The organism is Micromonospora sp. NBC_00330 (genome assembly GCF_036136635.1).
GTDB classification, from domain to species: domain Bacteria; phylum Actinomycetota; class Actinomycetes; order Mycobacteriales; family Micromonosporaceae; genus Micromonospora; species Micromonospora salmantinae.
In genome coordinates this window covers 1725118-1782650 of sequence record NZ_CP108012.1, presented here as the reverse complement: position 1 = coordinate 1782650, position 57533 = coordinate 1725118, and the positions used below count along the sequence as shown (strand labels likewise).

Genomic DNA, 57533 nt, shown 5'->3' with positions numbered 1-57533 from the left:
GCTGTACGGCGCGACGCTCGCCTGGATGCTCTCCCTGCTGCCACGCCGCAGCCGGGCCGTCGAGAGGGCGGTCGTCGTCATCGTCGCGGTGGCTGTCGTCGAGAACGCGTGGATCATCGGTCAGGTGATACGCGGGCAGACCAGCCACTTCAACGACAGCACGCCACTGAACACCGCGCTGTTCGCGGCGATGGGCGCGGCGATCGGGGTGCTGTTCTTCGCGCACCTCGTCATCGGGATCGTGGTCCTGATCCAGCGGATCCCCGATCGGGTCGCCGCGACAGCCGTCGGGTGGGGGCTCGGGCTGTCCCTGCTGGGCATGCTCGCGGCGGTGCCGATGGCGCTGCCGATGCAGGACCCGGGGATCGAGGGGATCGGTGGGGCGCACAGCGTCGGCGTTCCCGACGGTGGGCCCGGGTTGCCGATCGTCGGCTGGAGCACCACGGGTGGTGACCTGAGGATCGGGCACTTCGTCGGGCTGCACGCCCTCCAGGCGTTGCCGATCCTGGCGATTCTGCTGACCCGGTTCGCGACGCGGTTGGACGAGCGCACCCGCGCCCGGCTCCTCGTCGTCGCGGGCGGCGCGTACGGCGTACTCACCGTGCTGTTGACCTGGCAGGCCCTGCGCGAACAGCCGCTGTTGCGGCCGGACGCCGTCACGCTCGCCGCGGTCGCGGCCCTGGTGGTCGCGACGGCGACCGCGACCGGCCTGGTGCTGGCCCGCCGACGTCGCCCGGAACTGGCGCTGGCCGCGTGACCGCCACGCTGTTCTCCCTGACGTTCGCGGTGGCCGCGCCGTTCTGGGCGCTGATGATCCTGCTGCCGCGCTGGTCGTGGACCGCCCGGATCATCGCCTCGCCGCTGATCGTGCTGCCGGTCGTGGTGATCTACGCGCTGCTGGTGATCCCGGCGTTCGGCGACGTGCTGCCAGCCGTGGCGTCGCCGACCCTGGCCGGGGTGCGCGACCTGCTCGGCACCTCCACTGGGGCCGCGGCGGGTTGGGCGCACATGATCGCGTTCGATCTGTTCGTCGGACGGTGGGCGTGGTTGGACAGCCGCGATCGGGGGGTGCCGGCGCTGGTGATGGCTCCGGTGCTGCTGCTGACCATCCTGCTCGGACCGCTCGGCCTGGCCGCGTACCTCGCGGTCCGGACCCGGTGGCGGCGGCCGACGGCCGTCGCCACCGGCCCGCAGCACCTAGGCTGACCACCGTGAGCTGGCCGGGGCGACTGTTCGACATGCGGGACACGCTCGTGCGGATGGCGCTGCTCGACCTCGCCGGTCTGGGCTACCTGCTCTTCGTTCCGCACTCCGCCAGCACACCCACGACGACACAGTGGATCCTCGCGGTCCTCGCGTTCACTGTGGGGCTGGCGGTGCACCGCTGGCCGGTGGTCAACCTGCTGACGCAGGCCGCCCTGCTGACGGTCGCGATCCGCCTGGTCGACGACTTCACCATCAACCAGGTTGGCGCGAGTTGGGCCCTGCTCGAGATCACCATGCGGGCGCGGCGCTCCCGGACCATCTGGCTGTCCGCCGCGCTGCTGGTGGTGGTCGACCTGACCGACTCGGTCGGCGACCCGGTCGGCCAGGTCGCCTCGGGCGTCGTCGGCCTGGCCCTGGAGGTCGGTGTGCCGGTGCTGCTCGGCCTCGTCATCCGCACCAACCGGGAGCTGAGTCGGCAGGCCGTGGAGCGGGCGGTGGCCGAGCAACGCCAGCACGAGTCGGAGAGTCGTGCGGCCCGCGCCGACGAACGCAGCGCCATCGCCCGCGAGCTGCACGACGTCGTCGCTCACCACGTGGCGTCGATGGTCCTGCGGGTCGGCGTGGCCCGGCACGTGCTCACCGACCTGGACCCGCGGGTGGGCGAGGTCTTCGACGACGTGCACGGCACCGGCACCTCGGCCCTCGCGGAGCTGCGCCGGCTGGTCGCGGTGCTGCGCAACCCCGACGGGGTACGCGGCGACGCGGCGTTGACCGCTATCGAACCGTCCGCGCTGCCGGCGGCGATCGGCGCGTCCATCGACCGGGCCCGGCAGGCGGGTGTCACCGTGGAGGCCGATCTCGACCCGGCGATCGGTTCGCTCGACGCGGTGCGCGGCATGGCGGTGCTGCGACTGACCCAGGAGGCGCTGACCAACGTGGCCAAACACGCGGGGACGTCCGCGCTCGCGCACCTCGTGGTCGCCGTCCGGGACGGCTCCGTGCACTGGGAGATCACCGACAACGGGCGCGGCGGGGTGCCGGCGGGCGTGCCGGCCGGTGGCGGGCACGGCATCACCGGGATGCGCGAGCGTGTCGAGGTCCTCGGCGGCCGGCTGGAGGCGGGCCCGACCGACACCGGGTGGCGGGTGCGTACCGTCCTTCCGGCCGTGGCCGCCGCGCCCGCCGACCCGCCGGCCGGGTCGGTGCCCCGCGACCGGGAGGCCCCGGCCGGGTCGCCCGCGCCGGAGCCGGCGTGATCCGGGTGCTGCTGGTCGACGACCAGCACCTCATCCGGGCCGGGTTGCGCATGCTCTGCGACGCCCAACCCGACATCGAGGTCGTCGGGGAGGCCGACAACGGCCGTGAGGCGATCCCGCTGGCCGGGCGGCTCCTCCCCGACGTCGTCGTCATGGACCTGCGGATGCCCGGTGTCGACGGGATCACCGCGACCAGCCGGATCCTCGCCGAACGCCCCGCCACCCGCGTCCTGGTGTTGACCACGTTCGGCGACGACGACCACCTCTACCCCGCGCTGACCGCCGGAGCGTGCGGGTTCCTGCTCAAGGACGCGCCCCCGACCGAGCTGCTGGACGGCATCCGCCGGGCCTCCGTCGGCGACAGCCCGTTCAGCCCGGAGGTGCTGCGTCGCCTCGTGCAGCGCGCGGTGCACGCCCGCCCCGGGTCGCCACCGGCCCTGCCGGGCCTGACCGCCCGGGAACGGGACGTGCTCGACCTGGTCGCCGAGGGCCTGTCCAACACCGAGATCGCCGACCAGCTCCACATCGGTGTGACCACCGTCAAGACCCACATCACCAGCCTGATGACCAAGACCGACAGCCCCAACCGGGTACGCCTGGCTCTGTTCGCTCGTGGTGTCTGACGCTCAGGCCCGCATCCGCGCGGACACGGCGATGACGAGCACCAGCGGCACGATCAGCAGGGCCGGGGCGACGACCGGCAGGTGCAGGGCGACAACGGCGCCGACCGCCGCGCCGACCATGAGGGCCAGCAGCACCTGGGCCTTGGGGCGCAGGCTGGCCCACGGGCTGCGCGCGGCGACCCCGGCGATCAGGCTGGTGAGCGTGCCGGTCAGGTACGTGGAGGACAGGCCGGACACCCCGAAGCGTTGGATCGCACTGCTCTGCACGCCCAGCGCGACAGCGGACAGCATCAGCAGCGCCAGGTGGACACCCGCGTCGGGGGTGTGCAGGGTGACCTCCCAGACGACGGCGAACACCACGAACACCGACAGCTCCAGGACCAGCGCCCAGGTGACCCGCCGAGGCCAGACCGGATCGTCGGGCTGTGCCGAGCCGACGACGCGGGCGCCCGCGAGGACACCGACGATGAAGCTGACGATGGCGCAGCTCGACGTCAGAGCCAGGTCGGCTTCGCCCCGGCCGGCCGAGAGCCCGAGCAGGACCATGTTGCCGGTCATCACGCTGGCGAAGGCGCCGCCGAGGGCGAGGAAACCGAGAGCGTCGGCGCTCCCGGTGAGGAAGGTGAGGACGACGACAAGCGCCTGCCGTCGCCGTAGCAGGCGCTCGTCTCGGTGCGGGGCGACGCGGGGGTGGGTGACGCGGGGCGCTGTGCTCGACACTGTCGGCCACCTTCCAGTAATTGTTCTTCGTATACACTTTGTCCGGACACGTTCACGGAGAGGCGACCAGGTGGCTGAAGACCTACGGGACAAGCTCGGCGCACAACACCTGCCGCTACGCGATCAGGTCCTCGCCGCGCTGCGGACCGCCATCATCGACGGCGACTACCTGCCCGGGGAACGGCTGACCGAGGACCGGCTCGCCGAGGACTTCGGCGTCTCCCGCAACCCCGTCCGGGAGGCGCTGCGCGTCGCCGAGGCGGAGGGGTTCGTCGTGATCCTCCCCCGCCGGGGAGCGGTCGTCGCCTCACCGAGCAGCGGGACCATCACCGACATGTTCGCCGTGCGCGAGCGCCTGGAGACGCTGGCCGCCCGGCTGGCCGCCGAGCGGGCCACAGCGGCCGACGTGGCGTCCCTGCGCGCCCTGCTCGACCAGGGCCGCGAGGCGACGCAGCGCCAGGACCTGGCCCGGGTCGCCGAACTGAACAGCACACTGCACCTGCGCATCCTCCAGATCAGCGGAAACCCCTGGCTGTCGTCGATCGCCAAGTCGCTCTACCTCCATGTCCAGTGGGTCTTCCGGCTCGGGGCGGCCGAACGCGCGCCACACTCGTGGGCCGAGCACATCCAACTCGTCGACGCCATCGAGTCAGGCGACGGTGACCGCGCCGAGCGGGCCGCGCTCGACCACCTCGACGCGGCATCCGCCGCCGCGTACGAGAACGCCGAAGGCGGCTACGGCGCCCGCTGACGGGCGCGCGGCCATGGCGCCCGCTACCGGCCGCACGCGTAGCCCTGCATCCCCCGGGGGTTCGCGCCGGCCGCCAGCACTCCCGTCGCCGGGTCACGGGTCACCGCGCAGAGCCGACCGAGGCTCCACCCGTCGGTGACCCGCACCTCGTGCCCGTACGCCCGCAGGGCGTCCAGCACACCCTGGTCGAGCCGGTCCTCCACCACCAGGACACCGGGCTCCATGTCGCGGGGATAGAACGACCCCGGCAGGCTGACCGTGTGCCACGCCGGCGCGTCGATGGCCTCCTGAAGGCTCTGCCCACCGACGAGGTGCCGCAGCAGGAACGGCAACTGCCACTGGTCCTGCTGGTCGCCACCGGGGGTGCCGCAGGCCAGCACCGGCTCGCCGTCGCGGTGCACCATCGTCGGGCTCAACGTCGTACGCGGTCGGCGGCCCGGCGCCAGTGACGAGGCGAGCCCCTCCTCCAGCCAGAACATCTGCAACCTGCTGCCCAGCGGAAAGCCCAGCTCCGGAATCGTCGGAGAACTCTGCAACCAGCCGCCGCTGGGCGTCGCGGAGATCATGTTGCCCCAGCGATCGACAACGTCCACGTGACAGGTGTCGCCCCGGGTCACCCCGTCCGACTGCACCGTCGGCTCTCCGGTGGTGGCATCCGTCGACCCGGTATGCCGCCCGGCACCCTGTCGGACGTGGGCGGGCAGGCGTGGCTGCGCCCCGTCCGGACGACCCGGGCGCAACTCCGCCAACGCGCGATCGCCGATCAGGGCGGCCCGCTCCCGGGCGTACTGCGGCGAGAGCAGCGCCTTGGCGGGCACGTCGGCCCCGTCGCCGTACCAGGCCTCCCGGTCGGCGAAGGCGAGCTTGAGCGCCTCGACCTGGGCGTGCACACCCGCCGCGGTCGCCGGGTCGTACGCGCCCGGGTCGTCGAGCGCGTCCAGTGTGGCCAGGGACTCCAGCAGCACCGGCCCCTGACCCCAGAAACCCGTCTTCGCCACCGAGTAGCCGTGCCAGTCGAGGGTGGCGGGCGGCTCCCAGCTCGCCGAGTACGCGGCCAGGTCGTCGCCGGTGACGAGCCCGGCGTGCGGGCGGCCGCTGGAGTCCTGGAACGGTCGCCGGCTGAACGCGTCGATCGCCTCGGCGACGAAACCCGTGCTCCAGGCCCGACGCGCGGCCTCGATCTGGGCCTCCCGGTCGGCGCCGGCCGCCCGTCCCGCCTCGACGAGCCGGCGCAGGGTGTCCGCGTACGCCGGGTTGGTGACCAACTCCCCGGCGGCGGGTGGTCGGCCGCCGCGCAGCCAGAGCGCGGCGGAGGTGGGCCAGTGTTCCTCGAACAGTGGCCGTACGGCCGCCACGGTGTCACCGACCCGGCCCACCAGCGGGTGCCCGGCGCCGGCGTAGCCGATCGCCGGCTCCAGCACCTCGGCGAGGGTGAGCGTGCCGTGTTCGCGCAGCAGCAGGAGCCAGGCGTCCACGGCGCCGGGTACGGCCGCCGCGAGCGGCCCGGCACCCGGGATGAGGTCCATCCCGAGGGACCGGAAGTGCGCGATGGTGGCGCCGGCCGGCGCCGGCCCCTGCCCGCACAGCACCTTTGGCCGGGGGTCCCGTGCGGTGGCCACGATGGCCGGCACCTCGCCGCCCGGCCCGTTCAGGTGCGGCTCGACGACGTGCAGGACGAAACCGGCGGTGACAGCGGCGTCGAAGGCGTTGCCCCCGCGTTCCAGGATGCCCATCGCCGACTGACTGGCGAGCCAGTGGGTGGAGGACACCATGCCGAAGGTGCCCTGCAACGTGGGTCGGGTGGTGAACGTCATGACAACACCTCACTGGGATCTGCGGTACGAACGTCGGGACCGGTGCCGTCCGGCCGGACCAGATGGCACGCGGCCATGCCGTCGCCGATGGCGGTCTGCGCCGGCACCTCCGTCGCGCACCTGTCGAAGGCGAGCGGGCACCGGGTCCGGAACCGACAACCGGACGGCGGGTCGAGCGCGGACGGCAGGTCGTCGCCGAGCAGCACCGGCTGACGGTGGCGCTGACGCACCGGGTCGGCCACCGGCGCGGCGGAGAGCAGGGCCTGCGTGTACGGGTGTGCGGGCCGGGCGAAGATCCGCTCGCGGCTGCCGGTCTCGACGAGTTGACCCAGGTACATGACAGCGATGTCGTCGGCCAGGTATTCGACGGCGGAGAGGTCGTGGGTGATGAAGAGGCAGGCGAACCCGATGTCGCGTTGCAGGTCGGCGAGGAGGTTGAGCACCGACGCCTGCACTGACACGTCGAGCGCGCTGGTGGGTTCGTCGGCGATGAGCAGCATGGGCTCGGAGATCAGGGCCCGCGCGATGCTGACCCGTTGACGTTGCCCGCCGGACAGCTCGTGGGGGTAGCGACGGGCCACCTCGGCACGCAGGCCCACCCGTTCGAGTTGGGGGGCGACGCGGGCGTCCCGCTCGCGCCGGGAGACCCGCTTGCCGGCCAGTCGCAGCGGCTCGGCCACGATCTCGCCCACCAGCATCCGCGGGTCCAGTGACGCGGCCGGGTCCTGGAAGACGATCGACACCGCGCCGCGATGGGGGCGCAGTCGCCGTCGGGACAGGTGGGTGACGTCGGTGCCCGCGATCCGGACCGTTCCCGCTGTCGGTTCGACGAGCCGCACCACACATCGGCCCACTGTCGACTTCCCGGAACCGCTCTCCCCCACCAGGGCCGTGACCCGGCCCCGCGGGATGGTCAGGGACACCCCGTCCACGGCCCGCACCGGGCCGAAGTGCATCACCAGGTCCGCGATCTCCAGGGCGTTCGGCTGCGGCGTCATCGGTTCGCCTCCTGAGCTGCCGTCGGTGCCGTCGTGCACGGGTGCCAACAGGCCGCGACATGGTCGGTGCCACCGACATCCTCCAACGGCGGGGCGGCCGCCCGGCACCGCTCGTCGGCGGCCGGGCAGCGATCCGCGAAGGTGCAGGCGTCGGGTTGGCTGGCCAGGACGGGCACCAGCCCGGGGATCTCGGTCAACCGGTCGGTGCCGGCGTGCCGGCCCGGCTGCGGTGACGCCGACAGCAGCCCGGCCGTGTACCGGTGCCGTGGGTGGGCGAACAGGTCGTCCACCGGCGCCCGTTCCACCACCCGGCCCGCGTACATGACGACGACGCGGTCCGCGATGTCGGCGATCACGCCGAGGTCGTGGGTGATGATGAGGACGCTCGTGCCGAGCCGGTCGCGCAGGTCCCGCAGCACCTGGAGGATGCCGGCCTGGACGGTGACGTCCAGCGCGGTGGTCGGCTCGTCGGCCACCAGCACCTTCGGGCCGCAGGCCACCGCCATCGCGATCATCACGCGCTGGCGCATGCCGCCGGAGAGTTGGTGCGGATAGTTGTCGACCCGCTGGGCGGCGGACGGGATCCCGACGAGCGTCAACAGTTCGACGGCGCGGGCCCGCGCCGCCCGTCGGGACATCCGTTCGTGGACCTGGAGCACCTCCCCGATCTGCCGCCCGACGCTGAGCACCGGGTTCAACGACGTCATCGGTTCCTGGAAGATGTAGGCGATCTCCCGGCCACGGACCCGACGCAGGGCCGACTCGCGGGCCCCGACCAGTTGAGTGCCGTCCAGGCGCACCGACCCGGTGACCCGGGCGCTGCCCGGGAGCAGCCCGGCGAGGCTCATCGCGGTGACGCTCTTTCCGCACCCCGACTCGCCCACCATCCCGACGATCTCCCCGGCTGCGAGGTCCAGGCTGACACCGTCGACCGCCGAGACGGTGCCGGTCTCGGTCGGGAACGACACCGACAGATCGCGGATCTCCAGCACGGGCGCGGAGGCGGTGGTCATCGCCGGTCCCCCTTCGGGTCGAGGGCGTCGCGCAGGGCGTCACCGAAGACGTTGAACGCCAGCGCCAGACCCATGATCACCACGCCGGGGAAGACGGCGGCCCACGGTGCGCGGGCGGCGAACTGCTGGGCGGTGGCCAGCATGGTGCCGAGACTGGGCGCCGGGGGCTGGATGCCGAGGCCGAGGAAGGACAGCACCGCCTCGCCGAGGATCGCGGCCGGGATGGCGACGGTGGCCTGCACCAGGATCACCGAGGTCGCGTTGGGCAGGATGTGCCGGGCCAGCACCCACAGGTCACTCGCGCCGTCCACGACGGCCGCCGCGACGAAGTCCAGCGACTTGAGGCGCAGCGTGTCCGAGCGGACGACCCGGATCACCCCGGGGATCTGGGCGATGCCGATGGCCACCGCCGCGTTGCCGAGGCTGGCGCCCCGGATGGCCGCCAACCCCACCGCCATGATCAGAAACGGAAATGCCAGCAGCAGGTCGGTGAAGCGCGAGATAACCGCGTCCCAGGCCCGGAAGTAGCCGGCGGCGAGCCCGAGCGGCACGCCGATGACCAGCGACGTGGCCACCGCCAGGAGCCCCACCTGCAACGATGCCCGAGCGCCGAGCATGATGCGGGACAGGACGTCCCGGCCGAGATCGTCGGTGCCCAGCAGGTGCCCGGCGGTGCCGGGAGGCGCGAACGTACGGGCGAAGTCGGTCTGGTCGACCGAGTAGGGCGCGAGCCAGGGCGAGAGCAGCGCGATGACGCCCGCCAGCGCGAGCACGACGAAGCTCACCACGGCGAGCGGGTTGCGCCGCAGCCGCCGCAGCACGCGGGTACGCCGGGTGATGCTGGCGGTGCCGGTCTCCGCCATCGGTACGGTGAGGACGGTCATGCCGGATCTCCCGTCACCCGGATGCGTGGATCGATGACCGAGTAGAGCAGGTCCACGAAAAAGTTGATCACGATGTAGGCGGCAGCGGTGAGCAGGACGACGGCCTGGATCACCGGGTAGTCCCGTTGGAACACCGCGTCGATGGTCATCTTGCCGAAGCCCGGCAGCCCGAAGATCTGTTCGGTGACGACAGCGCCCGAGATCAGCCCGCCGAGTTGGAGACCCACGACTGTCACCACCACGATGAGGCTGTTCCGCAGGGCGTGCCGGGTGATGACGGCGCGCGGTCGCAGCCCCTTCGCCTTGGCCGTGCGCACGTAGTCGGAGGAGAGCGAGTCCAGCATCGCCGACCGGGTCTGCCGCATGATGATGGCGGCCAGGCCGGTGCCGAGGATCACGGCCGGCAGGACGATGTGGTGCAGGTTGTCCACGGGGTCCTCCAGGATCGGCACGAAGCCGGAGGCGGGGAAGAGCCCGGTCGCCACGGACAGGTAGAGGATCGCCAGCAGCCCCAGCCAGAAGTGCGGCACCGACAGGCCGATCAGGGCCAGGCCGTTGGCGAGCCACTCCGCCGGACGTCCACGACGGACCGCCGCGAGCACCCCGGCGCCGACGCCCAGCGCCGCCGCGATGAGGATCGCCAGGACGGACAGCTCGACGGTCACCGGCAGGGCGGTCGTGAGCATCGACGAGACCGGCGTGCCGGTGCGGATGGACACCCCGAAGTCGCCCTGCGCCATGCGCTCCACGTACTGTCCGAACTGCACAGGCAGCGGCTGGTCCAGCCCGTAGTGCCGGCGGATGGCCTCCAGGGCCTCCGGCGACCGGTCCTCCCCCGCCAGGGCGAGGGCCGGGTCGCCGGGGAGCGCCCGTACGCCGACGAAGACCACGATCGTCGACAACAGCAGGGTCAGCGCCGACTGCCAGGCGCGGGTGAGCAGATATCGGGCCACGACGGCCTACTTGCCGAAGCCGGCGAAGGCCGCCCGGATCACGCCGTCCGGGTAGACCTGAAGGCCCTGGATCTGCTTGCTGACGGCGGTCAGGTTGCGCTGCCGGTAGAGGTAGATCAGGGCGTCGTCCTGCTGGAGCAGTGTGACCGCCTGCCCGTACAGCTTCCTACGCTCCTCGACGTCGCCGGCCTGTCGGGCCTGGGTCAGCAGTGTGTCGAGCTGGGGGTTGCTGTAGCCGGCGACGTTCTGGCTGGCGCCGGTGCCGACGAAGTTCGTGATGTTGGCGTCCGGGTCGATCCGTCCGCTCCAGCCCAGTTGCAGCAGCTCGAAGTTGCCGCGGTCCTGCTCGTCGAGGAGCGACGAGTACTCCACCGGGTTGATCTTCAGGTCGAATCCGCCGTCCTTGACCATGGACTGCAACGCCTGCGCGAGGCGCAGCGTGTCGGGGGTGTTCGAGGCGAGCATCGTGACCGTGTACGGCGTCTGCACGCCAGCTTCGGCCAGCAACTGCTTGGCCTTGGCGGGGTCGTGCGCCGGGCAGGTCTGCGCCTCGGGCGACGAGAACGTGCTCGCGGGCGAGATCGGTGAGCAGGCGGCGGCGTGCAGACCGTTGAAGACCGCGTCGACAAGGGCCTTGCGGTCGATGGCGTGCTCGAAGGCCTGCCGCACCTTGGCGTTCTGGGCGAGCGGGCGGTTGATGGGCTTGGGGGCGGTGCCGACGCCGTCGACGTTGCCGACGTTGATGGTCAGGCCCTGGTAGCCGAGGGACTGCGACTGGAGGACGGAGACCGCCGCGTCCTGCCGGAGCGAGGCGACGTCCTGAGTGGAGACCGAGTCGGCGACCTGCGCGTCGCCGGAGCGCAGGTTGGCGGCGCGGATGCTGGCGTCGGTGAGGATCCGCCATGAGATGGCGTCCAGGTGCACCTTGCTCGCGTCGTAGTAGTTGGGGTCCCGCACGACCTCGATGGAGTTCTGCGGCACCCGCTTCGCGAACTTGAAGGGGCCGACGCAGACCGGCGCCGAGGCGAAGTCGTCGCCTCGGGCCTGGAGCGCCTGGGCACTCATGATCATGCCGGCCCGGTCGGCGAGGGCCCCGAGCAGCGGTGCGAACGGCTGCTTCAGCCGCAGGACGACGGTCTGCGCGTCCGGGGTGTCGACGCCGTCGATGGGGCCGAGTTCGCTCTTGCGCGCCGACCGGGCGTTGGTGAGGTGGCGTTGCAGGGTGGCCTTCACCGCTGCCGAGTCGAACGCCGTGCCGTCCGCGAAGCGCACGCCGGGTCGCAGCGGAATGGTCACCGTCCGGCCGTCGCCGCTCGTGGTGGGCAGGGCCGTCGCAAGCTGCGGTACGACCTGCGCCTGCTCGTTGACGTCGTAGAGCTTCTGGCACATGGCTTGGAAGACGTAGCGGGAGTAGAGGCTTCTCGACAGCGTCGGGTCCAGCGCGTCGGGCTCGGCGGAGAGGGCGATGACCAGCTTGCCGCCCTGCTTCACGGCCGCGGGGTCGGCGGGGGTACCGAAGGAATCCTGGCCTGCCGACTGGTCGCCGCCGGACGGGTCGCCGCTGTCGTTGTTCGACACCGGTGAGCAGGCGACGACGGTGCAGACGACGGCGGCCGCCACCACGGCGGCCCGGAGCACCCGGCGGGGCAGGTTCGTGTCGCGGACGGAGAGGTTCGTCATGGAGAGCTCCTCAAGTGGGCGATTCGGGGAGCGTATGTTGTATACGATGACCGCCGCAAGACCTCAGTGAACGGCTCGTCAGGCACCCCGGGTGCCCTGAAAAGGCTCGGCCGGTGGTCAGCTCGCGGGTCGTGTCCGGCCGCCCCGAACCAGGCTGAGCAGGACGACCAGCGCGAGCACCGCCACCACCGCGCTGAAGACCTCGCCGGCCGGGCGCAGACCGATCGTCTGGATCAACAGACCGACCCCGACCGCTGGCACACCGAGCATGGCGAACAGGATGGCGAAGAACGTCGACACCGCCTCGGCCCGGTGCTGGGGTTCGGTCTTCATCGTGATCGTCGCGATGCCGTCGCCGACCGCCACTCCCGACGCGACCCCGATGATCGCCGCGCTGATGAGCAGCGTCGCCAGCAACGCCATCCACATGCTGAACGCGAGCAGGCCCGCCCCCACGACCAGGCCGGCGCAGGCGCTGGCCAGCGCGGCGCGCGAGGACAGCACGCGGGTCAGCAGTTGACCGAAAGCCGCGCCGGCGAACGCCACGAAGACCACCAGCGCGGCAAGGGTGTGTGAGGTCTCGTGCAGGACCATGCCGAGGAACAGCCCGCTCACCGACGTGAGGACCCCGAGGGCGGCGAAGCCCGCGCCGGCGGTGATCGCCGAGCGGATGAAGGCGCCGCGGATGGTCGCCGGCACGTGCAACCGCTGCACCCGCACTGTCACCGGCGACCGTTCCCGGACCGTCTCCGGCACCCCGCGCAGCGCGATGATCGCGACCACCGCCAGGATCAGCACGATCACCCAGGGCAGCCGCAGCGGTTCGGGTGCCACGTCCGACACGATCCCGGACAGCAGGGTGCCGGTGGCCAGGCCGCCCAGGTTCGCGAAGATCGACACGGTGGCGGCACGCTTCGGGTGCCGAGGGTCGATCAGCTCCGCCAACGCCGCTGTCGCCGTGCCGATGATCAGCGCGGCGGACAGCCCGGCGAGGATCCGACCCACGATGATCATCGCCAGGTCCACGGCCGCCAGGAACACGGCGTCGGCGGCGACCGAGAGCAGCAGCGCGATGAGGATGACCGGGCGTCGGCCGATCTGGTCGGAGAGCCGACCGAAGACCAGCAGCCCGACGACGACTCCCAGCGCGTACAGCGCGTAGACCACCGTCACTGTCAACGACGAGAAGCCGAACTCGAGCTCGTAGAGCGGGTAGAGCGGGGTCGGCACCGTGGTGCCCACGAGCGTGATCCAGAACGCGAACGCGACCCGCACCGCGCCGGACGGGGACCGGGTCGTCGCGCCCCCGGCGCGGCTGGCGTCGGACATGATCAGTCCCCCCGGGATCGGACCCCTGCCTGCGCGCCGCCGACTCCCGCACACTCCCCGTCGCGGCCCCTGTCCCCGCGTACAGCATGGGTCTTGACCTTGGCGAAGATGCGATAACAGCCCGGAACGACCGCATCGGGTGGCTGTGCGATCAGGCCGGCACGCGTCCGTACAGGGCGGCGCGCAGCGCCGGCCCGAAGACCCGGCGGACGTCGACCGCGGACAGCGCACCGATCGAGCGGATCGGGTTCAGGTAGCGCGTGAAGATCAGCCCACCGAGCACTCCGACCGCGGCGGTGGCACGTCGCGTGGCGTCGGGCCCGCCGAGAAATTCAGCGATGCGGAGGCGTAGCTCACCGTCCAGGTAGTCCCGCAGGGCGCGCATCGTGTCGTCATCCTGCACCGCCATCCGGCTCTGCACCGGCCCGGCGGCGTCCCACAGGCCGGTGACGGAGTCGAGCAGACGGTCGGCCAGATGCTCCCGGTCCCCCCGCAGGGCGTGGTCGAGCGCTGTGGGATCAACGCACAGCAGGTCCAGGGACTGACTGAAGAGGCCCTGCTTGGAGCCGAAGTGGTAACTGATCAACGCCGAGTCGACACCAGCGGCGGCGGCGATGGCCCGGACCGTCGTGCCCGGATAACCGTGCTTCAGAAACAGCTCGCGGGCGGCAGCGGTGATGCGGGCCTTGGTGTCGGGGTTGCCGCGGGGCCGACCCCGCGTTTTATTCAACACGGTTGAATAATGCTCTCCCCCGCTGACACGGTCAACGCCGTCAACCCCCAGCGAGGAGCGAACACATGCGCACTGTCGTCTTCGGCGCCACCGGCCCCACCGGCCGTCGGATCACCGAGCAGGCCCTGGCCGCCGGCCACGAGGTCGTCGCGGTCACCCGCCGCCCACACGCCGTGCAACCCCGCCCCGGCCTCACAGTGGTCAACGCGGACGTCGCGGACCCCGACGCCGTCGACCGGGCCGTGGCCGGCAGCGACGCCGTCCTGTCCAGCCTGGGCGTCCCGCTCACCCCGAAGCCGATCACCGTCTACTCCCGGGGCAACGCGAACATCGTGGCCGCCATGCACCGCCACGGAATCAAGCGCCTGATCACCGTCAGCTCCAGCGTCCTGGATCCCGCCTGGCGGCCGACCGGCGAGTTCTTCTTCAACAACGTGCTGGACCCGCTGTTCAACCGCAGGGCGGGCCGCACCGCGCACGAGGACATGCGGCGGATGGAGTCCCTCGTCCGCGACAGCGACCTGGACTGGACCATCACCCGACCGTCCGGGTTGTTCGACCACCCGAGCGTCACCCGCTACCAGGTGGCCGAGGATGTCGCGGACGGCCTGTTCACGGCTCGCGCGGACCTGGCGGCGAGCATGGTGGCGCAGCTGACCGACGACCGGTACCTCCGGCGGGCGATGGCGGTGATCACCACCGAGGTGAGGCCGAGCATCGCCGGACTGATCTGGCGCGAGGCAATCATGAAGAAGAAGTGACCCGCTGGCCGGGACGCGTGGGAAGCGGCGCGCACAGCGCCGCTTCCCACCGCGTACTCCTAGGAGTTGTACGCCTGCGCGTTCACCGTGACCTGGCGGGCGAGGCCCGACCGGGCCGGCCAGGAGATCCGCACCTCGCGGCTCTCCCCCGGCAGGAGCCAGAAGTAGTTGTCGTCGTAGCGGGCCGGCAGGACCCGCTCACCGCGCTGGTCGCGCACGGCGAGCCGCACCAACGCGGCGACCGTACGACCCTGGTTGCGGACCGTCGTGGTGACGGTGTTGCGCCCGTCCACGACGCGTACGGTGCTCGACGACGTCGACAGTCGGGTGCTCGGCACGTCGTTGAGCGCCCGCAACTGCTCGGCCTTGTCGTAGCGCCAGTAGGTGTTCTCCGCGAGCAGCCGGTCGCGGCCGTCCCGCAGCTCCAGTCGCACCAGGTGCAGCCCGCCGCCTTCCGGCGCGGCGAGCGGAAAGACCGCAGTGGTGGCCGAGCGGGCCACGTCCACCCGCTGACGCTGGGGCGAACCCAGCGACCGGCCGCTCAGGTCGTACCGTCGGGCGCTCACGGTGACCCCGCTCAGCGGGGCGGCGGTGTGGTTGACCACCCGGACCTGCCAGGTGCCCGGGTCGGCCTGGACGTGCACCGGCTCGCACCCCTTGCGGGCGCCGTAGTAGGCGCCGTTCACGTCGAGGTCGTAGTCGTAGGTCTGCCAGACCGTGCTGTGCCACGCCGGGTGCGACATCCACAGCAGTAGACCGGTTGCGTCCTGCCACAGGTTGGCGTTCCACGCCTCGAACATCGCGCGGTGGCTCTCGTAGTTGACGAACTGCGCCCGGGTGGCGAACTCGTCGAGTGAGTCGGACTCACCGAGCCGCGCGTCGATCGCCGCCTGGTACGTGCCGACGCGCTGGTTACCGATGGTCGACCAGTCGTGGTAGTTCCACACCTCACCGATCGGCCACTCCGGCGCGTCACCGACGAGGTTGCGCATGCTCTCGACCACCGACACCACCGGCATGCCGATCTCGGTGTGGAAACCGAACGCGCCAGTGTCGTAGGTGTTCCTGTTGTTGTACGTCGCCGGCTCCACCCAGTGGTACGGGCCGTGGCCGCTGACGATGCCGCCGGCCGAGTTGGGGATGTAGAGGATTTCCGGGTGCTCGGTGGCCGCGGCCTGCTTGAGCCCGGCGTCCACGATCGGCGGTGGGTCACCCTCGTTCGCGCCACACCACACCACGATGCTCGGGTGGTGGCGGAACCGCCGGATCGTGTCGGCGGCGATGTCGACGTAGCCGGGCGGGTTGGGCAGGAACGCGCCGGCCTGCCAGAAGTCGTTCCACACCAGGATGCCCTGCTCGTCGCAGGCCTGGTACAGCTCCTCGCGGTTGCTGCTGCCGAGCCAGTTGCGGATCATCGTGAAGTTCATGTCGCGGTGCATCTCGACGGTGTCGGCCAGCCGGTCGGGCAGCACCCGACGGAGCAGTTCGTCCCAGCCCCAGTTGCCGCCCCGGGCGAACACCGGCACACCGTTCACACTGATCTTGAGTTGGGTGACGGCGTTGCTGACCGACTTCACGTCGGTCCACCGCTGCCCGTCGTCGGAGACCTGGATGACGAAGTCGCGGGCGTACGCCTGCTCCCAGACGATGGTGACCTGGTCGAAGCTGACCGGCGCGCCGAGGTCGACCTGGATCCACTGGTTGTCCTCGAACTTAGACGACCAGCGGGTCCGGGGGTTGCCGTCGACGGCCCGGTCCGGGCCGTTGGAGTCGCTGTCGGACGACGACGCGGTGGCCGTCCGGCGCAGTGCCAGGTCGACGTCTGGCTCGGCCTGCCGCTGCACCGAGAGCGCCCACATGGACACGCCCCACGAGGTCACCCGCGCGCCGGTCTGGATGCGCAGGTGCTGTGCGGTCTGGCTGGCGAACGTCTCGACCTGGGTGGCGCGGCTGCCCAGCGGGGTGTCGTTGCTGACCGACGTCACGTCGTTCCAGGCGTCCCCGTCGGCGGAGACCTGGACGCGGTAGTCCAGCGCGTACGCCTGCTCCCACACGACGGTGACCCGGTCGAAGTCGACCGGAGCGCCGAGGTCGACCTGGATCCACTGGTTGTCCTCGGCCTGGGAGGCCCAGCGGGTCGCCGCGTCGCCGTCGACGGCCTTGCCGGGACCGTTGCCGTCGTTCTCCGAGGACGACGCGGTGGCGTCGCGGCCCAGGGCGAGATCCGGGCCGGTGCCGTCGGCCACCGACAGCGAGAACATCGAGATGCCCCAGCCGGTGGCGCGCTGGCCGGCCTGGATGCGCACGTGCCGGGCGTGCTGCCTGTCGAACGCGACCGTCTGGGTCGCCGCGCCGTCGACGAACTCCAGCGCGGGCTTGCCGGGCGGCGAGATGACGATCGGCTGGTGCCAGTCGTAGGCGAACTCGCGGACGCCGAAGCGGAGCGCACGCCGGTCGCTGACCGAGCGCTTCACGGTGGCGGTGAGTGTGAGGTCGTACAGGTGGGGGTCGCCGTAGCCGTTGGGCCACCAGAGCCGGGGGTTGCGCAGCCGCAGCGCGCGGAAGCGCTCCGGCGTGAAGGTGACTGTGGTGCTCCCGCCGGCGGGGACGGTCACGGTGGACTCGACGCGTACCTTGTCGAACTCGGCGCGGACGGTGACAGTGGTGGCGCTGGTCGCCGCGTTGCGGACCGGCACCCGGATGGTGACCTCCGCGGTGTCGGTGCCGGGCAGGTCGGGCAGTGTGGTCTGCACGTGCGGGTCGCCGATGACCACGGCGCCGGTGCTGCGCAGGCGGACGTGGTCCCAGAGGCCGGTGACCCGGTCGCGCACGGCCGGCATCCAGTCCCACCCGGACACCGCCAGGTAGGTCGGCGCGTCCAGGTAGTGGTGGGCCGACTGGAGGAAGGTACGACCGTCGGCGCCCTTGTCGCCGGGGGTGCCCGGGTGCGGCATCGGGGTGACCCGGACGGCGAGGACGTGCTCGCCACGGTGACCGGCCAACGCGTCGGTGATGTCGAAGGCAGCCCGCGCGAACGGGTGCTTGACGTTGCCGACCTGCACGCCGTTGACCCAGGCGGTCGCCTCGTGGTTGATCCCGTCGAACTCCAGCCAGATCCGTCGGCCGGCCGAGGTGTCCAGGTCACGCGGCAGCCGCAGCGCACGCCGGTACCACCAGGTGTGCCGGGACAGCGCCTCCGGGATGCGCATGTTGTTGAAGCCGGCCACCGGGTCGGGCAGGTGACCCTGCTCGACCAGGGTGCCCAGCACGGTTCCGGGCACCGTCGCCGGCAGCCAGGATCGGACGTCGACGCCGCTACGGGAGAGCTCGGCACCGTCGGCGGTGCCGGCGAAGTCGTCCATCGTCAACGACCAGCCCGACTCCAGCGGCACCGTGCCGTCGGCGGCGACCCTCAGCTCGGGGGCCGGACCGGTGTTGCCGCCCTCCCAACTGGTCCAGCCTTCGGCCTTCGGCCGGCCTTCCAGAGGTACGCCGTAGACCTGGAAGCCGTTGAGGCCCACCGGGTTGCTGTTCGAGCGCTTCGTGGCGGTCATCCGGATACACCGGGCGGTGACCGGCTCGGGCAGTTTGATGGTCTGCGTGCCGCCCTGACCCTCGCTGGTTTCGTACACCGACCGCCAGGCACGGCCGTCGGTGGAGACCTCGATCCGGTACGCCGTCGCGGCGCTGGAGAGGATCTCGTCGCCGTCGGTGTCGGTGTAGTTGCCGTCGAAGGGCCCGTCGGCGAGCGTGGCCTCGAAGACCAGTGAGACGGCCTCGATCCGGCACAGCGCCTGGAGGTCCACGGAGATCCACTGTGGATCGCCGTTGGCGGCGCGCCATCCACTCCCCCGGACGCCGACCTGCGGCAGGCCGTCCACGGCGAAGGTGGCCGGCGTCGGCGCGTAGTCGGTCGAGGAGACCGTCACCGGGCGGTACCGGGCCAGGTCGGTGGCCGTGGGTGTGGCGGCCGGCGCCGGCACGGCGGCGGACGCGAGGGCGTCCGGGAGGGCTGCGGTCACCCCGACCGACGCCAGCAGCGTCGCGCCGGCGGAGAGGAAGGTACGCCGGGAAACCGGCGATGGGTCGGACATCTTGCCTCCAGACATGACAACGTTGTCAGATGGCGGGGTCTGTGACAACGTTGTCAGATGGTGGCCCTATGTTTCCCGAGAGTCAAGGGTCCGAGTCCATCGTGATTCCCCGAACACGTTCCGCATCTGTTCCACTTCGGACATCGACGCGCGGGAGGACCGCCGAGGTCACTCCGCCTGCGCGCTCAGCCCGTCCAGGGCGACAGCGAGGACGTGATCGCGCTGGTCGGCGCGGGGAAAGTGCCCGGAGGCGATGGCGCTGGCCAGGCGCATGACGTCGTCGATCGTCACGTCGGCGCGCACCTCGCGCGCCCGCTGGGCCCGCTCCAGCAGCGGCCCACCGGCGGCGTAGAGCGCCCGCCGGCACTCCAGGTAGGCGGTGGACTCCCGGTTCAGGCCGGCGGCCAGCGGTTGCTTCGCCCCGATGTACTCCACGAAGCGCCGCAGCCACGCGTACAGGCCGTCGCGGGGGGCGAGATTCTCGGCCTCCCCGGCCGTCGCGCACACCGCCTCGACCTCGGTGACGTAGACGTTCTCGATCAGCACCTCCCGGGTCGGGAAGTTGCGGTAGAGCGTCGCGATGCCCACCCCGGCGCGGCGGGCGATCTCCTCCAGCGGAGCCTCCGCGCCCTGCTCGGCGAAGGCGACCCGGGCAGCCGCCAGGATCGCGTCGTAGTTGCGGGCGGCGTCGGCCCGGTGCGGGCGAGCCACGCGCAGGTGGGTGAGGGCCGTCACGATGCCGATGTCTCCCAGCGCTGGCAACCGGAGGCTGGCTATCACTAGAGTGATAGTGCGCCTCCACTTATTCGGAGGTCTTCTATCAGTCTAGGCCGAAAGAAGGCGGACCATGTCCCCGACTCCCGCTTCCCGTCGCGGGATCGCCCTGGCGCTCATCCTCGGCTCGCAGCTGATGATGACGCTGGACACCTCGATCATCACGACCGCACTACCGCACGTGCAGCGGCAGTTCGGCTTCTCCCAGTCCGGGCTCTCCTGGGTGCAGAATGCCTACGTCCTGGCGTTCGGCGGCCTGCTCCTGCTCGGCGCCCGAGCCGGTGACCTGCTCGGGCGCCGCCGCGTCTTCCTCGCCGGGATCGCCCTGTTCACCGCGGCGTCCCTCGCCGCCGGCATCGCCCCGAGCGGAAGCTGGCTGATCACCGCCCGCGTCGTGCAGGGCCTCGCCGCCGCGCTCGCGGTGCCCTCCACGCTCGCGCTGCTGGTCGCCGACCACCCCCAACCGGGGGCCCGAGCCAGAGTGATCGCCCTCTACAGCGCGGTCATCGGCGCCGGCGGCAGCGTCGGCATCGTCATCGGCGGCGTCTTCACCGACCTGCTCTCCTGGCGCTGGGGAATGCTCGTCAACGTGCCGATCGGCATCGCCATCGCGCTGCTCGCACCACGGTTCCTGGTCGAGACCGAACGCCGCTCCGGCACGTTCGACCTCGGCGGGGCGCTGACCTCCACCGGCGGCATGACGGCCCTGGTGTACGGCTTCATCCAGGCCGCAGCCGCCGGCTGGAGCGCACCGGGCACCGTTGTCTCGTTGAGCCTCGGCGCCGTCCTCCTGACCGCCTTCGTGCTGATCGAACACCGGGCACCACAGCCCATCACCCCGCTGCGACTCTTCCGCAGCCTGGAGCGCTCCGGGGCGTACGCCGGGCGGATCCTCATCGTCGGCGCGACCTTCTCCACCTTCTACTTCCTCAGCCAGTACCTCCAGGAGGTGCTGCACCTCAGCGCCCTCCAGACCGGCTTCGCGTACGTGCCCATCACCGGCATGTTCTTCGCCATGGTGTACGCCATCCGACCCATGCAGAACCGGCTCGGCCGACCCCTCCTGCTGGTGGCGTCCCTCGTTCTCGCGCTCGTCGGCATGGCGTGGCTGTCGCGCATCTCGACCGGCTCCAGCTACTTCCCGGACGTGCTGCTGCCCCTGCTGGTGATCGGAATCGGCCAGGGCCTCGCCATCATCCTGATGACCCAGGGCGGCGTCGCCGGAGTCGAACCGCAGGACGCCGGCGCCGCGTCCGGCCTCGTCAACGTCGCCCATCAACTCGGCGGCTCACTCGGCATCGCGATCCTCACCATCGCGTACACCCGTGCCAGCTCCGCCACCGACCCGACGGCGGGTTTCCACGCGGCCTTCACCGGCGCGGACGTCTTCTTCCTGATCGCCCTGGCCCTCGCCGTCGTCGTGGCCGTCGCGGGCCGCCGCGCCGCCCGGCTGGCCGCTCTCCCCACCACCTGACCGTCGCTCGCGGCGCCCCGGACCGCGAGGGCAGCGGGCGAATGGCGGTGCCGGGGCGTCCGTCGACCACCTGGCCCGCTGGCGACCGCACGGTCAGCTCGCCGGCCCGGTCTCGGGGCCCTGGGCTGCAGGGCCGTAGAGGTTGGCGCGCTGCCTTTGGAACTGATGCCGCAAACGAATCAGACCGAAGGCCCGCCGCTTCCCCCGCCCGGCTGGAAGCCCGCAGTCGGCAGCGCCCCCGTCGGTGATGCCGCAAACGATTCAGCTCCAAAGGAGCCGACCAACACCTCCGCGCCCCGCGACGCGGCGGCGGATCGGAGGCCACGGCGGCGGACCCCGTTGATCCAGCGACGCCGCGAGCACCGCGGTACTCGTCGGTCAGCTCGCCGGCCCGGTCTCGCGGCGGCCGGGGTCCCGAGGGTGGTACTCGGGGCGGAGCTTCGCGCTCGCGAACGCCGACTTCACCGCCGCCGAGAGCGCGGCGATGTCGTACGCGCCGTGGTGCCGCCGGCCGTTGATGAAGAAGGTCGGTGTGCCGGTGACGCCGCTGAGGTCGGCCGAGTCGACGTCCTCGGCGATCCGGTCCACGCCCATCCGCTTCACCATGTGCTCCCGGAACCCGTCGAGGTCCAGGCCGAGCTGTTCGGCGTAACCGAGCACGTCGGTGGGGTTGAGAGCGTCCTGGTGGGCGAGCAGCAGGTCGTGCATCTCCCAGAACGCGCCCTGCTCCCCCGCCGCCTCGGCGGCCTCGGCGGCGAGTTGGGCATGCGGGTGGACGTCGGTGAGCGGCAGGTGCCGCCAGACGTACCGGACGTTGGCGAAGTCCGCCAACAGCTCTCGGACCACCGGCTCGGCCTGCCCGCAGTAGGGGCACTCGAAGTCGCCGTACTCCACCACCGTCACCGGCGCCTCAAGCGGCCCCCGCATGTGGTCGCGATCCGCGTCGACAGGCAGCATCAGGTCGACGATCCCCTCGGTGACGCCCAGCAGCGCACGGGTCCGCCGCGCCGGCGAGAGCCGTCCGACGGAGCGGAACACCAGCCAGGTGACGAGTGACGCGCCGAGCGTCGCCACGAGGATGCCGAACTTCGCCTCGTCCAGGGCCGGGCCGCTCAGGGCATGAGTGGCGATCAGGAGCGCGACGGTGAACCCGATGCCGGAGATCGTGCCGACCCCCGCGACGGCAACCCAACCGACGGGCGGCCGGAACCGGTTGCCGCTGAGCCGGGTCACCAACCACGCGGTGGCCACGATCCCGGCCGGCTTGCCGACGACGTACGCGACAACGACCCCGATCGTGACCGGAGAGGTAACGGCCCTGGCCAGCAGGTCACCGTCGATGACGATGCCGGCGTTTGCCAGCGCGAAGAGCGGCACCACCACGTAGCTCGCCAACGGGTGGTAGAGCGTCTGCAACCGCTCGTTGGGCGACAGCGCCGAGGTGAGCCCGGCCCGGGCCATCCGGGCGAGCTGCGGGGTGGGCTGTTCCCGGAAGAGGCGGAACTGGTCGCTGGCCCGCTGCAGGTCGCCTCGGCCGGGAGCGTAGGCGTAGGTCAGCAACCCCATCACCAGACCCACAGCTACCGGGTCGACACCGGACATCGAGACGGCGAGCCAGGCCGCCACCCCGAGCAGCGCGTAGACCGGCCCGAACCGCACCCCGCAGCCCCGGACGAGCAGCACCACGCCGAAGATCGCCGCCGCGACGATCAGCGCCGTCAGCGAGGGGTGATGCGGGTACGCGATGGCCAGCACCGCGATCGCCACCACATCGTCGACGACGGCGACGGTCAGCAGGAAACCCCGCAGCCGTTCCGAGAAGCGTGGCCCGAAGACTGCCAGCGCCCCGAGCGCGAGCGCCGTGTCGGTGGCCATCACCGCGCCCCAGCCCGCCGCCGTGGTGTGCCCGGCGTTGATGGCGAGGTAGATCGCGATCGGCACCAGCATGCCGCCGACCCCGGCCAGCATCGGCAACGCCAGGCGACGCCGCTCCCGCAACTCGCCGATGTCGAACTCGCGGCGCAACTCCAGCCCCGCGACCAGGAAGAAGAACGTCATCAGGCCGCTGTTGACCCAGAAACGCACGTCGTGTGACACGCGCCAGTCCCCGAGCTGGATCGAGAATGAGGTCTCCCAGACCGACTCGTACGACGACACGTGCAGGTTGGCCCAGACCAGGGCCACCACCGCGGCGATCAGCACCACCCGCGCGCCGCCGGTCTCGGTACGCAGGAACGAGCGCAGCGGGGCGTCGAACCGCCTGTCCCAGATGGTTCGGGCGGACCACCCCCGCTGCGTGTTGTCGCTCGTCACGGGGACAATCTTCGTCGACCGGACCGTCACGTGGTTCGGATTGCTACTCCTCCGCGCCAGTAGGACACCGAGCGCGGCGCCGAGGCCGGTGCCTCAGAGGGGCGGGGCGACGATCCGACGCCGGTCCTCGCGGGTCGGCCAGAGGTTGGTCACCTTGCTGACGATCGCCGTGCGGGTCATAAGCACGCCTCGCCCCCCTGCGTCGATCTTGCAGTTTCGGTCGTCGATATGCGGGGCTATGCGTCATTAGTCGCGACAGTATGTGCAAGATCGCGGCTGACTCGGTCGATCATGGAGTTGTGGTGCCCGGTTTGGCGGTGTAACGAGCGCTTTGTTCCCCACCACAACTCCATGATCGGCGAGGCGGCACGGGTTGACGCACCGCCCGCTCGGCCTAGCGCAAAGTTTGTTGGCATTCACTTTGTGGGCATGCACGCAGCGCCACCGGTTGGTAGCGTGCCGGTGATGTCGCCGGTTGCCGCCGGCAGTGGTCCCCTGGGGAGGGTCGACGTGTGGGCGGACGACGCTGCGCTCGACGCGGCGGAGCGCCGGCTCGACGAGTGGGAAACGTCGCTCGCCGAGCGGGCGGAGCGAGCCAAGACTCTGTCGGCGACGATGCGGGATCTGACCGGCACCGCTCACAACGCCGACCGGACTGTCGACGTCACAGTCGACTCGACTGGCCTGCTGATCGACCTACGGCTCGACGAGCGCATCCGACAACAACCCGCTGCGCACACCGCTCGGCAGATCCTGGACACCACCGCTGCCGCGCGCTCCGACCTGTTCCGACAGGTCAGCGACGCAGCCACGGAGTCATTTGGCGACGACGCGAGCGCCCAGGCCATCATCGACTCGTACCGTAGCCGGCTTTTCCCCGGCCAGAGATCGAACGATGCCCGCCGGTGACGGCATCCAGGTCGACCCGGACGACCTGACCGCCCACGCCGCACGCCTCGATCGCTGTGCCAGCAGCCTCGACACCGCCCAGCACGCTGGCCAACACGTCCGGTTGGGCGCCGACGCCTACGGGCAGCTCTGCGCGATGATGCCGGTGCTGCTCGACGGCCTGCAGCGGACCCTGGTCGACGGCATCGGCGCTGCCGCCGCGTCGGTACGGGACACTGCTGGCAAGCTGCGGGTCGGCGCGGACCGCTACCGAGGCTCCGACGCCCGCGCCAAGCAACTACTCGACGGGGTGCGGCGGCACAGGTGACGTCGAACCCGCTCGTCGCCGCCGCTGCGGACACCCCGCCCAGCGCCTGGGCGGGCGTGTGGATCTGCGAGGACATCGAACTCATCGCGCAGGGCGTCCGCACCGGTAGTTGGATCGACGGCAGCCTCGGCGTCGTGAGCGCCGGCCTGGACGCCCTCGCCTTCGTCTCCGACCCGGTCGGCGCCCTCCTCCAGTACGGGATCGCCTGGCTCATCGAACACGTCAAGCCGCTCAGCGAAGCGCTGGACTGGCTCGCCGGCGACCCCGCGCAGATCACCGCACACGCGCAGACCTGGCGCAACGTCGCCGTATCGCTCCGCGACGACGCCGCCGAACTGGCTCGCGCCGTCCGCACCGACGTCGCAGCTTGGGGCGGCAGTGCCGGCCCCGCCTACCGGGCCTGGGCCAACGAACAGCAACAGGCCATCACCGGCCTCGCCCAGGGTGCCGACACCATGGCCGCGATCACCGAGGGCGCCGCCGGCCTGGTGGCCGCCGTCCGACTCCTGGTCCGCGACGCCATCGCCACCTGCGTGTCCCGCATCATCGTGTACGCGGGCGAACTCCTCATCACCGGCGGGCTGGCCGCGCCGCTGGTCGTGGAGCAGGTCACGACGCTGGTGGCGTCGTGGGGGGCGCGGATCGCGCGGTTGTTGCGCGGGCTGCTGGCCAGCCTGCGACGGCTGATTCCGGAGATGCGCCGGCTCGGCGACCTCATCGAGAAACTCAAGCAAGCGCTGGGGCGACTCCAGAAGCAGCCACCCGCCCCACAGAAGCCCGACGGCCCCGAGCCGACGAAAATTCCAGGCGATTCCAGCCGACCGGACTTCACCAAGGCCGAGATCGACGCAAGGAAGATCACCGCCTACGCCATGAACCCGGACCACCCTGTCGGCAAGAACAAGTACCGCGTCATTAACTCCACCACCGGCCTCGGGCCGGACGACGCCGACGTGATCATGCAGCAGATCCGCGAAGGCGTCGTCGCTGGCACGCCTTTGCTGGGCAAGGCCGACGAGTTCGGCCAGCGGTGGAACGTCGACCTACCCCTGACCGGGCCGGGTGGCACGGTCACCGTCCGCACAGCCTGGATACTGGAGAATGGATTCTCTTCACCTCGGATGGTGACCATCTCGTTTCCGCCCAAGGAAGGGTGACATGTTGGAGCTGTACGACGTGGTTGAGCTCCGGGAAGCCGTTCCGGGAGAACAACTGCCTGCCGGGGCAGTAGGAACGGTCGTTCATGTCTTCAACGGCCCCCCGCCTGCGTACGAGGTCGAGTTCGCCGACGCCGATGGCCGCACCACCGCAATGGTCACGCTCCGGGCCGACCAGGTAGTACACCGAGGCGAGTAGTTGATCGGTGCGTCACGTACCGTCGCAGATCGCGATAATGCTTCACCAGTCCGGAGACGCCGGGTCAGCGGCGTAGGCGGCGGGAGCAGGCACCGTCGTGGCCGTCGCGGAGCAGGCAGCGCCGGCCGCCTGCCATCCGCAGGTCGCAGAAGGCCCGGTGCCGGACGAGCTGATGGTCCTCTTCGGAGACGGTGGTCTCCCCCGGATCGGTCATCGGCAGCACCAGCATCCAACGGCCGATGACCCGGGCTAGGCGTTGCGCGGCGGGCAGGTCGGTGGCGACCACGGGCAGGTGGATGACGTACCGCTGGCTCATCGGTCCTGGTCCCGCTCGTTGCGGGCGGGGGCCTGATCGGTCTGCCAGCGACGCAGCCCGGCCTTGATCCGGGCGGTCTCACGGCGACTCTCGGCGAGAGCGGCGTAGACGGCGGCCGTGTCGACGGCGACCCGGTCGAGGAAGGCATACACGTCGTCGGGGTTCAGACCGCGACGTCCGAAATCGACCGGCGCGAAACGGCGCTCGCGCACCTGCCACGGCAACAGACTGGTGTACAGGGCGGAGCGGTAGGTCCCACCGCCGCTCGGCGGTTCCGGTCGCTGGTTTCTGGCGTTCATGTCTGCCTGCCTTCCTGATCGGAGGGGCGAGGGGTGTTCGGGGAAGCCCGGCGGCCGTTCGGGGGGACCGGACGGCCGCCGCGCTGTGACCAGCCTGCGACAGTCCGCAGCGGAAACGCCCTCGAATACAGCCGGCAGAAGATCTGGCGCCTCGAATGCGGCCAGGGATCGGTCCGGGTGCTCGACGTCAAGGCGATGTGCGAGCTGTACGGGGTGTCGCCCGAGATGACCGAGGCGATGCGCGGGCTGGCCGTGGAGACGAAGTCGAAGGGCTGGTGGCACGCGTACGGCGATGCGGTGCCGAACTGGTTTGAACTGTACGTGGGCCTGGAATCGGCAGCCTCTCACCTTCGCGAGTATGGCGAAAACTTGATCCCCGGACTGCTTCAGACCCGTGCCTATGCACTCGGTCTTTTCCGACCCACGAGCCGGTTGAGCATTGAGGAGCGCGAGCGGGCGGTTGAGGTGCGGCTGCAGCGTCAGATCCTGCTCACTCGTCGGCTTCCACAGCCGCCGCACCTGGATGCCGTTCTCTCTGAAGCGGTGCTACGCCGTGTCGTCGGCGGCCCGACCGTGATGAGTGAGCAGCTCTCTCGCCTGCTCGAGGCATCGGAGCTGCCCAACGTGTCGGTTCGTATTGTGCCGCTCGCGGCAGGGCCACATCCCGGTGCGGTCGCAGGATCCTTCGTGCTCTTGGACTTCCCGGCCACGAAGGGCGGGCGAGCCGCACCGGAACCGTCGGTCGTCTACAGCGAGTCGCTGACCGGGGCGCTCTACCTCGACAAGCCAGACGAGCTTCGGGCCTATGAAGACGTCTGGAAGGGTCTGGATGCGCTCGCCCTCGGTCAGGCAGACTCAAGGGACATGATCAAGCGAATCGTCGGGGAGATGCGGCATGACTGACCTGACCGGCGCCGTCTGGCGCAAGAGCACCCGCAGCGGCGACAACGGTGGCAACTGCGTCGAGGTCGCCACCAACCTCCCTGGCACTGTCGCCGTCCGCGACTCGAAAGATTCCACCGGACCGCTTCTTACCTTCACCGCCCGGGCCTGGACCGACTTCATCTCGGCTGCCAAACGTGGAGGACGGGTCAGCTGAGGTCCGCTTCGCCTTGGCACGAGTTCAGCGGCCTGACTCATGCGGTCGGCGCGGCGTCAGCCGACATCGACCGCATGCCAATTGCGCGTCTGGGAGTTGCACGTCGATGACTGACGTCAACCGAGTCCGCCTATTAGCAGCGGTCAATAATTGTCCGACCAACGACAGAGTCCATTTGAGCCGGATAGCTGACAGGACCATTCCTAGACCACCGCGCTAATCTGCCTTCGGCGGTTCTTCTGAAACACGCGGCTACCCCGAAGGAGAATTTTATGTTCATCGTGGCGACGCAGGATCCGAATACCCGAGGCCAGTCCGCAGGGCCCGATTCGGGAGCGGCTGCCTGGGGTGCCCTCCTGCCCATCGACGCCGGGCTCACGCAGGCCGAGGCGGATCGACAGTTGGCCACCTATCTGGCCGGGGTGCAGGCGGGCGAGCCGCTGTGCATCCGCGCGCACGGCAACGACGAGGAGATCGGTGACGCCGAGGCCGGTGCCAAAGACTGGGGCTGGACCTACAAGAAGCTGGCCAGAATGCTGGCCACCCACCTGACCGCCACCCCGAGCGTCGTCCTGATCCGGTCGTGCGCCGAAGAGGTGACCAACTTCCCCACTCAAATGGCGGTCCGTTTGGAGTCGAACTGGCCGGGCGCGAACCACCTCGACGGGGTCGTCATCTACGGCTACAACACTTCTGTCAATATCAGCACACCCGTCCCCTCCCCGCAGCAGCTGACCAAGAACGTCCAGATACAGCCGGTCATCGTCTCGCTGTGACCAGTGGCCGCACCTAGCAATTCCTCCCGTACGGCGATTTCACTCAGCATTTTGGGCTACCTCGCGTCGAGCTGGCGCATTCGCTCGTGCGGTGCCTCAGTACCGGGGTGGGCGTGGCGACTGCTTGGTACGCCTTCGCCGGCGGTGCCCGCAGCAACAGCTGGCCCGCCGAAGGCGTTTGGCCTCGTGGCCACACGGACGTCGGGGCCGCACTTGCAGTCCGATGCAGGGGCCAAACGGCGGGTGACTCGTCGACTGTTCTCACGCGAGACTCGTGCAGTGACTCATCCCGATCCCTATCAACAGTGGCAACTGGCGCCGACCGAGCGCCTACCAGTTCCGGTTGCTCAGCAACATCCCACTTCGATCCCGACGCAGCCGGTGTACGTCGGACCCCAGGCGGTGCTCGTACCTCAGAAGTCTGCCGGTGCTGCCGTCGCCCTTGAGCTGATCCTGGGCCTCTTCGGCATCTTCGGTGTGGGCAACCTGTATGCAGGCCGAACGGCCTACGGCGTGATTCTGATGCTGTCCTTCTGGGGGCTCTTCTGGATCAATTTCTTCCTTCTCTTCATTTTCGTCGGCATCGTGACAATGCCCCTGACTTGGATCGCATACCTGGTCCTAGGACCCCTGCTTGCAGCCCGTGGCGTCGAGCGACACAACACCAGCGTTGTCGCCGCCACCCACGCCGCGATCACGCACTCGTACTGAGCTCGCATGCGCCCTCGTGGCCGTGCGTGATTTCAAAGACACTGCTGGTGCGCGGGTCTGCGATGCTCCACGCCATGGACGACCTGACGGCCCGCGTACGGGCATTCGCGGAGGAACGGGACTGGCAACAGTTCCACACGCCCAAGAACCTGGCCATGGCGCTCGCTGGTGAAGTCGGTGAGCTGATTGCCGAGTTCCAGTGGCTCACGCCGGAGCAGTCTGCGGCGGTCATGTCTGACCCGGACGCGGGTGGTCGGGTGAGGGCCGAGATCGGCGACGTCATGATCTATCTGACTCGGCTCGCCGACGTGCTCGGCGTCGACCTGGTGGAGACGGCTCTGACCAAGCTCGAGGATTCGGCTCGCCGCTACCCAATTGAGCAGGCTCGCGGCTCGGCGGCGAAGCGGTAACCGCAGGCGGCGTCGACATGGCGCTCAGTTGATCTCTTCGCTACAGTCCATCACGTAGAAGCGCGTTACGACGGGCTTTCGGCGGTTGCCGGACACGCCCCCCATGCGCACGATCACTTCGTGCTGCCCGGGGGCAAGTGTTGTCAGCATTCCGCATGTCTGCCGATGGTCTGCTGCGCCTGAGCGGCACCGGCATGCTCGCAGACCGGGCCGTGGAGCAGATCGGTCGCAACGTGAGCCCGGCAGAACGTCGTCCTGGTCGCACAGCCTGGCGGTGCTGGGGCAGGATCTCGCCGACGCGGGCCTGGGCCAGGTGGAGATGCTGGTCGAGTACCAGTTGCCGCTGACCAGCAAGCGGGTGGATGTGGTGCTTGCCGGTGTGGATCCCCGGACGTCCGACGATTCCTTCATCGTCGTCGAGTTGAAGCAGTGGTCCTACGCCGAGTCCCATGAAGGTTCGGACACCCTGGTGGCGGTGGAGCACGCGAGTGGCCCACGGCTCCACCCTGGTGTCCAGGTTGAGCTTTATTGCGAGTACCTGACGGATTTTCTCGGCATCCTCGCCGAGCAACAGAACCCGGTCCGTGGAGCGGCGTACCTGCACAACGCGACCGACCGCGACATCCGTGATCTGTTCGATCGTCAGGCGACCGAGCAGAGCCGGATCTTCACCAAGCAACGGCGGGGCCAGTTCCTCGATTATCTACGTACCCACCTCGCCCCGGCCTCCGGCGCTGGCGCGGCTGACCGTTTCCTCACCAGCTCGGTTCGGCCCAGCCGGCACCTGCTGCGGTACGCCACCCAGGAGCTGAAGGATCGGTCGCGCTTCACGCTGCTGGATGAGCAGCGTGTGGCGTACGAGTTGGTGTTGCACGCCGTGGAGAAGGCGCAGTCGGCGGACCGTAAGACGGCCCCTGGAGACGACCTCGGCTGACGACGGGTTGGGTTCGGCAGTACGACACGTGCGAAAGCGCTCGCCACCCGGTGCCAACTCGTCAAGTGTTCTGAGCGAGCAGGTCAGCGCGACAGGTCCGGTGGCTTATGGTGAGAAACCGGGCGGTCCCCCGATGCCCGATGCCCGGTGGGCTGGTGCCCGGTCGGGGCCGTGGGATTCACGCTGTTCAGCCGGAGGGTGGACCGATGATTGAGAACGCCCGCGGCGTCGACGACTGCTGAGATGGACTGGGCCGGATGGGCGTTGTTCGGGTTGGTCGCCACCGCGGCGCTCACCGCATCGATGATCACCGCTCAGATGGCCGGCCTCACGCGGCTCGACCTTCCCCTGGTGCTCGGGACCTTCGTCACCGACGATCCCGACCGGGCGCGGGTCGTCGGGTTCTTCCTCCACCTCTGCGCCGGTCAGGGGTTCGCCCTCGGTTACGCGGCCACGTTCGCACTCTTGCACCGTGCCACCTGGTGGATCGGGGTGCTGCTCGGGATTCTGCACGTCGGGATCGCGCTGACGGTGATTCTCCCGCTGCTTCCTGGTGTCCACCCGCGTATGGCGTCGCAGCGGGCGGGCCCGGCCAGTACGGCGCTGCTGGAACCGCCCGGGCTGTTCGCCCTCAACTACGGCATCCAGACGCCCCTGGTCACGGCTGTCGTCCACGTCATCTACGGGGCCTTTCTCGGGCTGCTCCTCCACGCCAGGTGACCCGCGCCCGACCGTTGTCCCCGCCCGACGCACGCTGTTCGCCGGCGCGGCTCGTCACGGAGCGATCTCGATGACTGATGGGCCACCGATCAGCGACTACGGTCTGCTGGGCGACACTCGCACCGCCGCGTTGGTCGCGAGTGACGGCGCGATGGACTGGCTCTGCGTACCACGTTTCGACGGCGATCCCCTGTTTGGCCGACTGGTCGGGGGCACGGAAGCCGGTACGTTCCGGGTCGGTCCGGCCCGGCCGGCCACTGTCGTCGAACGACGGTACCGGCAGCACACCGCCACCCTGGAGACCACCTGGGCGGTCGGCAGCGGTCGGCTCCGTCTCACGGAGGCGATGGTGGCCGAGGTCAGCGGTCGGCTGCTGCCCACGACCCTGATCGTGCGACGGCTGTCGGTCGAGCAGGCAGCGGTCGACGCGGTGGTGGAGTTCGATCCCCGCCTTGGCGCACGGCACCGCCGGCCGCGAACCCACCGCCGGCGCCAGGCCCTCGTGTGTGAGTGGGGGGCGCTTGCGGTCGCGCTCGACAGCACGCCCACGTTCAGGATCGAACCGGGTCGGCCCACGACGATCACGGTCAGACCAGACCGTCCGGTCACCCTCGTGCTGGCAGTGGCCCACCGCGAACCGTTGATCCACGTCGAGCCGACGGCCGCCTGGGAACTGCTCATCGAGGACGAGGCTCGATGGCGGGCCTGGACAGCGGAAATCGACGAGCGGCTGCCTTTCCGCGAACACGTCGTACGGAGCCTGCTCACTGTGCGGCTGCTGACCTACTCGCCCTCGGGAGCGCCGGTGGCCGCACCCACCACGTCATTGCCCGAGGATCCCGGTGGGGAACGAAACTGGGACTACCGCTATGTCTGGCCCCGGGACGCCAGCATCGGCGTCAGCGCCTTCCTCAGCGTCGGCAAGACCGACGAGGCCCGCGGTTTCCTCGCGTGGCTGTTGCACGCCAGCCGGTTGCAACGGCCACGCCTGCCTGCGCTGCTCACCCTTCACGGCAGGCAGGTACCAGCGGAACGGGAGCTGTCCGGTTGGCCCGGCTACCGCGACAGCCTTCCGGTACGGGTGGGCAACGGTGCCGCCGGTCAACACCAGCTCGACGGCTACGGCTGGGTGATTGACGCCGCCTGGGCGTTCGCTCACGCCGGGCACCGCCTCTACTCCGAGACGTGGCGGGCAGTGCGCGGTTTCGCCGACGTGGTCGCCGATTGTTGGCAGGAGCCCGACGCCGGCATATGGGAGGTACGGGAACCCGACCAACACGTCCATTCCAAGCTCATGGGCTGGCTCGCCCTGGACCGCGCCCTGGCCATCGCCGACACGCACCCCCTGCGGGACCGCCAACGTCGACGCTGGCAGAAATCCCGAGATGCCATCGTCGCCGAGGTCCGGAAGCACGGCTTCGACCCGACGGCGGCCAGCTACGTCCGCAGCTACGGCTCCCAGGATCTCGACGCGGCCCTGCTCGTCCTGCCGTTGCTCGACATGGACCGGGCCGAGTCACCCCGGGTGCGCGGCACCATCGACGCCATCCGGGACAGACTGTCCGGCGGCGGTCCACTGCTCTACCGCTACCCACCCGGACGTGACGGCCTTCCCGGCACCGAGGGCGCGTTCCTGCCCTGCTCATTTTGGCTCGTTCAGGGCCTTGCCCGCACCGGGCGTCGCCGCGAAGCCGTCGAGCTGTTCCGGGCCATGGTCGACCACGCCAGCCCACTTGGCCTCTACGCCGAAGAGTTGAACCCGGCGACGGGTGCCCACCTCGGCAACTACCCCCAGACGCTGACCCATGCCGCGCTCGTCCAAGCCGCACTCGCCATCCGAGACGCCCCCACGTGCGGGTAGGGTCCCAATCATGACGATTCCGCACCTGACGGCAGGCGACGGCACCACTCTGCCGGCGATCGGGCTCGGTACGTACCGGCTGAACGGCTCGGCGGGTGTCGACGCGATCGGTCAGGCGATCCGGGCCGGCTACCGGTTGATCGACTCGGCGGTGAACTACGAGAACGAGGGCGCTGTCGGCCGGGCGGCCCGTTCGGCCGCTGACGTGGGGGACGAGCTGGTCGTCACCTCGAAGCTGCCGGGGCGGCACCACCGCTACGACGAGGCGCTGACCACTATCGAGGAGAGTGTGTTCCGCACCGGCCTCGACCGGGTCGACCTGTACCTGATCCACTGGCCGAACCCGAAGGTCGACCTGTACGTGCAGGCGTGGCGGGCGCTGATCGAGGCGCGGGAGCGTGGGCTGGTTCGGCACATCGGGCTCTCCAACTTCCTGCCCGAGCACATCGAGCGGCTGGTGGCCGAGACCGGTGTCGCCCCGGTGGTCAACCAGATCGAGGTGCACCCGTACTTTCCGCAGCAGGAGGCGCTCGACTACCACCGGGAGCACGGCATCCTGGTGCAGGGTTGGAGCCCGCTCGGCCATGGCAACGACCTGCAGCAGCATCCCGTCGTCGTGGAGATCGCGACCGCGCACGGCGTCAGCCCGGCGCAGGCGATTCTCGCCTGGCACGTGGCCCGTCAGGTGATTCCGCTGCCCAAGGCCGCCTCCCCGCAGCGGCAGGTCGAGAACCTGGACGTCTTCGGTATCAAGCTCACCGACGCGCAGGTCGAGGCCATCACCGCGCTGGGCCGCCCGGACGGGCGTCTCGCGGACCAGGACCCGGCGGTGTACGAGGAGTTCTGACGGACCCGACCCGCTGACGGTCGGTGGGGTGATCGATGCGTGCGAGTGCGGTCAGCCGTGGGGAGAGAACTCGGCACTCTGGACGTACTCCATTGCCTTGGCGAAGTCGGGGTCGTCGAGCCGTCGGCCCATCTCCTCCTCGGTGGGCTCCGCCACGCGCTGGTGGATCCACCACAGGTTGCCGAGCGGGTCGCGGAAGCGGCTGACCCGGTCGCCCCAGAAGAGCTCGGTCGGCTCGGTGACGACGTTCGCTCCGCGTTCGACGGCCCGGCGGAGCACCTCGGCGTCGTCGGCGACGTAGAGCCGGAGGAAGGCGGGCGTGGCCGGCCAGTGGGGCTTGTCGAACATCATCACGACCGAGTCCCCGATACGGACCTCGGCGTGGCCGATCACCCCGTCCACCTCCATTCGGGCCAGTTCGGTGGCGTCGAAGACGCCGACGATGAAATCGATCAGCGCGCCCGTCTTTCCCGGCGAGATGATCCAGGGGGTCACGGTGTGGTAGCCGTCGGGAACAACCTTCATCGGTCCGTCTCCTCATTCGGGTGCGGCGTCCGCGCACTCAGATGGGCGACGGTAGACCCGATCTAGGCTGGTAACTGTCCTAGATCGGGACCCATCATGGGAGCATGCGCGACACGCCGGCCCGCCTGTTACGACTGCTCTCCCTTCTCCAGACACCCCGCGAATGGCCCGGCAGCGAACTCGCCGAGCGTCTCGCGGTGACCCCGCGGACCGTGCGCCGCGACATCGACCGGCTGCGGGAACTCGGCTACCCGGTCCAGGCCAGCCTGGGCACGCTGGGCGGCTACCGGCTGGTCGCGGGTAAGGCGATGCCACCGCTGCTGCTCGATGACGAGGAGGCGGTGGCCATCGCTGTCGGCCTGCACACCGCAGCCCGGCAACCGGTCGCCGGCATCGCCGAGGCATCGGTGCGGGCGCTGGCCAAACTGCAGCAGGTGCTGCCACCTCGGCTGCGTCGCCACGTCGGCACCCTCACCGCGGCCACCGTGTCGTCGACAGCGGCGGCGGTGTCGCTCGTCGATCCGGCGCAGCTCATCGTCCTCGCGGCGGCGGCCTCGGCACACGAGCGGGTCCGCTTCGACTACCGCGACGGCGACGGCGGCGTCAGCCGGCGGCTCGTCGAACCGCACCGGCTCGTCGTGGTGGGCCGTCGTTGGTACGTCGTCTCCTACGACAACGAGCGCGAGGACTGGCGCACGTTCCGCGTCGACCGCATCGAACACGCCACCACAACCGGGGTACGGGTGGCGCCCCGCGCGCTACCGACCGACGACGCGTCCGCGTTCGTGACCGACCAGTTGCACAGCCTGGCACCGGTCTTCCGGGCGGTGGCGACGCTCGCGGTGCCGGCCGAGCAGGCGGCTGCCCGCCTGGGCGACCACGCCGGAGAGCTGGAGCCGCTCGACGACGCGTCGTGCCGATGGCGCAGCCCGGAAGACACCGTCGACTGGCTCGCCTTCCGGCTCACACTGCTCGGGTGCGACTTCACCGTTCACGAACCGGTGGAGTTGGTCGACCATCTGCGTCGGCTCGCTGACCGCGTCATCCGCAGCGTGGCTGTGCCGGAAACGGGCGGGCGGACGCGGTGATGGGTGCCATGACTCTGGGGTATGGATTTACCGCTGAGTCATGACGCCCACCACCACGTCCGCCGCCGACCGGCGCGAGCGTCATCCCACCGGTCCGAGGGAAGCCCTAGACGAGCCCTCCGAGGGCCGGGTCGCTGATGCTGTCCTTGCCGTTCTCGACATGACCCGCGCAGCGGTACGCGAAGTCGGCGTCACCAGCGACGGCAACAGTCAGGTCGTACCAGCCGTGGGTGCGGGCGAGCGCCCACGTGACCCGCTCGGTCTCGCCGGGTCGCAGCGACACCTTGACCGGTCGGGCGTTGTACCCGTCGCGGACGGTCACCTCGACCCGCTTCGACAGCCGGTTCTCGAGCGTGAGGGCGAGCTTGTAGTCGTGCTCGTCGTAGGCGGGGGTGACGTCGACGTGGGACCGGCCATCGGTGAACCGGCGGAAGAACCCGTTCGGCCCGTGCACCGACAGGTCGTACCCGGGGGTGACCGGCCAGGTGTCCGTCAGGTGCTTGCCCGGCTCGACTGTGTAACTCCGCGGGGCGTCCGCGCTGCCGGCCTGGCGGACCTGGAAGACCGCAGCGACCCCGCCGGAGTTGCGGAAGTCGATCCGGAACCCGTCGTCGCCGCGGTGCCCGTCGGCGTGCAGGGTGTACGGGATCGGCCGCGCCGGGCGTACGCCGTGCTCCTGCTTCGGCAGCCGCTGGTCCGCCGGCGGAACCGGCACCTCGTCGGGGTGCCGGACCAGCTCCTCGGGCTTGAAGTCGTCGGTGTCGGGCAGCCTGACCTCGCGCGAGCGGTTCGGGTGCCGGAAGTCGAACGCCGTGGTCAGGTCGCCGACGACGGCCCGCCGCCACGGGGTGATGTTCTTCTCGATCAGGTCCGGCCGGCCGTGCCCGAACCGCGCCTCCAAGAACTTGATCAGTGAGGTGTGGTCGAAGACCTGCGAGTTCACGTACCCGCCGCGCGTCCACGGCGAGACGATGACCATCGGCACCCGGATGCCGAGGCCGTACGGCCCGGCCGGGTGGTCGGCGTCGCCGGGGAAGATCTCGTTGGTGGTCGGCACAGTCGACTGCCCGTGCTCGCGGGTCTGCGGGGGCGTCGGCGGGACCACGTGGTCGAAGAAGCCGCCCTCCTCGTCGTACGTGATGAAGAGCGCCATCTTGCTCCACACCTCGGGGTTCGAGGCGAGGATGTCGATGACCTGCGAGATGTACCAGGAGCCGTAGGCCGGCTCCCAGTTCGGGTGCTCGGTGTACGCCTCGGGCGCGGTGATCCAGGAAACCTCCGGTAGGCGCCCCGCCTCGACGTCGGCGCGGAAGTCGGCCAGCAGCGCCTCCGGGTCGCGGCCCTGCGTCCTGACCTCGGTGCCGGTCTTGGCCCTGTCGGCCAACGGCGTTCCGGGCTGCGCGTTCTGGTACTGGTGGAAGTAGAGCAGCGAGTTGTCGCCGTAGTTGCCGATGTACGGGTCGTTCGTCCAGCCCCAGGACCCGGCGGCATTGAGGCCGGTGCCGACGTCCTGGTAGATCTTCCAGGAGATGCCGTTGCGTTCCAGCCGCTCCGGGTACGTGGACCAGTCGTAGCCCGCCTCGGCGTTGGTGATGACCGGCCCGCCGCCCTTGCCGTCGTTGCCGACCCAGCCGCTCCACATGTGGTAGCGGTTCGGGTCGGTCGGGCCCATCAGCGAGCAGTGGTAGCTGTCGCAGACGGTGAAGGCGTCGGCGAGCGCGTAGTGGTACGGCAGGTCCTGGCGGGTGTGGTAGGTCATCGCCGTGACGCCCTTGTTCGGCACCCACTTGTCGAACCGGCCGTCGTTCCAGGCGGCGTGCCCGTCGTTCCAGCCGTGCGGCGGGTCCGGCAGGAAGGTCTGGCCGAGGTCCTTCACCTCGGGGCGGAAGGGCAGCAGCTCGTCGGTCCCGTTGGGCTGGTGCCACACGTCCTTGCCGGACGGCAGTGTCGCCGGATGGGGGTCACCGAATCCGCGTACGCCGCGCATCGTGCCGAAGTAGTGGTCGAAGGAGCGATTCTCCTGCATCAGGATGATGACGTGCTCGACGTCAGTGATCGAGCCGGTCCGGTTGTTCGCCGGGATGGCGAGCGCCTTGCTGAGGTCCAACGGGAGCGCCGCGCCGATCGCGGGAACTCCCATCGCCTTGAGGAACGTACGGCGATCCACGGTGCCCATAACTCCGCCTTTGTGCGACCTGGTCGGGAAACTGGCGACCGGACGCTACCGACGACGGGTTGACGGCAGATGACAGTAGTTCGTTGCTTTTGCGACCACTCGTCGACCGGCTCTGGGCCGTTGAGGAGCACCGGTCACGCCGCCGTGGCGTCGACCCGGGTGAGCCGTCGATGCCCGCTGGGGCTCATGCCGTGCACGCGTTTGAAGGCCGCGCTGAAGCCGAACGCGTCCGCGTACCCGAGGTGACGCGCCACGGCGGCGACCGTCGCCGTCGATTCGGAGAGCATGTCGGCGGCCACTGTCATGCGCCAGTCGGTCAGGTAGGTGAGCGGCGGTTCGCCCACCAACGCGGTGAACCGTTTGGCCAGTGTGGACCGGGACACTCCGGCCTGCGCGGCCAGGCTGGACAGTGTCCACGGCCGGCCCGGCGCGTCGTGCATGGCCCGCAGCACCGGTCCGACAGTGTCGTCGCTCAGCGCGCGGTACCAGCCGGGCGCCTCGGCCTCCGGCTGGTCGAACCAGTCCCGCACCGTGCACACCAACAACCAGTCCAGCAGGCGGTCCAGCACGACCTGTCGTCCGGGCCGCCCCGCGTCGAGTTGGGCGTCCAGGTAGTCGCGCAGCGCGGCACAGTCCTGGTCCTCCGGCACGACGAGCACCGGCGGCAGCGCACCCAGCAACCGCTGGGGCACCCGACCCCGGACGTGGTAGACCCCGACCAGCAGCACGAGACGGTCACTGTGGTCCGCGCCCACCGGGTCGACCACAGCGGTCTGGCCACGCCGGACGTCCCGCAGTTCCCCGGGCTCGAAGCTCGACCGGGGCTCGGCGGAGAAGACGAACGGCGCCGGCCCGCGTACGGTGGCCGCCTCGCCGACCCGGACCAGGCGAGGCTTGTCGCTCTCCGGGTGGGAGATCCAGCCCTCGCCCCGCATCGGGACGCAGAGCGTCAGCGGGGCGCCGTCGGTGAACCGCAGCGCCCAGGGCGGCGTCAGCACCGACCGGCCGAAGGCCGCGCCCTCGGCGTGCAAGCCGCGCAGCAGATTGTCGAACGGGTCCATGTCACCGACGATAGATCGCGGAGGATGGACCGCGGACGATCGGACATGCCTGGCGTACGACAGGACATGTCCCGCCCGCGGCCGGGCGCGTTGACTCGTGGTCATGACGACTGACGCACCTTCGATACTCGTGATGGCCGGCACCGGCAAGACCGGTCGTCGGCTGGTCCAGACGCTGCGGGCGGCGGGTCGGCACCCCCGGGCCGCCTCTCGCTCCGGTGAGGTGCGGTTCGACTGGTCGCGGCGGGACACGTGGCGACCGGCCCTGGCGGGTGCCTCTGCTGTCTATCTGCTGGCGCCGGAGGACCCGGCGCTGGCCACCGACTTCGTGACTGAGGCGGTCGACTCGGGTGTCGGCCGGTTCGTGGCGCTGTCCGGCCGGGGGATCGACCGGATCGGTGACTTCTCCCCCGGCATGCTCGCCGCCGAGGAGGCGGTGCGGAAATCCGGCATCGAGTGGACGATCATCCGGCCGAACAACTTCAGTCAGAACTTCAGCGAGGACCTGTTCCGCCAACCACTGCTCGACGGTCGGCTGGCCCTGCCGATGGGTGCCACACCGGAGCCGTTCGTCGACGCCCAGGACGTCGCCGACGTGGCCGCGACGCTGTTGACGTCGCCCGGTCACCACGAACAGGTGTACGACCTGTCCGGTCCTCGTGCGCTCACCTTCGCCGCGGCGGTGGCGACGATCGCCCGGGTGACCGGCCGTTCGATCCGCTACGTGGAACTCACACCGGAGCAGTACCACGCCGAACTGCTCGCCGAGGGTTATCCGGCGGGAACGGCCACCGCGCTGAATGCCCTGTTCGCCGGGATGCGGGCGGGCCATCTCGCCGAGCCGACCGACGGGGTACGACGGGTTCTCGGACGGGACCCGCTGGACTTCGACACCTACGCCGCTCAGGCTGCGGCGGCCGGCGCGTGGTCGTAGTCGGCTCGGCGGGCGGCACGAGAGGCGGGGTGAGAGCGGCGTAACAGGTGATCTGCCCGCACACCGCGAGCACCCCGACGTACCGTGAGATCGTGCCGACGAGAGAGATACTCACCAAGGCTGACCTCGCCGAACTTCGCCGCTCGGCGCTCGGGACTGCCGATCCGCTCGGTGTCGCCGCCAACCTCGCGGAGGCCGCCGAGCAGGGCCGGCTGGAGGACCCGGACGACGCCGGGGACGCGCTGACGCTGGCCGCCGAGATCGCGGAGATCCGAGCCAGGCCCGAGGCCGCGCTGCGGTACGCGGAGCAGGCGTTGGCAGCGTACCCGTCCGGCGAAGACCCTCGGGCCGGGTTCGCCCGGGCGCTGCGGGCCCGCGCGCTGTTTCGGGCCGGCGGTCACGACGACGAGGCGATGGCGGAGCTGACGGCGTTGCGCCCGTTGCTGCTCGTGCAGCCCGACGCCCCCGCCTACGTCAGTGCCGCGCTGGACGCCGGTGGGCGTTCGGCGACCGCCGAGACGTGGCTGAGCGAGGCGGTCGACACGGTGCTCAACGAACGTGCGACCGCCGCGTCCGGGCCGGCCAGCACCGCTATCGACCCGGTGGTCGATCTCGGTCCGCCGGACGCGCCCGGTGTCACCTTCTTCCTGCTGCAACAACGGCATCGGGTACGCCGCAATCTGAACCTGCCGCACGACCGGCAGGACGACCTGGCGGACCGGTTGGAGACCCAGCTCGTGCGTCGGGCCGGGGAGCGTCGAGACGCCGAGTCGGATCTGCTCTTCTGGCCGCGGGCCGAGTTCGATCGCCTGCTCGCCGAGCACCCCGCCCTCACCGACGTGTACGGGCCGGACTGGGACGCGCACCGGGGCCGCCTGGAGACGGAGCTGGTTCGGCTGCGGGGTGCCGGTCAGGCCGGGTTGGGCGTGTTCGGCGCGACAGTGGCCGGGTTGACCGCGTTCGCCGGTCGACGTGACGGCGATCCGGCCGACGCGGCGGTCCGGGCGGGCTACGCGGCCGAGGTGTCGGCGCGGCCCAGCGCACGGATCGCCTGGCCGCCGGAGCGCAACGACGCCTGCTGGTGCGGTTCGGGCCTCAAGTACAAGAAGGACTGCCTGCCGCGCTCGCGGAGTTGATCACTGCGGCCCTGTCGCGCTGTGGTGGCCGACCTGGCCCGGAGTAGCGTCCCTGACGGCTTCGACACCAACAGCCCTTAGGAGCGACGTCGTGCTGGTCATCGCGCATCTCAGTGACACCCACCTCGACAGCCATCCCCGGTCGGCCGAGCGGACCGCCCGGGTCATGGACTACCTGCACGGCCTGCCACGACCTGTCGACGCGATCCTGATCACCGGGGACATCGCCGACCACGGCGAGGTGGCCGAGTACGAGACCGCAGCGAAGCTCTTCGACTCCCCGCTGCCGGTCATGGTCTGCCCCGGCAACCACGACGTACGCGACGCGTACCGCAAGGGTCTGCTCGGTGACGACGGCGGCGGCGCCGGCCCGATCAACTCCCGCCACGACGTGGCCGGGGCGGTCTTCCTCCTCGCCGACTCCTCCGTGCCCGGTGCGGACGACGGTCACCTGGACGAGGAGACGACGGCCTGGCTCGCCGACGAGCTGGGTTCGGTGCCGGCCGGGACACCGACGTTCATCGCCCTGCACCACCCGCCGGTGGTGCTGCACCACCCGGTCATCGACCCGATGCGGCTTCTGCCGGCCGACGCCCTGGCCGAGCTCGTCGCCGCCCACCCGCAGGTCGTCGCCGTGCTGACAGGGCATTTCCACACCGCCGCCGCGAGCACCTTCGCGGGCCGTCCCCTGCGAATCGCCCCGGGTGTGGTCTCCACGCTGCGGATGCCCTGGGAGGGCGACGGCCCGTTGGCCACCCAGACCCAGCCGCCCGGCGTCGCGTTCCACGTGTACGACGACGCCGGGCTGCTCACCACCCACTACCGGGTGGTGGTCTGAGCATGCACGGGGTAGCGGTGCTCGGCTTCCTGCTCGCCGTCGCGCCGATCACCGCCACGCCGGGTGCGAGCCTGACCCTGGTCGTCTCCCGGGTCGCTACCGGCGGGCGGCGGCAGGGCTGGTGGGTGATCCTGGGTACGGTGACCGGGCTCTACGTGCACGCCACGCTGGCCGCTGTCGGCCTGGCCGCGCTGGTGCTCCGCTCGTCGCAGGCGTTCTGGGTGGTCAAGCTGGTCGGGGCCGGTTATCTGGTCGGGCTCGGGCTCTGGATGCTCTGGTCCGCGTCGCGCCGTCGCACGGAGGCGGGACGGCGACCGACGGTTTCCGCCCGAAGGCTGCCCTGGCGCGTGGACCACCCGTACCTGCAGGGGTTGCTCGGCAACGTGCTGAACCCCAAGGCCGCCGCCATCTACCTCACGTTGGCCCCGCAGTTCCTCGAACCGGGCCGACCGGTGCTGGTACCGATGGTGCTGCTCGCCACGGCGCACGCCGCGCTGCACACCTGTTGGCTCGCCGGCTGGACCGTCGTCTCCGGTGCCGCAGCTCGGTTGCTCCGTACCGCGTCGGTGCGACGAACGCTCGATCGGCTGACCGGCGTGCTCCTGGTCGGCCTCGGCGTACGCGCGGCGGCGACCTGAGTTTTCCGTGGCCGGCGCGTCGCCGACTCTAGGACGGAGCACCGAGGCAAATCAATACTTGAAGAAGTTAAATATTCGCCTTAGATTTCGTCCATGTTTCCTGGGATCGACACCGGTACGTTCACCGGGCCACCGGCGGCGACGGCGATCTTCACGACGGTGCTGACCGAGGGGCCGGTCAGTCGGGTCGCGCTGGCCCGCCGGCTCGGCCTCTCCTCCGCCGCCGTCACGAAGGCCGCCCGGCCGCTCATCGACCTGGGCTACCTGCACGAACTGGCCGCCACCGAACGCTCCGGGCCGGGCGCCGGACGCCCCGCCAGCCCTCTCGCGGTACGCGCCGAACGCGAGTTCTTCCTCGGCGTGAAGATCACCGCCGACGAGGTGATCGGCGTGGTCTGCGACCTGCGCGCGCAGGTCCACGCCAGCGCCCGCCGGTCGTTGGACGACCCCGACGTCGACGCGGTCCTCACCGAGGTCGACCGGCTCGCCGACGACCTGTTCGACGTGTTCCCCGGCGACCGGACCCGGGTCCGCCGCCTCGGACTGGCCCTCTCCGGCGACATCGACCGCGGCATCGGCCTGGTGCGCTACTCACCGTTCCTGCACTGGCGGGACGTGCCGCTGGGTCGGCTCGCCGCGCAGCGCACCGGTCTCACCGTCACAGTGGAGAACGACGTCAAGGCGCTCACCGCCGCCGAGCACTGGTTCGGCGAGGGAGTGGGGGCCGAGTCGTTCGCCCTGGTCACCGTGGGCACCGGCATCGGCTGTGGCCTCGTCGTCAACGGCCGCCTGGTCTCCGGGTCGTACGGCGTAGCCGGCGAGATCGGCCACCTCACCGTCGACGCCGCCGGCCCGGACTGCCACTGCGGCGGTCGCGGTTGCGTCGAGTCGATCGCCGGCACCGACGCCATAGTGGCCCAGGCCCGCGACCGCACCGGCCGCCCCGACCTCACCATCGACGAGGCGGTGGCCCTGGCACGCGGCGGCCACGAGCAGGTGCGGGCCGTCTTCGCCCGGGCCGGCGGCGCGATCGGTTGCGGCATCGCGGCCGTCGCGAACCTGGTCGGTCCCACCCGCATCGTCGTGTCCGGTGAAGGGTTGGCCGCGTACGACCTGTTCGACAGCCACATCCGCGCCAGCTTCGAACGGCAGGCCTTTGGCGCCGCCGCGCGGTGCCCCCTCTTCATCCGCCCGTTGCCCTTCGAGGAGTGGGCCCGCGCGGCGGCGGCAGTGAGCATCCAGTCGCTCGTCGTCCCCTGACCCCGGCGTCATCTCGGCCACCCACCGTCCATAGCGCTCGACTCGACCCACCGCCACCAGGAGGTTGACCATGCCGTCACCGACAACCCCGCGCAGACAGCCCCGCACCCGGGTGCCGCTCGTCGCGGCGGCGCTGGGCGTGCTCCTCGCCGCGGGCGCCGCCCCGGCGACAGTGGCCCAGGCCGCCCCGACGACAGTGGCCCAGGCCGCGCCGGCTCAGGCCGCCGCGGACATCGCGCAGCGCCCCTTCATGGGGTGGACCAGTTGGACGATGCAGTCCTCCAAGTACCCGGGCCTGAACCCCGACGGCGACTACAGCTACCTCACCGAGGCCAACGTCCTGAAGCAGACCGACGCCCTCGCCACCAGGCTGAAGCCGTACGGCTACGAGTACGTCAACATCGACGCCGGCTGGTGGCGGGACAACGCCTGGGTGCCGCGCTTCGACCAGTACGCCCGGCAGACCCCCGACCCGGTGCGATTCCCGCGCGGGATGCAGGCCGTCGCCGAGCACATCCACGGCAAAGGGCTGAAGGCCGGCATCTACCTGCCCGTCGGGCTGGAGAAGGAGGCGTACGCAGGCGGCGCCGCGCCGATCTGGAACGCCCCCGGCTGCACCACAGCGAACATCGTCTACCCGGACCTGCGCACCACCAACGGCTGGGACAGCGCGTACAAGCTGAACTTCGACAACCCCTGCGCGCAGAAGTACATCGACTCGCAGGCGCAGCTCTTCGCCGACTGGGGTTACGACTTCCTGAAGCTCGACGGGGTCGGCCCGGGCTCGTTCAAGTCCGGCGACAACTACGACAACGTGGCCGACGTCGCCGCCTGGCAGCGGGCCATCGCCACCGCCGGCCGCCCGATCCACCTCGAACTGTCCTGGTCGCTCGACATCAACCACGCCGCCGACTGGAAGCGGTACTCCAACGGCTGGCGCATCGACACGGACGTCGAGTGCTACTGCAACACACTGGTCAGTTGGGAGAACTCGGTCGACGACCGGTTCGACGACGCGCCGGCCTGGAGCCGCAAGGCCGGCCCCGGCGGGTGGAACGACCTCGACTCGCTCAACGTGGGCAACGGCGAGATGGACGGCCTCACCAGGGCCGAGCGTCAGTCGTACGCGACGCTGTGGGCGATCTCGAAGTCGCCGCTGTACACCGGGGACGACATCACCCGCCTCGACGACTACGGGTTGTCGTTGCTGACCAACCGCGAGGTCATCGCCATCGACCAGAACGGCGGCGCGCCGGCCCGGCCGGTCACTCCCGCCGGTGACCAGCAGGTCTGGGGTGCGAAGAACCCGGACGGCAGCTACACGGTCGCGCTGTTCAACCTCGGCGACGCGCCAGCGTCGGTCACCGCGCACTGGGCGTCGTTCGGGTTCACCGGCAACGCCTCGGTCCGGGACGTGTGGAACCGCCGCGACCTCGGAACGCAGAAGAACGCCATCACCGCGGCGCTGCCCGCGCACGGCTCGCGGCTGTTCACCGTACGGCCGGGCACCGCTCTGACCTCGACCAGCTACGAGGCCGAGGCTTCGGTGAACACCCTGACCGGCACCGCCTCCGTCGGCGGCTGCGACGCCTGCTCCGGCGGTCAGAAGGTCGGCAACCTCTACGTCGGCGGCAAGCTCCGGTTCAACGAGGTGACAGTGCGCACTGACGGCATCTACACCGTCGCCGTCTCCTACGTCAGCGGTGACGCGCGCTCGGTGCAGGTCTCCTCCAACAGCGGCAACGGCAGCTACCTGACGTTCCCCTCCACCGGTGACTGGGGCACCGTCGAGACGGTCAGCGTCCAGCTGGCGCTGAAGGCGGGCGCCAACACCATCACCTTCGACAGCGGCACCTGGTACTCCCCCGACATCGACCGGATCGCCGTACCGCAGACCCTCTGACGTGCCCGGCGCGGCCCGGCGCCAACAGCCGGGCCGCGCCGCCACGCGCATCCGCCGAACGCCCAGGTTGGAGAACCCGACATGGAGATCCACAGCACGCGCGACAACCACCCCAGCCGTCGCGGCTTCCTGGCGCTGGCCGCCGCCGCCGGCGCGGCCACCGCCCTCGGTGGCCTACCCGCCTTCGCCGCCACACCCGCACCCCGGCGGCCCACGACGTCGCCGATGCTCGCCCCGAACGTCGCCGCGAAGAACCAGCTCTGGTGGCGGGCACCCGGCTCCGCCACCTCGATGATCGAGCAGGGCCTGCCGGTGGGCAACGGCCGACTCGGCGCGCTCGCCAGCAACGACCCGTCCCGGGAGTTCCTGACGATCACCGATGCGACGCTCTGGACCGGTGGCCGCAACGACACGCTCGACGGCGACGGCCAGTTCCCCTACGGGCGCGACGACTTCGGCTCGCTCACCATGCTGGCCACGCTGACCGTCGACATCCCCGGGCACGACCTCGGCGCTGTCGACGCCTACCGCCGCACCCTCGACCTGGCGCAGGGCCTGGTCAGCGTTGCGTACGACATCGGTGGGGTCGGCTACCGGCGGGAGGTCTTCGCCAGCCGCCCGGACGACGTCATCGTGCTGCACTTCACCTCGCAGGGCGGCGGCACGTACACCGGCACCGTCTCCCTGGCCGGCACCCACGGCGAGTCCACCACCGCCGACCCCACCGGCCGGTACGCGTCGTTCGGCGCCTCGTTCGCCAACGGGCTGCGCTACGGTGCCGCCGTCACCGCGCACAGTGGCACCGGAACGGTGGCGGTGAGCGGCACGTCGATCGCGTTCACCGACTGCCGGGACCTCACCGTCATCGTCAGCGGCGGCACCAACTACGCGCCGACCGCCGCCACCGGGTTCCGCGACGAATCGGTACAGCCGCAACGGCTGGCCCGGGACAAGGTCCTGGCCGCGGCGCGTGCGTCGGTCCGCGAGCTGCTGCACACCCATGTCGCCGACGTCCGGCCGGCGTTCGAGCGGTTCGTCATCGACCTCGGCGCCTCGTCCGCCGGCCAGCGCGAACTGGACACCTGGGAGCGGGTGCAGGCGCGCTGGCGCGACAACGTCCCCGACCCGGAACTGGAGGCCGCGTACCTCCAGTTCGGCCGGTACCTGCTGATCTCCGGGTCGCGGGGCAGCCTGCCGATCGGTTTGCAGGGCCCGTGGCTGGACGGCAACGACCCGGACTGGATGGGTGACTACCACAGCGACGTCAACATCCAGATGACCTACTGGCCGGCCGACCGGGCCGGCCTCACCGACACCTTCGACGCGTACGCGGACTACTGCGTGGCGCAGTTGCCGGTGTGGACCGAGGTCACCCAGCGGCTCTTCAACACCTCGACGAACCGGTTCCGCAACACCAGCGGCCGGGTCGCCGGGTGGGCCGTCGCCTTCTCCACCAACCCGTACGGCGGAAGCGGCTGGTGGTGGCACCCCAGCGGTAACGCGTGGCTCTGCCAGAACCTGTTCGAGCACTACGAGTACACCCAGGACCGCGGCTACCTGGCGAAGATCTACCCGGTCGTCAAGGGTGCCGTGGAGTTCTGGGAGACCCGACTCGTCACCGCGACCGTCACCGACGCGTCCGGCGCCACCCGCGAGGTGCTGGTCGCCGACCGGGACTGGTCGGCCGAACACGGGCCGCAGGACACCCGGGGCAACACCTACTCCCAGGAGTTGGTGTGGAACCTCTTCGAGAACTACCACACCGCAGCCCGGGTGCTCGGCCGCGACGCCGACCACGCCCGGAGCGTCGACGCGCTCCGCAAACGCCTCTACCTGCCCGAGGTCAGCCCCACCTCCGGCTGGTTGCAGGAGTGGATGTCACCGGACAACCTCGGTGAGACCACGCACCGACACCTCTCCCCCCTGATCGGTCTGTTCCCCGGCGACCGGATCCGCCCGGACGGCTCCACCCCCGCCGCGGTCGTCGCCGGTGCCACCGCCCTGCTCACCGCGCGCGGCATGAACAGCTTCGGCTGGGCCAACGCGTGGCGCAGCCTGTGCTGGGCGCGGCTGAAGGACGCGGAGAAGGCGTACCAGCTCGTCGTCAACAACCTGCGGCCGTCGACGAACGGCAGCAACGGCAGCGCCATGAACCTCTTCGACATCTACGAGACGAACCCCGGTCGGGGCATCTTCCAGATCGACGCGAACCTCGGCACGCCCGCCGCGATCGTCGAGATGCTGCTCTACTCCCGGCCCGGTCACGTCGAGTTGCTGCCGGCGCTGCCCGCCGCCTGGGCGTCCGCCGGTTCGGTGGCCGGCGTCGGCGTACGCGGTGGTTTCACCGCCGACCTTTGCTGGCGCGACGGGCGGGTCACCCAGGCGCGGTTGACGAGCGTCGGTGGCCGCAGCACCACGGTGCTGGCCAACGGTCGCTCTCGCCAGGTCACACTGCGCCCCGGCGAGTCGATCACCCTGAGGAACCTCTGATGCGGGCCGGATTCGCCCGGCGCGGGGCGGCCGCCGCCGTCGCCGCGCTGCTCTGCGTACCTCTGGTCGGGTCGGCGGCGCAGGCGCGGACGCCGCACGACAGGGCGGCCGGTGACGGTCGGCACTTCGCTGTCACCTGGGCCGCCAGCGCCGACCGGCAGGGCTCCGGGCCCGCCGAGCGCAGCTACCGGCTGGTGGTGCGCACCAGCGTCGGCGGGGACGCCCTGCGGATCCGCCTCACCAACGCCTTCGGCGAACACCCGGTGACCTTCACCAGCGCGTACGCCGGGTTGCAGCGGCAGGGCGCCGAACTGGTCGGCGGCAGCAACCGGCGGCTGACGTTCGGCGGGAAGCCCTCGGTCACCGTCGCGGCCGGCGAGACGATCCTCAGCGACCCGCTGCCGGGCCGGCTGGCCGCCCAGAGCAATCTCGTGGTGAGCCTCTACGTCACCGGAGCGCAGGGCCCGACGAGCGGGCACGGCATGGCCATGCAGACGTCGTACGCGACCTCCGGTGATCACGCCGCCGAGGAGGCGGCGACCAACTGGACCGACTCGATGACCTCCTGGTACTGGCTGGACGCGGTCAGCGTGCGGACGTCCGCCGCGACCCGCTCGGTGGTGGCCCTCGGCGACTCCATCACCGACGGGTGGGCCTCCAGCACTGACGCGAACCGGCGCTGGCCCGACTACCTCTCCCGACGGCTCCAGGCCGCGCCGGACAGCCCGGTCAAGGGCGTGGCAAACGCCGGCATCTCCGGCAACAAGGTGCTCGCCGACGGCGCCGGGGAGGCCGCGCTGCGCCGCTTCGACCGTGACGTGCTCTCCCAGCCCGGGGTCGGCACGGTCTTCGTTTACGAGGGCATCAACGACATCAAGGCCCACACCGGCGTGACGGTGGACGACCTGACCACTGGTTACCGGGAGCTGGCCGACCGGGCGCACGCGGCCGGCACGTGCGTCGTCGGTGCCACGGTCATGGCGTACAAGGGCTGGCCGGAGTACGACGCCGCCGGTGAGGCCGTGCGCCAGGGCGTCAACGAGTGGATCCGGCACAGCGGCGTGTTCGACGCCGTTGTCGACTTCGACCGGATCACCCGCAGCCCGTACGATCCGCAGGCGCTGCTGCCGTTCCTCGACAGCGGGGATCACGTCCACCCGAACGACAAGGGCATGCAGGCGATGGCGGACGCCGTCGACCTGGCCGCGCTGCGGTGCGACAGGTGAGCGATCGACGGGGATGACATTGCCCGTGTGGTACCGATAGCGTCCCTGTGTGGACGATCAACGTCCAGGCCGATGTCACCGGAGGAGACGCCGATGTTCGAGGAGTTCATGGGCATCCCGGCCCATCCTCTGCTGCTGCACGCCGCTGTCGCGTTCGTGCCACTGCTGGCCCTGCTGACTGTCGGTTACGCGTTCGTCCCGCCGATCCGGCCGCACACCCGGTGGGTGCTGGGGCTGCTCGCCGTGGGCGCACCGGTCGCCGCCCTGCTGACGAAGCTCTCCGGCGACGCCTTCCTCGAGCGGATGCGCGCCGCCAACCGGGTCACCCCCGAGTTCCTGCCGAAGCTGGAGGCGCACCAGGAGTTCGGTGACATCACGCTCTACGCCAGCATCGGCTTGGGGGTGGTGGCCCTGGCGCTGGTCCGGCTCGTCCCGCCGAGGGCCGCCGACGCCGACGCGGACGGACGGCCCGGTCGACCGCTGACCCTGGCGTTGCAGGTGTTGTCGCTGGTGGCCGCCGCCGTCACCGTGTATTACGTGGTGCGCACCGGCGACTCCGGGGCGAAGGCGGTCTGGGAGGGCCAGTGACGGTCAGGCGACCTCGTCGCGTGCTCGCGAGGAGAGCGCCACGAGCCACCCCGAGATGAGCACCGCTCCGATGGCGAAGCGGATGCTCGCACTCCCCTCGCTCCACGGCAGGGCGGTGAGCACGAACGCGACGGCACCGCTGGTGGCGCTGTAGAGCGCCCACTTCCGGTCCCCCTGGGCGGCGCACCGTCGAGCGAGCAGCAGGCCGGCCGCGATCAGCGACAGGAACGCCGCCGCGCCGCAGACCGTGTGCAGGACGCTGCCCGTGCTGGCCTGCTCGGGCAGACCCGCCGGGGCGCCGGGTGGCCAGCCGAGGGCGGGATCGGGCACGAAGATCCCGCCGCCGACCATCGCCACCCCGTACACGCCGACCAGCACCGGCACCACGGTGCCGGCCCGGCCCGGTCGCAGCGCCTGCCACAGGCCCACCGCGAAGGCGACGGCCAGTACTCCGGTGCCCACGAACGCGATGACCTGCAGCCAGCCGAGGTCGCCGAGGGTGAGTGAGCTGATCGCGTGCCGGCGCAGGTCGAATCCGGATCGGGTGAACGCCTGCCCGAACGACAGGAGAGGGAACAACAGGCCGGCGGCAGTGCCGCAGCCCAGCAGGAAACGGGTTCGGCGCAGCGATGTCTCGGCGACGGACGTCATGGGCGTGCCTCTCGATTGTCGGCGTCGGGGTTCACCGTCACGACGAACGAGGTGGGGCCGGATCGACACCGCTACGCACAAAGGTGGTGCGACCCGGCCGGAGCCGGGCCGCACCACGGTGTCGACGGTCAGCCGGCGTGGTACGCCCGGATGATGGTCTGGTCGATTCCGCTACCGCCGTTGGCGGCGGCCTTCACCCGCAACGACACGGGCTGCCCGGCGACGGCCCTCGGCAGCGCGACCCGGTAGCTGTCGCCGCTGCCGGTGACCCGGGCCGACGTCCAGGTGGCCCCGTCGTTCGTCGAGGTCCAGACCTCAAACGACGTCACCTTCTGCGCCTTGATGCCCCGCATCTGCCGGACGGCGAGTTCCGCCGTTCCGCCGGTGGCGTGGTTGTTGGTGTCCATCGGCAGCGCGTAGTCCACAGCGAGCAGCGGCAGCGGCACGCTTCCGGTGCCGTCCGGCCCGGCCGACCGGAACGTCCACGAGGTGTTGACAGTGGTGGAGATCGGCAGGATCAGGCTCGTGTCGACGTCGAGGGTCAGCCGGTAGTCGGCCACCTGCTGCGGCACCGTGAAGTCGGCGAGCGGGCGGTCCCGCTCCTCGACCAGTTTCCCGTTGCGGTACAACGACAGCTTGCGGTTCACCCCGATCGCGGAGCCCTGGAGGCAGTCGGCCCGCTGGTGCTGGTCGGTCAGCGACACCAGGTCGATGTGCAGGTTGCCCCGGGTCCGCGACGGCGCGGTGGCGCAGCTGTGGTCGACGCCGGCCGGGTCGTCGTACCAGCCGGAGTGCAGCGGCTGCCGCGCCCAAACCTTGGTCTGCCGACTGCCCGGCTGGTAGGTGCGGGGCGCTTCCTGGGCCGACAGGCCACCGTAGACACCCTCGTCGGCCCAGCGGTAGCCGGCCGAGAGGTAGTCGGTGCGGTACGGCGGCAGGTTCCCCTCGTGGGTCTGCGTGACCGGCACCCCGTCCGCTGTGAAACCGCTGCGGATCAGTTGGGTGACCATCCCCTCCGAGTCCACCTGGTGGAAGCGCTCCTCGATCCGGGCGAGCGTGGCCTGCTCGGCCTTGTTCACCCGGAAGGCGGGGTCGGCCGGGACGCCGCCGCCCGTGTACTCGTGCACCAGGTTGTAGCGGTACGGCGTGGCGGTGCCGGCGGGCGAGTCCAGATTGACCGCCGCCCAGGTGCGCCGGGAGCCGACTGTGGGCTTGGTCAGCGCCGTGGTGCGGACCGTCGTCCTGGCCCCGTACCCGCTGATCTGGTGCCACCAGGACAGGCCGTTCGGCGCGGTCTGGACGTTGGTGAGGTCGGTCCGGGTGGGCGTGGTGGGCACCCCGTCGACAGTCGCCGTCACCGGCTTGGCCCGCGCCGGGTCGAGCGTCACGCTCCGGGCACCGTGCACGTCCAGGTCGGCCTCGGCGGCGAGCGTCGTCTCCAACACGTCACTGTCGACGTAGTAGGCGACGGACGAGCCGAGGATCGCGTACCGGCCGGCCGGCACCCGCAGCGTGAAGGTGTCTCCGGGCGTGCCGCCCGCACCGTCGTAGTAGATCACCGGGTCGGTGAGGTTGGTGACCATCAGGTTGATCCAGCTCTCCGCGCCGTCCTTCAGGCCCGGCAGCGGCTTCGTCTGGATCGTCAGGTCGTAGCTGGGCTGCTCGACGGTGAAGCTCACCGGAGTGGTAGCGACCAGCTTGCGGCCGGAACGGGCGGTGACGGTGGCCAGGTAGAAGCCCGGCCGGGCGGCCAGCGCCGCACGATCGACCCGCAGGGTCGCCGCGGCGGTCGCGCCGTGCTTGAGCGTCAGCCGACTCGTCGACAGCGACGCCGCGCCGCGCGGCACCGGTCGGCCGTCGTGGTTGACGATCGACACGTCGAGGTCGAGAACAGCCGTCGACTCACCGGTCCAGCTCAGCTTCGTCTCGCTGGTTCCGGACTGCGGGTACGCGAAGGTGCCGAGGTTGACCACCGGCTGGTTGCTGGTGGGGCCATCCAGGGCCCGGACCGCGTTGAGCCGCCCGGCGCCGACGGCGTACGGGTCGATGCCGCTGAGCGGGTCGGCGGCGCCGACGAGGGCAGCCTTGAGTCGCTCACCGCTCCAGTCCGGGTGGCGCTGGACGAGCAGCGCGGCGGCGCCCGCCACGTGCGGGCTCGCCATCGAGGTGCCGCTGATCGCCTCGTAGTACCTGTCGATCGGGCCCTGGAGGTTGGTGCCGGCGGCCCGGGCGGCGACGATGTCGACACCGGGGGCGACCAGTTCCGGCTTGGCCACGTTGCTGGTGACCAGCGGCCCGCGGCTGGAGAAGTCGGCGAGCGTGTCGTTGCGGTCGACGGCGCCGACGGTCAGCGCGCTGGCGGCCGAGCCCGGCGAGGAGATGGCGCCGCCGCTGTTGCCGGCGGCGATGACGAAGAGCGCGCCGGTGGACGTGCTCAGGGCGTCGACGGCGAGCGACAGCGGGTCGCTGCCGTCGTCCGGGTCGCTGCCGCCGAGGCTCATGTTGATGACGTCGGCCCGGGTGGCGGCCCACTCCATGGCGGCGATGATGCCGGAGTCGTCGCCGAAGCCGTTGTCGTCGAGAACCTTGCCGATCACCAGCTTGGCGTCCGGCGCCACGCCGCGACGCTGACCGTGGGCGGCCGCACCGGTGCCGGCGATGGTCGAGGCGACGTGCGTACCGTGGCCGTTGTGGTCGACGGCGTCACCGCCCTCGGCGGTGAAGTCGGCCCGGTCGGCGACCCGGCCGACCAGGTCCGGGTGGGTGAAGTCGGCACCGGTGTCGAGCACCGCGACGCGGACGCCATTGCCGGTGTAGCCGGCCTTCCAGGCGTCCGGCGCGGCGATCTGGCCCAGGTTGCGGTCCAGGCCGGCCGGGCGCCCAGCGCCGGTCAGGGCGGTGGCCCGGACCTTGCGGTCGAGCCAGACCTTCTTCGCGCCGGCGAGCAGCGAGTTGGTGGCGAGCTTCGCCGTGGCCGGGCTCTTCTTGGGTACGCGGCCGGCGACCGCGCCGATGCTGGGCAGCGGCAGCACGTCACCGAGCGCGGCCACCCGGGCGGACGCGGTGGCGGGCTGCACGATGAGCGGCAGCTCGGCGGAGTTGTCGTCGTCGTAGCCGTCGGCGATCAGCGTGGTGACGTCGAACAGGTCGGGGTCGAGGACCGAGCCGAGTTGGGACGCGACGCGGGCGGGGATGACGTGCAGGTGACCGTCGGGGCCGCAGCTCTGGTGGATCACCGCGTTCTCGTCCGCCGGCCGGATCGTGGCCTGTGGGCAGCCCGATCCGGTGTCCCGTACGGTCACCACGTCGCCGGTCAGCAGGGTGACGGTGTGCGTCTTGCCGTCAGCAGTGGCTGCGGGTGCGCCGGTCTGACCGATGTCGCTGGGTCCGGCCGTGGCGGCGCCGCCCGGTAGGGCGGTCAGCGTCGTGGCCGTGACGGCGACGGCCAACAGCCATCGCGTTTTCCTGAGCATGGTGCTCCTCGTCTAATGTGGACGAAACCGCCTCTTCGGGCGACTCCGGCAAGATCATATGCAGGGGAACGATCATCCGGGCACCCCTTGACGAGGGGTTTTCCGGCCCGCGCGCTGAAGATTTCGGCGCTGTTTCGCCGCCGGGCTCAGTTCGATGTCGTTTCGATTGCCGCCCACTGGACCGGCAGCGACGGTGTGGACGACAGATGCGTCCCTGGCCGAAGGGATCGACGGGACGCCGGCCCGGACCTAGCATGACGACGAATGGATCTTCGAGATTGGCCAGTGCCGACCCCCGGCAACCAGCCCAACCGAAGGGAGACGCGCATGCGTCGACCCCGTCATCTGGCACTCCTGAGCGTCGGCGTGTCCGGCGCCCTGGTCCTCGGCGCAGCCCCACCCGCGGCTGCCGCCCCGCCCACGCCCACCACGCCCACCGGCATCGTGGTCAGCGACGGCATGACCCAACCGGTGTTCTCGCTCGCCGACGCGATCGAGGAGCGGGTGTTCGTCCAGACCTCTGTGGACACCGACCACGACGGTCGGCCCGACCGGGTGGCGATCGACATTTCCCGCCCCCGGGAGACCGCCACGCAGGGCTTCAAGGTGCCTGTCATCTTCGAGCACAGCCCGTACCGCAAGGGCACCTGGGGTGACGTGCCGTACCCGAGCGTGCTGGTCGACGACCTGCCGCAGAACGGCCTGACCGACCGCAGCGGGCGTCGCGCCCTCGACGCCGGCGCACAACGGGCCCAGGCGAAGGCCAACCTGCCCGGCTCGTTGGACGACTACTACGTGCCCCGCGGGTACGCGGTGGTGCTCGGCCAGAGCGTCGGCACCGGCGACTCGGACGGCTGCCCGACCAGCGGGGACCAGGCCGAGACGCTCGGCACCAAGGCGGTCATCGACTGGCTCAACGGCCGGGCCAAGGGGTACGACGCGAACGGCGCCCCGGTCACCGCCGGCTGGACCACCGGCGCTGTCGGCATGACCGGTGTCTCCTACAACGGGACGCTGCCCAACCAGGTGGCCACCACCGGCGTCAAGGGACTCAAGACCATCGTGCCGGTCTCCGCGATCAGCAGCTGGTACGACTACTACCGGGCCAACGGTCTGGTGGTCGCGCCAGGGACGTTCCAGGGCGAGGACCTCGACATCCTTGCCCAGTACACCGCCGGGCAGGCCCGCGCCGCAGGACAGTGCGCCGACGAGCTCGCGGAGATCACCGCGGAGCAGGACCGGGTCACCGGCGACTACTCGACGTTCTGGCGCGACCGCGACTACCTCGACGCCCGCGACGTCAAGGCCAGCGTCTTCGTCGTCCACGGCCTCAACGACTGGAACGTCAAGACCGAACACTTCGCCGGCTGGTGGGACCAGCTCGCCAAGCGCGACGTCCCCCGCAAGATCTGGCTGCACCAGGGCGGCCACGGCGGTCCCGGCAGCAGCGCCTCGGTGACCCTGCCCAGCGGCCAGACGTGGACGTACAAGCAGACCGAGAACCGCTGGTTCGACTTCTGGCTGTGGAACGTGCGCAACGGCATCATGGACGAGCCGACGGCGGTGCTCCAGCGCGAGGACCGCGCCTACACCACGTACGTCAACTGGCCCGACCCGGCGGCGCGGGAGGTCGGCCTGCGCTTCGCGGCCACCGACACCACCGCACCCGGCGCGCTCACCACCGGCAAGCCACCGAAGACCACTGTCGAGCAGAGCTTCGTCGACGAGGGCCGGACCTTCCACCCGGACACCCTGGTGTCCAACCCGGACACCGCGAACGCCAACCGACTCGCCTACCGCTCCCCCGAGCTGACGCAGAGCGTGCGCATCTCCGGGCGTCCGGAGATGCGACTGCGGATGGCTATCGACAACAAGCCGGACGCGAACCTCACCGCGTACCTGGTCGACTACGGCCCGGCCGGGTCGACCGCCGCCCCGACAGTGGTGACGCGAGGGTGGATGGACCCGCAGAACCGCAAGAGCGCCGCGCGCACCGAACCGGTCAAGCAGGGCAAGCTGTACGACTACCGGTGGACCATGGAGCCGAAGGACTACATCTTCCCGGCGGGACACCGGATCGGTGTGGTCGTCTTCTCCAGCGACCAGGAGTACACCCTGCTGCCGTTGGGCGGCACCGAGTTGCGGGTCGCGCCGAACGACAGCGAACTGCGACTGCCGGTTGTCGGCGGGCGGAGCGTCCTCGGGTTCTGATCTCGTCTCCGCGCTCCCGGGTGGGGCAGTCCGACACGTTCGGGCTGCCCCACCCGCACGTCGGGACCACTCCGCCGCTGATCGCGCCGCGCGTGCCGCCGCGCAGGTGCAGTCGGCCGCCGCGCAGCGGCGTGATCCACTCGGCTTTCATGAAGTCGGAGCATCCCCGGCTCCGGGACACCGCGACTTTCAGGAACCCGAGTCGATCACCCCGCCATGAGCGCCGTGTCCGTATCGTCGGACGGGCGCGGTGGGCTGATTGTCGGGTTTGACCATTGATGTCGGGTGGTCGGGGCCACCCCGGCGGCGGAATCGTGGGCCGGGCCGGGTCGTTATACCTGGCATGCCACCGCGACTCTCGGGTCGTGGGGCGCGGCAGCCGCCGGGAACACCCGGCCGACCGCCCCGGTTACACCCCCCACACGGCCGAGCACCACAACAGGCCGACCCCCCGCGGGTAGGCGGAATGATCCGCCACCGGCACCCGTTACACCCTGTCCCGACGCCGACCCCCTGTCGTGGGTCGCCGGGCAGAACCCCCTTGAACTTCCCCCCGCACGGTCGCAGTACCCCCCGTTGAGTGCCGTGCGGGACACCCCCGATGCAGAGGAGCACGCCATCATGCGTACCGATCTGATCCGTAAGACCGCCCTGACCGCTGCTGGCCTCGCGTTCACCGGTGGGGCTATCGCCGGACCGGTGACTGCCGCGTACGCCGCGTCGGATGCCAAGCCGGCCACCCAGACGCAGAGCGACCGTAAGCCCGCCGGTGAGCGTCAGCTCGGTGTGCGCTACGAGGCCCAGCCGAACTTCTACTACTGCGGCCCGGCCGCCACGCGTAACGCCCTGTCCGTGCAGGGCAAGGAGATCAGCGTGGACGCCATGGCCAAGGAGATGGGCACCACCGAGGCCGGCACCAACTCCATCAACGACATCACCCCCGTGCTGAACAAGGAGACCGGTAAGAACGACGCCTACCACAGCGTGGAGATCTCCAGCCCCAACGCTGACGGTAAGCAGACCGACCGGCTGCGCGCCGACGTCGTGCGCACCGTGGACGACGGCCGGGCCGTGGTCGCGAACATCGCCGGCACCAGCGTCGACACCGACGGCGGGGTGCACTCCTTCGAGGGCGGGCACTACATCAGTGTCGTGGGGTACCGCGACGGCGGGAACGTGGTGAAGATCGCCGACTCCGCCGACCCGAACACCGCCTCCTACGAGGTCACCGTCGAGCACCTCGCGGACTGGATCGCCACCCGCGGCTACGCCACCAGCTGACCCACATCACCAACAGCACATGACCGAAGGGCCGGACCCCACCACGGGGTCCGGCCCTTCGTCGTCATTTCCACCAACTGCGGCACGTATTGACAAATGTCGACTTCAACGTGAGGCTGAGAGGCAGTGAGAG

At 70.6% G+C, this 57533-nt stretch carries 51 protein-coding genes (1 of these 51 running past the window's edge); 32 read left to right on the top strand and 19 right to left on the bottom strand.

Going from position 1 to position 57533, the window contains the following annotated elements; genetic code table 11:
* The 4 genes in view from OG598_RS07775 to OG598_RS07760 are tightly spaced (each overlapping or abutting the next) and all read left to right on the top strand, a layout consistent with a single transcriptional unit that may run on beyond the window.
* On the top strand, positions 1-757 hold the 3' portion of the coding sequence (locus OG598_RS07775; protein WP_328653756.1) for a hypothetical protein. 170 nt of this gene lie to the left of the window's left edge; the window shows 757 of its 927 coding nt (coding positions 171-927); its start codon lies beyond the left edge, outside the window; its stop codon occupies positions 755-757.
* Positions 754-1206 (top strand): ABA4-like family protein, encoded by a 453-nt coding sequence (locus OG598_RS07770; protein ID WP_328653755.1) that lies wholly within the window; start codon positions 754-756, stop codon positions 1204-1206. Before OG598_RS07775 ends, OG598_RS07770 begins: the two co-directional genes overlap by 4 nt.
* Complete coding sequence (locus tag OG598_RS07765; protein ID WP_442931496.1) at positions 1203-2462, top strand: sensor histidine kinase; 1260 nt, start codon at positions 1203-1205, stop codon at positions 2460-2462. The genes OG598_RS07770 and OG598_RS07765 overlap by 4 nt, the downstream gene beginning before the upstream one ends.
* The gene (locus OG598_RS07760) at positions 2459-3085 is read left to right on the top strand and encodes a response regulator transcription factor (protein ID WP_328653753.1); all 627 of its coding nucleotides are present in this window, start codon (positions 2459-2461) and stop codon (positions 3083-3085) included. Before OG598_RS07765 ends, OG598_RS07760 begins: the two co-directional genes overlap by 4 nt.
* 3 nt (positions 3086-3088) lie before the next feature.
* Here OG598_RS07760 and OG598_RS07755 read toward each other — a convergent pair whose 3' ends face one another.
* Positions 3089-3805 carry a YoaK family protein gene (locus OG598_RS07755; RefSeq protein ID WP_328653752.1) on the bottom strand — a complete coding sequence of 239 codons (717 nt, stop codon included), beginning with the start codon at positions 3803-3805 and terminating at the stop codon, positions 3089-3091.
* Positions 3806-3875: 70 nt separating this feature from the next.
* Here OG598_RS07755 and OG598_RS07750 point away from each other — a divergent pair, with 70 nt between their 5' ends.
* Positions 3876-4556, top strand: a complete 681-nt coding sequence (locus tag OG598_RS07750) for a GntR family transcriptional regulator (RefSeq protein ID WP_328653751.1) — start codon at positions 3876-3878, stop codon at positions 4554-4556.
* 23 nt (positions 4557-4579) lie between these two features.
* On the opposite strand, the gene OG598_RS07745 is transcribed toward OG598_RS07750, so the two are convergent.
* The 8 genes from OG598_RS07745 to OG598_RS07710 all read right to left on the bottom strand — a co-directional run bounded on the left by OG598_RS07745 (position 4580) and on the right by OG598_RS07710 (position 13960).
* Positions 4580-6370 carry a gamma-glutamyltransferase family protein gene (locus OG598_RS07745; RefSeq protein ID WP_328653750.1) on the bottom strand — a complete coding sequence of 597 codons (1791 nt, stop codon included), beginning with the start codon at positions 6368-6370 and terminating at the stop codon, positions 4580-4582.
* Positions 6367-7368: an ABC transporter ATP-binding protein gene (locus OG598_RS07740; RefSeq protein WP_328653749.1), complete on the bottom strand. Its 1002-nt coding sequence runs from the start codon at positions 7366-7368 to the stop codon at positions 6367-6369. The genes OG598_RS07745 and OG598_RS07740 overlap by 4 nt, the downstream gene beginning before the upstream one ends.
* Entirely contained in the window at positions 7365-8381 is a 1017-nt protein-coding gene (locus OG598_RS07735) for an ABC transporter ATP-binding protein (protein WP_328653748.1), read from the bottom strand. Before OG598_RS07735 ends, OG598_RS07740 begins: the two co-directional genes overlap by 4 nt.
* The gene (locus tag OG598_RS07730; protein ID WP_091399349.1) at positions 8378-9265 is read right to left on the bottom strand and encodes an ABC transporter permease; all 888 of its coding nucleotides are present in this window, start codon (positions 9263-9265) and stop codon (positions 8378-8380) included. Before OG598_RS07730 ends, OG598_RS07735 begins: the two co-directional genes overlap by 4 nt.
* Positions 9262-10218, bottom strand: coding sequence for an ABC transporter permease (locus OG598_RS07725; protein WP_328653747.1), 957 nt, complete (start codon positions 10216-10218; stop codon positions 9262-9264). The genes OG598_RS07730 and OG598_RS07725 overlap by 4 nt, the downstream gene beginning before the upstream one ends.
* A gap of 6 nt (positions 10219-10224) precedes the next feature.
* Positions 10225-11898, bottom strand: a complete 1674-nt coding sequence (locus OG598_RS07720; protein WP_328653746.1) for an ABC transporter substrate-binding protein — start codon at positions 11896-11898, stop codon at positions 10225-10227.
* A 117-nt stretch (positions 11899-12015) separates the two neighbouring features.
* Complete coding sequence (locus tag OG598_RS07715; protein ID WP_328653745.1) at positions 12016-13227, bottom strand: MFS transporter; 1212 nt, start codon at positions 13225-13227, stop codon at positions 12016-12018.
* 151 nt (positions 13228-13378) lie between these two features.
* Positions 13379-13960, bottom strand: a complete 582-nt coding sequence (locus OG598_RS07710) for a TetR/AcrR family transcriptional regulator (protein ID WP_328653744.1) — start codon at positions 13958-13960, stop codon at positions 13379-13381.
* 65 nt (positions 13961-14025) lie between these two features.
* On the opposite strand from OG598_RS07710, the gene OG598_RS07705 reads away from it, so the two are divergent.
* A complete protein-coding gene (locus tag OG598_RS07705; RefSeq protein ID WP_328653743.1) occupies positions 14026-14721 on the top strand; it encodes an NAD(P)-dependent oxidoreductase in 696 nt (231 codons plus the stop codon).
* Positions 14722-14780: 59 nt separating this feature from the next.
* On the opposite strand, the gene OG598_RS07700 is transcribed toward OG598_RS07705, so the two are convergent.
* A complete protein-coding gene (locus tag OG598_RS07700) occupies positions 14781-18815 on the bottom strand; it encodes a discoidin domain-containing protein (protein WP_328653742.1) in 4035 nt (1344 codons plus the stop codon).
* Between the two features lie 168 nt (positions 18816-18983).
* Complete coding sequence (locus OG598_RS07695; RefSeq protein WP_328653741.1) at positions 18984-19595, bottom strand: TetR/AcrR family transcriptional regulator; 612 nt, start codon at positions 19593-19595, stop codon at positions 18984-18986.
* 67 nt (positions 19596-19662) lie between these two features.
* Here OG598_RS07695 and OG598_RS07690 point away from each other — a divergent pair, with 67 nt between their 5' ends.
* Entirely contained in the window at positions 19663-21063 is a 1401-nt protein-coding gene (locus OG598_RS07690; RefSeq protein WP_328653740.1) for an MFS transporter, read from the top strand.
* 378 nt (positions 21064-21441) lie between these two features.
* Here OG598_RS07690 and OG598_RS07685 read toward each other — a convergent pair whose 3' ends face one another.
* Positions 21442-23376: a Na+/H+ antiporter NhaA gene (locus OG598_RS07685; protein WP_328653739.1), complete on the bottom strand. Its 1935-nt coding sequence runs from the start codon at positions 23374-23376 to the stop codon at positions 21442-21444.
* A gap of 351 nt (positions 23377-23727) precedes the next feature.
* On the opposite strand from OG598_RS07685, the gene OG598_RS07680 reads away from it, so the two are divergent.
* From OG598_RS07680 to OG598_RS07665, 4 genes are read left to right on the top strand one after another with little or no spacing between them, the layout of a single operon-like run.
* A complete protein-coding gene (locus OG598_RS07680; protein WP_328653738.1) occupies positions 23728-24285 on the top strand; it encodes a YbaB/EbfC family DNA-binding protein in 558 nt (185 codons plus the stop codon).
* Complete coding sequence (locus OG598_RS07675) at positions 24272-24592, top strand: type VII secretion target (protein ID WP_328653737.1); 321 nt, start codon at positions 24272-24274, stop codon at positions 24590-24592. Before OG598_RS07680 ends, OG598_RS07675 begins: the two co-directional genes overlap by 14 nt.
* Positions 24589-25749 (top strand): WXG100 family type VII secretion target, encoded by a 1161-nt coding sequence (locus tag OG598_RS07670; protein WP_328653736.1) that lies wholly within the window; start codon positions 24589-24591, stop codon positions 25747-25749. Before OG598_RS07675 ends, OG598_RS07670 begins: the two co-directional genes overlap by 4 nt.
* Position 25750: 1 nt before the next feature.
* Positions 25751-25948, top strand: coding sequence for a DUF4926 domain-containing protein (locus OG598_RS07665; RefSeq protein WP_328653735.1), 198 nt, complete (start codon positions 25751-25753; stop codon positions 25946-25948).
* Between the two features lie 64 nt (positions 25949-26012).
* Here the strand turns inward: OG598_RS07665 and OG598_RS07660 are convergent, their stop codons facing one another.
* Together OG598_RS07660 and OG598_RS07655 are read right to left on the bottom strand one after the other, a co-directional pair.
* Complete coding sequence (locus tag OG598_RS07660) at positions 26013-26264, bottom strand: hypothetical protein (RefSeq protein WP_327035646.1); 252 nt, start codon at positions 26262-26264, stop codon at positions 26013-26015.
* The gene (locus OG598_RS07655) at positions 26261-26563 is read right to left on the bottom strand and encodes a DivIVA domain-containing protein (protein ID WP_328653734.1); all 303 of its coding nucleotides are present in this window, start codon (positions 26561-26563) and stop codon (positions 26261-26263) included. Before OG598_RS07655 ends, OG598_RS07660 begins: the two co-directional genes overlap by 4 nt.
* Before the next feature lie 33 nt (positions 26564-26596).
* Between OG598_RS07655 and OG598_RS07650 the strand changes: the two genes are divergently transcribed.
* The 9 genes from OG598_RS07650 (at position 26597) to OG598_RS07610 (ending at position 33921) form a co-directional block, all read left to right on the top strand.
* A complete protein-coding gene (locus OG598_RS07650) occupies positions 26597-27466 on the top strand; it encodes a DUF5753 domain-containing protein (protein ID WP_328653733.1) in 870 nt (289 codons plus the stop codon).
* Positions 27459-27662, top strand: a complete 204-nt coding sequence (locus tag OG598_RS07645) for a DUF397 domain-containing protein (protein ID WP_328653732.1) — start codon at positions 27459-27461, stop codon at positions 27660-27662. Before OG598_RS07650 ends, OG598_RS07645 begins: the two co-directional genes overlap by 8 nt.
* A gap of 272 nt (positions 27663-27934) precedes the next feature.
* Positions 27935-28438 carry a hypothetical protein gene (locus tag OG598_RS07640; RefSeq protein WP_328653731.1) on the top strand — a complete coding sequence of 168 codons (504 nt, stop codon included), beginning with the start codon at positions 27935-27937 and terminating at the stop codon, positions 28436-28438.
* Positions 28439-28717: 279 nt separating this feature from the next.
* A complete protein-coding gene (locus tag OG598_RS07635; RefSeq protein WP_328653730.1) occupies positions 28718-29149 on the top strand; it encodes a hypothetical protein in 432 nt (143 codons plus the stop codon).
* 74 nt (positions 29150-29223) lie between these two features.
* On the top strand, positions 29224-29559 hold the full coding sequence (locus tag OG598_RS07630) for a nucleotide pyrophosphohydrolase (protein ID WP_328653729.1): 336 nt from the start codon (positions 29224-29226) through the stop codon (positions 29557-29559).
* Positions 29560-29833: 274 nt separating this feature from the next.
* Complete coding sequence (locus tag OG598_RS07625) at positions 29834-30493, top strand: hypothetical protein (protein WP_328653728.1); 660 nt, start codon at positions 29834-29836, stop codon at positions 30491-30493.
* Positions 30494-30736: 243 nt separating this feature from the next.
* Positions 30737-31213: a hypothetical protein gene (locus tag OG598_RS07620; RefSeq protein ID WP_328653727.1), complete on the top strand. Its 477-nt coding sequence runs from the start codon at positions 30737-30739 to the stop codon at positions 31211-31213.
* Between the two features lie 70 nt (positions 31214-31283).
* Positions 31284-33074: a glycoside hydrolase family 15 protein gene (locus OG598_RS07615; protein WP_328653726.1), complete on the top strand. Its 1791-nt coding sequence runs from the start codon at positions 31284-31286 to the stop codon at positions 33072-33074.
* 10 nt (positions 33075-33084) lie between these two features.
* The gene (locus OG598_RS07610; RefSeq protein ID WP_328653725.1) at positions 33085-33921 is read left to right on the top strand and encodes an aldo/keto reductase; all 837 of its coding nucleotides are present in this window, start codon (positions 33085-33087) and stop codon (positions 33919-33921) included.
* Between the two features lie 51 nt (positions 33922-33972).
* On the opposite strand, the gene OG598_RS07605 is transcribed toward OG598_RS07610, so the two are convergent.
* The gene (locus OG598_RS07605) at positions 33973-34446 is read right to left on the bottom strand and encodes a VOC family protein (RefSeq protein WP_328653724.1); all 474 of its coding nucleotides are present in this window, start codon (positions 34444-34446) and stop codon (positions 33973-33975) included.
* 104 nt (positions 34447-34550) lie between these two features.
* On the opposite strand from OG598_RS07605, the gene OG598_RS07600 reads away from it, so the two are divergent.
* Positions 34551-35534, top strand: a complete 984-nt coding sequence (locus tag OG598_RS07600) for a helix-turn-helix transcriptional regulator (protein ID WP_328653723.1) — start codon at positions 34551-34553, stop codon at positions 35532-35534.
* A gap of 106 nt (positions 35535-35640) precedes the next feature.
* Here the strand turns inward: OG598_RS07600 and OG598_RS07595 are convergent, their stop codons facing one another.
* A complete protein-coding gene (locus OG598_RS07595) occupies positions 35641-37710 on the bottom strand; it encodes a phosphocholine-specific phospholipase C (protein ID WP_328653722.1) in 2070 nt (689 codons plus the stop codon).
* A gap of 134 nt (positions 37711-37844) precedes the next feature.
* Positions 37845-38771 (bottom strand): AraC family transcriptional regulator, encoded by a 927-nt coding sequence (locus tag OG598_RS07590; protein WP_328653721.1) that lies wholly within the window; start codon positions 38769-38771, stop codon positions 37845-37847.
* Positions 38772-38874: 103 nt separating this feature from the next.
* Here OG598_RS07590 and OG598_RS07585 point away from each other — a divergent pair, with 103 nt between their 5' ends.
* The 9 genes from OG598_RS07585 (at position 38875) to OG598_RS07545 (ending at position 49784) form a co-directional block, all read left to right on the top strand.
* On the top strand, positions 38875-39705 hold the full coding sequence (locus tag OG598_RS07585; RefSeq protein ID WP_328653720.1) for an NAD(P)H-binding protein: 831 nt from the start codon (positions 38875-38877) through the stop codon (positions 39703-39705).
* 92 nt (positions 39706-39797) lie between these two features.
* Positions 39798-40841, top strand: coding sequence for an SEC-C metal-binding domain-containing protein (locus OG598_RS07580; protein ID WP_328653719.1), 1044 nt, complete (start codon positions 39798-39800; stop codon positions 40839-40841).
* Between the two features lie 91 nt (positions 40842-40932).
* Entirely contained in the window at positions 40933-41679 is a 747-nt protein-coding gene (locus OG598_RS07575; protein WP_328653718.1) for a metallophosphoesterase, read from the top strand.
* A gap of 2 nt (positions 41680-41681) precedes the next feature.
* Positions 41682-42317: a LysE family translocator gene (locus OG598_RS07570; protein WP_328653717.1), complete on the top strand. Its 636-nt coding sequence runs from the start codon at positions 41682-41684 to the stop codon at positions 42315-42317.
* A 93-nt stretch (positions 42318-42410) separates the two neighbouring features.
* Positions 42411-43577, top strand: a complete 1167-nt coding sequence (locus tag OG598_RS07565) for an ROK family transcriptional regulator (RefSeq protein WP_328653716.1) — start codon at positions 42411-42413, stop codon at positions 43575-43577.
* 70 nt (positions 43578-43647) lie between these two features.
* Positions 43648-45480, top strand: coding sequence for an alpha-galactosidase D (locus OG598_RS07560; RefSeq protein WP_328653715.1), 1833 nt, complete (start codon positions 43648-43650; stop codon positions 45478-45480).
* Between the two features lie 81 nt (positions 45481-45561).
* Entirely contained in the window at positions 45562-47970 is a 2409-nt protein-coding gene (locus OG598_RS07555) for a glycosyl hydrolase family 95 catalytic domain-containing protein (RefSeq protein ID WP_328653714.1), read from the top strand.
* A complete protein-coding gene (locus OG598_RS07550) occupies positions 47970-49196 on the top strand; it encodes an SGNH/GDSL hydrolase family protein (RefSeq protein WP_328653713.1) in 1227 nt (408 codons plus the stop codon). Before OG598_RS07555 ends, OG598_RS07550 begins: the two co-directional genes overlap by 1 nt.
* Before the next feature lie 93 nt (positions 49197-49289).
* The gene (locus tag OG598_RS07545) at positions 49290-49784 is read left to right on the top strand and encodes a DUF2231 domain-containing protein (protein ID WP_328653712.1); all 495 of its coding nucleotides are present in this window, start codon (positions 49290-49292) and stop codon (positions 49782-49784) included.
* A gap of 3 nt (positions 49785-49787) precedes the next feature.
* Here OG598_RS07545 and OG598_RS07540 read toward each other — a convergent pair whose 3' ends face one another.
* Both OG598_RS07540 and OG598_RS07535 read right to left on the bottom strand, forming a co-directional pair.
* The gene (locus OG598_RS07540; protein WP_328653711.1) at positions 49788-50435 is read right to left on the bottom strand and encodes a DUF998 domain-containing protein; all 648 of its coding nucleotides are present in this window, start codon (positions 50433-50435) and stop codon (positions 49788-49790) included.
* Positions 50436-50563: 128 nt separating this feature from the next.
* On the bottom strand, positions 50564-53908 hold the full coding sequence (locus OG598_RS07535) for a S8 family peptidase (RefSeq protein ID WP_328653710.1): 3345 nt from the start codon (positions 53906-53908) through the stop codon (positions 50564-50566).
* Positions 53909-54235: 327 nt separating this feature from the next.
* On the opposite strand from OG598_RS07535, the gene OG598_RS07530 reads away from it, so the two are divergent.
* Both OG598_RS07530 and OG598_RS07525 read left to right on the top strand, forming a co-directional pair.
* Positions 54236-56119, top strand: coding sequence for a Xaa-Pro dipeptidyl-peptidase (locus OG598_RS07530; protein ID WP_328653709.1), 1884 nt, complete (start codon positions 54236-54238; stop codon positions 56117-56119).
* Positions 56120-56740: 621 nt separating this feature from the next.
* Entirely contained in the window at positions 56741-57400 is a 660-nt protein-coding gene (locus OG598_RS07525; RefSeq protein ID WP_328653708.1) for a C39 family peptidase, read from the top strand.
* Positions 57401-57533: the final 133 nt, after the last annotated feature.

What these genes read in the sequence shown, in the direction of transcription:
- OG598_RS07665 (WP_328653735.1), top strand. Translation starts at nt 25,751, where the DNA reads ATGTTGGAGCTGTACGACGTGGTTGAGCTCCGGGAAGCCGTTCCGGGA.
- OG598_RS07585 (WP_328653720.1), top strand. Translation starts at nt 38,875, where the DNA reads ATGACGACTGACGCACCTTCGATACTCGTGATGGCCGGCACCGGCAAG.
- OG598_RS07735 (WP_328653748.1), bottom strand. Translation starts at nt 8,381, where the DNA reads ATGACCACCGCCTCCGCGCCCGTGCTGGAGATCCGCGATCTGTCGGTG.
- OG598_RS07525 (WP_328653708.1), top strand. Translation starts at nt 56,741, where the DNA reads ATGCGTACCGATCTGATCCGTAAGACCGCCCTGACCGCTGCTGGCCTC.
- OG598_RS07615 (WP_328653726.1), top strand. Translation starts at nt 31,284, where the DNA reads ATGACTGATGGGCCACCGATCAGCGACTACGGTCTGCTGGGCGACACT.
- OG598_RS07630 (WP_328653729.1), top strand. Translation starts at nt 29,224, where the DNA reads ATGGACGACCTGACGGCCCGCGTACGGGCATTCGCGGAGGAACGGGAC.
- OG598_RS07720 (WP_328653746.1), bottom strand. Translation starts at nt 11,898, where the DNA reads ATGACGAACCTCTCCGTCCGCGACACGAACCTGCCCCGCCGGGTGCTC.
- OG598_RS07590 (WP_328653721.1), bottom strand. Translation starts at nt 38,771, where the DNA reads ATGGACCCGTTCGACAATCTGCTGCGCGGCTTGCACGCCGAGGGCGCG.
- OG598_RS07655 (WP_328653734.1), bottom strand. Translation starts at nt 26,563, where the DNA reads ATGAACGCCAGAAACCAGCGACCGGAACCGCCGAGCGGCGGTGGGACC.
- OG598_RS07660 (WP_327035646.1), bottom strand. Translation starts at nt 26,264, where the DNA reads ATGAGCCAGCGGTACGTCATCCACCTGCCCGTGGTCGCCACCGACCTG.
- OG598_RS07555 (WP_328653714.1), top strand. Translation starts at nt 45,562, where the DNA reads ATGGAGATCCACAGCACGCGCGACAACCACCCCAGCCGTCGCGGCTTC.
- OG598_RS07740 (WP_328653749.1), bottom strand. Translation starts at nt 7,368, where the DNA reads ATGACGCCGCAGCCGAACGCCCTGGAGATCGCGGACCTGGTGATGCAC.
- OG598_RS07640 (WP_328653731.1), top strand. Translation starts at nt 27,935, where the DNA reads ATGTTCATCGTGGCGACGCAGGATCCGAATACCCGAGGCCAGTCCGCA.
- OG598_RS07745 (WP_328653750.1), bottom strand. Translation starts at nt 6,370, where the DNA reads ATGACGTTCACCACCCGACCCACGTTGCAGGGCACCTTCGGCATGGTG.
- OG598_RS07605 (WP_328653724.1), bottom strand. Translation starts at nt 34,446, where the DNA reads ATGAAGGTTGTTCCCGACGGCTACCACACCGTGACCCCCTGGATCATC.
- OG598_RS07730 (WP_091399349.1), bottom strand. Translation starts at nt 9,265, where the DNA reads ATGACCGTCCTCACCGTACCGATGGCGGAGACCGGCACCGCCAGCATC.
- OG598_RS07620 (WP_328653727.1), top strand. Translation starts at nt 30,737, where the DNA reads ATGGACTGGGCCGGATGGGCGTTGTTCGGGTTGGTCGCCACCGCGGCG.
- OG598_RS07595 (WP_328653722.1), bottom strand. Translation starts at nt 37,710, where the DNA reads ATGGGCACCGTGGATCGCCGTACGTTCCTCAAGGCGATGGGAGTTCCC.
- OG598_RS07565 (WP_328653716.1), top strand. Translation starts at nt 42,411, where the DNA reads ATGTTTCCTGGGATCGACACCGGTACGTTCACCGGGCCACCGGCGGCG.
- OG598_RS07680 (WP_328653738.1), top strand. Translation starts at nt 23,728, where the DNA reads ATGATCGGCGAGGCGGCACGGGTTGACGCACCGCCCGCTCGGCCTAGC.
- OG598_RS07610 (WP_328653725.1), top strand. Translation starts at nt 33,085, where the DNA reads ATGACGATTCCGCACCTGACGGCAGGCGACGGCACCACTCTGCCGGCG.
- OG598_RS07675 (WP_328653737.1), top strand. Translation starts at nt 24,272, where the DNA reads ATGCCCGCCGGTGACGGCATCCAGGTCGACCCGGACGACCTGACCGCC.
- OG598_RS07530 (WP_328653709.1), top strand. Translation starts at nt 54,236, where the DNA reads ATGCGTCGACCCCGTCATCTGGCACTCCTGAGCGTCGGCGTGTCCGGC.
- OG598_RS07550 (WP_328653713.1), top strand. Translation starts at nt 47,970, where the DNA reads ATGCGGGCCGGATTCGCCCGGCGCGGGGCGGCCGCCGCCGTCGCCGCG.
- OG598_RS07645 (WP_328653732.1), top strand. Translation starts at nt 27,459, where the DNA reads ATGACTGACCTGACCGGCGCCGTCTGGCGCAAGAGCACCCGCAGCGGC.
- OG598_RS07705 (WP_328653743.1), top strand. Translation starts at nt 14,026, where the DNA reads ATGCGCACTGTCGTCTTCGGCGCCACCGGCCCCACCGGCCGTCGGATC.
- OG598_RS07560 (WP_328653715.1), top strand. Translation starts at nt 43,648, where the DNA reads ATGCCGTCACCGACAACCCCGCGCAGACAGCCCCGCACCCGGGTGCCG.
- OG598_RS07545 (WP_328653712.1), top strand. Translation starts at nt 49,290, where the DNA reads ATGTTCGAGGAGTTCATGGGCATCCCGGCCCATCCTCTGCTGCTGCAC.
- OG598_RS07570 (WP_328653717.1), top strand. Translation starts at nt 41,682, where the DNA reads ATGCACGGGGTAGCGGTGCTCGGCTTCCTGCTCGCCGTCGCGCCGATC.
- OG598_RS07600 (WP_328653723.1), top strand. Translation starts at nt 34,551, where the DNA reads ATGCGCGACACGCCGGCCCGCCTGTTACGACTGCTCTCCCTTCTCCAG.
- OG598_RS07700 (WP_328653742.1), bottom strand. Translation starts at nt 18,815, where the DNA reads ATGTCCGACCCATCGCCGGTTTCCCGGCGTACCTTCCTCTCCGCCGGC.
- OG598_RS07715 (WP_328653745.1), bottom strand. Translation starts at nt 13,227, where the DNA reads ATGTCCGACGCCAGCCGCGCCGGGGGCGCGACGACCCGGTCCCCGTCC.
- OG598_RS07535 (WP_328653710.1), bottom strand. Translation starts at nt 53,908, where the DNA reads ATGCTCAGGAAAACGCGATGGCTGTTGGCCGTCGCCGTCACGGCCACG.
- OG598_RS07540 (WP_328653711.1), bottom strand. Translation starts at nt 50,435, where the DNA reads ATGACGTCCGTCGCCGAGACATCGCTGCGCCGAACCCGTTTCCTGCTG.
- OG598_RS07690 (WP_328653740.1), top strand. Translation starts at nt 19,663, where the DNA reads ATGTCCCCGACTCCCGCTTCCCGTCGCGGGATCGCCCTGGCGCTCATC.